Consider the following 52,424-nt stretch of genomic DNA (forward strand, 5'->3'; position numbering starts at 1 on the left):
GCAGCAACCTGGCCAAAGAAGGCAAAAGGGTGCTGGCCTATGGGTACAGGATATTGGCGGAAGCGCCCGGGGATAAGCCGGACGAGCAGGCTATTGAGAAAGACCTCGACTTCGCAGGTATTACTGCTATGATCGACCCGCCCCGTGAAGAAGTGAAAGCCGCTATTGCAGAATGTAAAACAGCCGGTATACAACCCGTTATGATCACCGGCGACCACCTCGAAACCGCTGCCGCTATTGGCCGTGAGATAGGTTTGCTGGCAGAAGGCGATGAAGTAATAGCCGGCGTTGACCTTGAGAAACTGAGTGAGCAGGAATTAGACGCCAGGGTAACAAAGATCAAGGTATACGCCCGTGTATCGCCCGAGCAGAAACTGAATATAGTTAAATCTTTACAACGCACCGGCAACTATACCGCCATGACCGGCGACGGTGTAAACGATGCCCCTTCTTTGCGCACCGCGAACATCGGCATCGCTATGGGTATTACCGGCACCGACGTCAGTAAGGAAGCCGCACATATGATACTGCTCGACGACAATTTCGCCACTATCGTAAAAGCAGTTAAAGAAGGCAGGCGCATTTACGACAACATCCGTAAGTTCGTTAAATACATAATGACCTGTAACGGTGCAGAAATACTCACCTTCGTGATAGCCCCGCTGTTAGCACTGCCTATCCCTCTGCAACCCGTACACATCCTCTGGATTAACCTTGTTACCGACGGGTTGCCCGGCCTGGCGCTGGCAGCAGAAGGGGCAGAACGTAACATCATGAAACGGCCGCCCGCCGATGCCAAAGAAAGTTTGTTCGCCAGGGCCACCGGTATACACATCATTTGGGTAGGCATCCTGATGGCGGCGGTAACACTGGGTACACAGGCCTATTCGATACACATTGCCGACAGTCACTGGCAAACGATGGTATTTACCGTACTGTCGCTTTCACAGCTCGGACACGTAATGGCAATACGCAGCGATGAACTGATCTTTAAAAGAGGTTTCTTTTCCAACATGCCACTGGTAGGCGCGGTACTGTTTACCTTAGGGCTGCAACTGGGTGTGATCTACCTCCCTTTCGCAAATACAATATTTAAAACACAACCGCTTACTTTACAGGAACTGGGCATTTGCGTAGCGTTGTCGCTCGTCGTGTTCCATGCAGTGGAACTGGAAAAGTTCATCAAAAAGATGTGGGCCAGGAACAAGCATTAACAACAGTTGTCCCGAATCGTAAACTCACGTGTACTTAATCCCGTAATATTTTAAGCGGGCAAACCTTCCGGGGTATGCCCGCTTTTATTAACTTTATTTACTAAAACCATACCCCATGTCGCGGAAGCTGGAACAACTCATAGCCGACAATCATGCCGAACTGTATGCACTGCATGCGATAACCGCAGGCGGGTACGCACACAACAAAAATGGGTTGCGGTGGACGAATGCCGGCAGCACGCACAACGGAAATATTCTATTTCCCGAAACTCCCACCAGTGAGCTGTTAAATGAGATCATGGACGATTACGCCGTGCATCCTCCCGGCGGTATTGGCTGCTGGTCATTGCTACCCGCACCGGCAAACTTAGAAGCATTACTACTGGCCCGTGGTTTTCAAACAGGATGGCAACCCTGCTGGATGGTATTGGAACTGCCGTTACTACATAACAATTTTAAAACGCCTGAAGGTTTAATAATCACCAACGACAACACGACCCCTACCACGCACCTGCGCGAACTCCCTTACGCCGGGGAAGACACTGCTATCTCCCGTGAATTAATGACAGCATATCCCGAAAGGGCACAACGTTTCCTGGCCTGGATGGATGGAGAGATTGTAGCACAAAGCGCCGTTTTCTTTTCTGAAGTGGCAGGCATTTACAATGTGGGTGTACTACCCGGCCTGCGCGGTAAAGGAATTGGTAAAGCCGTAACCGTTGCTGCCTGCGAATATGCCAGGCAAAGCGGCTACCAGTATGCCACACTTAACGCCACGCCGCCCGGCCAACACATTTACACGCAAATGGGGTTTAAGAAACTGGGAAGTGGAATAACCTGGTGGATGCCTAAATACAGGGAGGTGCCCGAACGGCAAACGGCAATAGCAGAAGCCGTAGGCCTCGGACAAATCGATGTGCTGGAAACGCTCGCCCCCGAAGAGCTGCAGCAGCAAATCTCCAATGGCATGACGTTATTACAACTGGCCACACAATGCAAACAGCGCAAAGTTATAGAATGGCTCATCGCGCACGAGGCTACCCTAAAACCTCTGGACGCCTGGGACCTTGGCCTGAAAGACCGTGCCACGGCTATGCTCGCCGCCGACCCTGATGCCGTGAATATATTGTACATGGAATATCATGGTACGCTTTTACACATCGCCGCCCTACGCAACGACATAGATTTAGCCAGGCTGGCGCTGCGTTACCACCCGGATTTAACCATAGCCGATAGTCAGCATTGCAGCACGCCCGAAGGATGGGCAATGTTTTTCAGGCGTAAAGAGATATTAGACCTCCTTAAATCACATGCCGCTGATCGTTAACCATAAGCTGAAGTGTGCGACGCAACGGCGGCCCAATAGCGTAATAGCGCCGGGGTGCTTATCCCCTTTCGCCATTCATCACTAAATCGCCGGTACGCAAACGATTCTTCCTATTTTGTTGATATGAAACGGACCGTATTTGCAGCCAGCCTGCTTTTAAGCACGCTCTTCGCGATAGCACAGGAAAGAACGTTTATCGACCCCGGAGGTATCTGGCCGGACGATAAGGGAAACCACATACAAGCCCATGGCGGCGGTATTATTAAGATCGGTAAAACGTACTACTGGTATGGCGAAGAACGTCGCCAGGGGCTTGACCGTGAATACCGTTACGTGAGCTGCTACGCCTCCAAAGATCTCATGAACTGGAAATACCAGGGCGATGCACTGAAACAGGCCGACCCCGAGAACCTTGGTCAGCGTTGGGTTTTAGAACGTCCGAAAGTTTTCTATAACAAGAAAACAAAGAACTATGTGATGTATTTCCATCTCGATGACGCAAAATACGCATATGCACGTGTAGGTGTAGCCGTTAGCAAAAAGCCACAGGGCCCTTTCAGGTACGTAAAGAGCTTCCGCCCGCTGGATAAGGAAAGCCGCGACATCGGCCAGTTTATCGACGACGACGGCACCCCTTATCTTGTATTTGAAAGCCGCCCTACCAAAGGCTTCTACATCGCCGGTTTATCCGACGACTATATGGACGTGGTAAAAGAAGTAAGCTTCATCCACGCTCCGCTCGAAGGCGGCGCCATCGTACACTACAAAGGCCTCTATTATTCCATCGGCTCTGCCATGACCGGCTGGAAGCCCAATCCAAACAAATACGCCACCTCGCCCTCTCTTTCCGGTCCCTGGACCGAATTTAAAGACATTGCGCCACCGGCTACCAATACTTACAGTTCCCAATCTACCATGCTCATTAAAGTAGAAGGCACCAAAAGCACCACTATCATCTACATGGGCGACATGTGGAAACCCTCCACCCAGTGGGACTCCCGCTACCTCTGGATGCCTGTTGAAATAGGCGATGGTAAACTATGGTTGCCGGAGCCTAAGAAATTTAAGATCAATGTGAAGACTGGTGAATGGGGATTAAGCGAATAGCAAAAGGCCTGGGTTGTAGCCCGGGCCTTTTTAGTATTAAGAAACCGTTAGTTAGTAAATCGCCTGCGAAGTAAGCCGCCGGTTTGCCAATTGTTAATGAGAATGGTGAATTTTCAAAACCGGCACGGTTTTGTGACACTTTGGTATATAACCATAAATCATGAAACCACACTCAATTATCGCAGCATTACTGATAGCCGGCATCGTATTCTCCGGCTGTGTTCATACCGGTCACTCTACAGGCAAACCGTTACCGCCCGGCCAGGCTAAGAAGGTATTTGGCGGCAAATCGGCCAAACCGTACGCACCGGGTCAGCAAAAGAAAAAGCATTAAAAAAGGCTGCCGTCACTGGCAGCCTTTCTGTTTATTTTGTACCGTAGTCACTCACCTTCGGTTTCAGGAACAATAACAACATGGCCACCGCCGCCAGTATCACCACCGACATGAATGCAAAATCGCGTCCCAGGTTGCCTGCATCGGTCGACTTCCCCAGGAAATCTGTAATCAGCGCCCCGGAAAACACACCGCCCATATTCATCAACCCGTACGCAGTGGCCCTGTGCCGCGGCGCCACGAACTGGCAGAGTATCGGCATATTGTTGGCATCAAACATCCCGAACCCAAAGCCAAAGCAGAAGGCTGAAGCCACCAGGTAAACTGCTGAATGCCCAATGCCTAACAGGAACAAGGCAGGGATCGTTAACGAAAGCCCGATGGCGCTGGTATATACCCGCCCTTTCACGTTGCGTTGCACCCAACGGTCCGACAATAAGCCGCCGGTAATCACACCCAGGAAGGAGGAAAATGCAATAGTGATCGTCGCAATAGGCCCTGCTTCACTCATCGGTACATCCAAACTGCCTGCAAACAAAGTAGGCAGCCAGTTCTTAATAGCCCATCCCGGGATACTGGGTATCGAAAAATAGAGCCAGATGATCCAGAAGGGCAAGAGCAGCAGCAGGCCTTTAAAGCCCTGGAAAAAGGGTGGTTTAATCGTTTCCGGCACTTCTTTGATACGATGCTCTTTTAAACCGAACATCAGCACCACCGAGTACAATACGCCTACGATGCCAAACCAGTGAAAGGTAGCCTGCCAGGAATATGCAGCTGCGATAGTCGCACCAAACCCACCAAGCGCCTGCCCCATGTAAAGCCCCGTCATATGGATACCCACTGCCAGCGAACGTGTAGCAGGTTTATGATAGTCTGCGATCAGTGATAATGCAGCAGGAATATACAATGCCTCACTTACTCCCATGATCGCACGCAGCCAGTATAGTTGTGAAAACCCATCAGCATATCCCATCAGCATCGTTACGGCCGACCATACGAACAAACTGCCCACGATCAGGCCTTTCCGGCTGATCTTATCCGCTATCATACCCGACACCGGCGACATCAGCCCGTAAATCCACAGGAACACAGCCATCAGGCGGCCGAAGTTCGTCGCGCTCTCCAGTTCTTTGATGTCCAGCTGTATGGCCGGACGCATGGTTGACAACATTTGCCGGTCGAGGTAGTTGAGCAGGGCTACGAACCACAACATGGCAACTACCAGCCAGGGATAATATTTCCTGTCCTTCATCATTTCAATATACGATCTAATGTTTAAACTTAACCGTGATAACGTTCGGCGTTCTTGTACCCGGCCTCACTTCGCCTCCCGGCAATACCAGGCAGCCGTTCCAGTAAGCGGATGTAGTAGTAACGGGTGCCCATATACTGTTGTTGGGATGGGTTACAGCATCTGCTTCCCTCCTTGTGTACACATCACCAGTTATTTGCCAGGTATCGTTACCTGCATCATAGGCCAGTATCGCTTTTGAGAAACCCGGATGGCGCTCCCGCAATACAGCGGCACTATCCGCATCATCACCTGTATCTCCGCCTAATATAACCAGCGTATGCTTATTAAGCGGGTATGCGCACGAAGGTGCGGCCACTGTTGCATGAGGCATCTCAGCGCAGGCGCGCCAGCCTTCTGTTTTGCTGTAACGCCAGGCATCTTTTAAATATCCCCGTTTACCATCTTTTAAAGTAGCGCCACTAAAGAGGAAGAACTCGTTGCCCAACGCGCCGGCCACCGCGAGCATACGCGAAGCACCCGGAACAGGTGGCAATGTTTGCCAGGCCGCCGGTTTACGGAGGTCCAGCATGTAAAAGCCGTTACTGGTCACCTTTGCATCAGGTGCCTGAATGCCGCCTGCTACGTAAATACAGCTATCTGCCATCGCACCGCTTGTATTGGCCAATGGCACCGGAAGAGAAGGCAGACTGCTGATCACAGCCTGCCCCTGGCTATAGGTTATTATGAAGGCATCGTTATAATGCCCTCCGGCATTACTGCCGCCGATACAAATCAATCCCACTGCTGTAGAAATAGAAACGCCGTAACCGAGTGGCCGCGGTAGTTTGCCCACTTCTTTCCAACTACCGCCGGCTGTTTCCAGTGCAAATATTTTATCATACCACACCTTTGTTCCTCCATTCCATGGCGTGCCACCATTAGGAAAGTTGCTGCCGCCTGCTACCAGCAATACATTGCCTGCTGTACCTGCGAAGGAGCCGGCAAACCCTGTACTATCTGGTATTGGTGGCAGTGTACCCCATTCAAACTGCACTTTCACTTCGTTACGCAAACAACTCTCTGCCATACAAAATATTAACAATAAATAAAGTAGCCGTTTCATGGTTACAAATTGAACAATGCCGTGATCTCCGCCGCAGTCAGTGCTTTCCGGTATATGATCACATCATCGATGTTACCGGCAAAGAACGACGAATTAGAGGTAGCACCTTCCTGGAAACCGATCTTAAAGTCCTGGTCGTTGGACACCACTTTCAACCCCGAGGCTGTTGTACTGCCCCGCTTCGTACCATCGATATATACAGAGGTTACCAGTCCTTCGCGCACCGCCACTACATGATGCCAGGCATCGTCAGACAACCGGCCTGTTGCGGTAGCGAGGTTTACGAATGCTGAACCGGTGTTATCTTCCACGTCGAAGCGCGTAACACGGTCGGTGGTATTATCACCTATCCTGATCCACGTCTGGTTATCGTTTGTACCGTTTCTGCCCGACTCCTGCCAGAGCATCATACGTGTGGTAAGACTTGTCTTCACCCAGCAGGCAACAGTATAGTTACCACTGCCGAAATTCGTAGCAGCGTGATTTGTAACCAACAGGCCCGAAGAACCGTTAAACGCAGAAGTGTTACCCACACTCCCTAACCTATCTGTCCCACCAAACGTAATACCACCGCCCAATACAGAAGTACCGATCTTATTAGGCCCCGCATCCGCCACATTGTTATTAAAAGGAAAGAAAGCGGCCAGGTCACCGCCAGGCACTACCAGCAGGTAATTTTCCGTAGTTTTTGTTGATGAATTGAAAGGATTGGTCACTTTCAGCGACACTTTATACCTGCCTGCTGTATTAAACGTAAAAGAAGGATTACGGTCGGTGGAGGTAAATGTTTCAGCACCCGTAATCGTCCATTCCCAACCCGTAACGTTTCCTACAGAAGCATCTGTTAAGCTGATACTGCCGCCTGTGTACGTAGCAGACTGCAAGCTGGTAAAGTCTGAACTGATAGCTGCCGCATCGAGTATACGGATGAAGTTTGTTTTCGTTACTTTATCCGAGTACTGTGGGTTGGATGCGGTGAGCGTTACATTGTAATACCCCGTATCCGTAAACATCACCGAAGGATGTTGCAGTGTTGACTTAATAGCAGCGCCACCACCCACCGGCACAAACTCCCACTCCCAGGTTTGTGGTTTACCTGTAGTGGTATCGCGGAACGTTACCAGTTCATTTGTAAAATACACGTCCGCCGTCTTGGTAAAGTTTACTTTTACGCGGTTGTAATCTACTTTAATGTAGTCGGTTTTCGTGATCGTCTTATTCGTAAACTTGTTACTGACTACCAGCGTTACTTCATACACCCCCGGCGTATTGTAAATCACCTTCGGGCTCGACAGGTTCGACGTTTCGGGTGTACCACCTTTAAACGTCCATTTCCATTTGTTCACATAACCGACCGACTGGTCTTTGAATATGATACTATCTCCGGCGCTGATCTCTTCCCTGTCTGCCTCAAATACAACCTCTTTGATATCGGCGCCACCGGAAGTTTCGTCTTTGTTGCAGGCGAATAGTCCGGAAAGGCATAAGAACAGATAAAACAATCGTTTCATGGTATTGCTTTTATTAAGGCTTTGGGCTGGCAACTGCACCATTAGAGGCCGCCACCGCGTTCAGCACGGAAGTAAATTGTATTTCATCGAGATAATCACTGATCTCCTGTATTTCTTTAGCACCCAGGGTAGTAAGCGGCAGGCGGCACGGACCGAGATCGATGCCCATCAGTTTCATAATAGCCTTCTGCGCAGGGATAGGCGAATACTTTGGCAGGCATTGAATCATCCGCACCGCCTGGTACTGCAGGTTACGTGCTTCTTTCAACTTACCTTCCCTGAAATACTCCATTACCTTCAGGTACAGCGGTGCAGCGAAGGTGTAAGTGCTGCCGATGGCGCCCTCTGCACCAACAGCCAGTGCGGGTAACAGCAGTTCATCGTATCCGAACAGGATATCAAACTTGCCATCTTTATAATTCAGGCAGGCCTGGTACTCGTGAATGGTGGCCGCTGTATACTTGATACCAGCCAGGTTAGGAATTTCATCCTCCGCCAGTTTGAGGAACTCAAGCAAGTCTATTGCCATACCCGTAATAACAGGAATGTGATAGTAGTAGAAAGGCATACCTGGTGCTGCGGACGCGATTTGCGCCATACAATCTACAAGGTTGCGGGCAGACGAAGGTTTGAAGTAAAAAGCAGCCACCGCTGAAATAGCATCGGCCCCAATCTTCTCCGCATGCGCAGCCAGTTTACGGGCTTCGGCTATTGAAGGGTGACCAACGTGTACTAATACCAGGCAACGTTTGTTTACTACCCGCACGTATTCTTCCGCAATAATCATCCGCTCCTCTATAGTCAGGTTAGGTCCTTCGCCATTAGTACCGCATATAAATACGCCGCGCACACCGTCTGCTATCAGCTTGTCTACCAATGCCGGTATCAGCGAAAGGTCCAGTGAACCATCTTCATTAAATGTGCTGAACGTTGCAGCAATCAATCCTTGTATTCTCATTATCTTAATTTTCTTTTTGTTTATTGACATCGGCTACATTAAATTTCTTCAACACCAGCGTGTAGTTGAAGCCCTTGTTGCCTTTTGTATTGGTTTCGTACAGGCAGTACACATTCCCCTTGTGCCCCACTGCTACATCACTGTACCCCGCAGCACTGCTGTCCAGCACCATTTGCTGTGGCCAGGTTTGCCCGTTATCGAATGATAGTTTGGCTACCAGGTTCTTTCTCGGCGTTTTTTCTATATGCCGGCTATCCGGATTGATAAACAGCAATGCGGGTTTACCTCCTACCGCTACACTTGTAATACCCGCCATACAGGTAGGATCGAACAGTTCTTCTTCAAAACGCACCGGCCCCCAGTTTGCAATACCATCATTGCTGATGCTGAATGCCCGTTGTTTGATCGCCGAAGTATTACGGATGCTCATCATCACCCTGCCATCGGGCAGTTCTACGGGCATGCTCTCATTTGGGTTGGAAATAGCTGCGGTACTGTCGGCTACGATAGCGCCACGTTGCCATGTTTTACCCAGGTCGTCGCTATAGATAGTGGCTACGCACGATGGCGCGTGACTCCTGCGGGGCAGTAACTTTCGTGAATCGGCCAGCCACAAAGCGGCCAGCAGTCTGCCGTTTTTTAATTGGATACCATGCCCGGGGCCTGGTGCCAGCACTTTCCAGTTGTATTCGGGTTTGAACTGTTCGTATACGCTGGTAATATCTACCGGGGCTGTCCAGTTGCGGCCATCATCTGCGGAAGAAATGTAAAATGCATCCTTATAATCCTTCTGGTACAGCAGGTGAATCGTACCATTGGCATCCACGATCGGTGTAGGGTTACCTACGGGCGATTGTTTACTGCTGTCAAGTATCTTCATCTGCTCCCATGTTTTGCCGCCATTCGTACTCCTGCGCATCACCAGGTGCATATCGGCCCAGTCGCTCGCACTGCCTATCCTGGCTTCACAAAAGGCCAGCAGGGTATTTTTAGGGCTGATAACAAGGGCTGGTATACGCATCGACGTGTAAATGCCGCCTGGTTCAAACACCACGGGACTACCGTTGTGCGTACTACCCGTTGATGATGAAGTGCTTCGGCAACTAATAACCGCCGCCATCGCCAGTAAGAAGTAAAAGCTTTTCCTGTAAACCATATCCCGTCTTATTTAATATTGACGATTGCCACTGATTTAAATGCGATGCCATTTGTGTACTTCGCTACGCCCGCCTCGTACAACAAGCCTACGTGCGTGTCTGAAAGCTGTACAAGGTCGGAATAGCCTGCAGGGCCTTCAAATACGATATTCTTTTTATCCCACTTAACACCCTGGTCTGTACTCATTTTGATGGTCATGTTCTTACGCGTGGTAGCAGCAGGATTAGAAAAGAACACCCTGTGTGTACCTGCAATAGTGGCTGACAACAGGCTGCCCTGGCAAACCGGGTCTATCATCTGCACCTCGTTGTAAGGCACCGACCAGGTAATACCACCATCCTCACTGGTGCTGGACATGCGCAGGTTTTCATTAGCACCCACCCGCATATTCAGTAATAGCTTACCTCCGGGTAACTCGGCCACTGTACTCTCGTTCGGGTTGATGCCCGCCACCTGTGGCACAACGCCGCCCAGTTTCCAGGTAGCGCCGGCATCGTCAGAGTAAATCACGTGTGAATTTCCTCTCCTGCCCGCACCTACTTCAATGTAGTCGCAGGGCGCGATCATACGTCCGGCATTGCCACCCGCCAGCATTTGTATGCCGTGGCAGGGACCTGTTGCATACCAGCCCCAGCCTGGCTTCTTTACATCTGTTGTTATCTCCTTTACCGTCTCCCAACTCACGCCATCGTTCGTTGACGAGGTAAGGTAGATGCGCCTGGTATCTTTACTGGTACCGGCATTTATCGTTCCAATAGCATCATCACCTTTGTTCCAGGTCATCAGCAGGGCTATTTTACCGGTAACACGGTCTACAACCGGCACCGGGTTGCCGCAGGTATTAACGGCATCGCTCCAAACTACACTTAGTTTACTCCAGGTCCTGCCAGTGTCCGTCGACCTTTTCATCACCAGGTCTATATCTCCCTCATCGCCGCAACCATCTTTTCTGCCTTCGGCAAAAGCCAGTAATGTGCCCGATTTAGTCATAATGATAGCAGGTATACGAAAACAGCTATAGCCATCACCGCCCTGTTGAAATACATAGGATAACACAGAACCGGGTGGTTCCAGTTTTGGGAAGATGCGTTCTTCGTTCTCATTGCAGGCAAACAACGCCATACATAAAAATAAAAATATCGTAAGTCGCTTCATGATTTTACATTGATTTAGTACCCGTCTGTTTGCAGGATGTTCGCATTATTGGCAAATACCGTAGTGTTTAATGGCCAGAACAAGGGTGTTGTTTTACCAGCCAGGTTAGGCACATAAGTATACACATCGATCGTACCGCCTTTATGGAAACGTACAAGGTCGAACCAGCGTTTGTTCTCGAAATACAATTCGCGGCCGCGTTCGTCCAGTATTTCCCGTTCTATGGCAGGTTTGGTAGCTGCTCCCGCATACTTACCGGTGCCTGCACGGGCACGTACGGTATCCAGGTATTTAACACTGTTGGTAAGGTCGTTTAGTCCTGCGTAGGCTTCTGCTTTCATCAGGAACACATCGGCCATGCGGTACAGCACCAGGTCATTATCGGGGATGCGATCGTCGCTATACTTCGTACCCGGGTACTTGGTGATCCACGATACTTTGGGCCCACTGGCCTGCATCTCCACCACCCAGGTATATGGAATACGTTTGTCGGCCGCATTTGAGAACAACGATTTAGATAAAGGACTGATCTGGTAAGCGCCCTGCCCATTACCCGACGATACGGCGTAAGGTATTTTATCAAGGTTAATGGCACCCTGCACGATTGAAAGGAAGGGTAATGCATTCTTCGAATAGTTGCCACCCGGTGTTTCGTCGCGCTGGTAGTAAGCCGCCATCAGTACTTCTTTGTTCGTACCGGCCCTCACGCCCGTAACACTCGCAAAGTCGGCATTGAGGCTAAGACCTGTATTCTCGATCTCTGTAATCGCCGTAACAGCCTGCTGCAAACTACCTTCTCCGCCGCCAGTCACCTTGGCGTTCCATAACAGCGCATCTGCTTTCAGCGCCAGTACGGAGCCATAGGCAAAACGGTATTTAGATGGATAACTGGTTTTCGAGAACTGGTCCATCGCTGTAAATTCTGCCAGGGCAGCATCAAGATCGGCCAGCACCTGCTTCATTACATCGGCTGCCGGAGCGCGTGACAACAAAGGCACGTTCTCGTTAGTGATGGCCTGCAGCATAATTGGCGCATCGCCAATCACACGGGTAAGGTGGAAATAGAAGAAGGCCCGTAGTGCATAAGTTTCCGCTACTATCTTCTTTTTAAGGTCTGGATTAGAAGCAAAAGAGAAGTCTTGTATTTTCTCAAGCAACAGGTTACAATGCCCTATACCACGATACCATTCCGCATAGTTAAGTGCGCCGGATGATGGCGACAGGGTATGCGACCAGGCTACCGTGAAGCGGGAGTTGGAACCGGAAATCAGTTCCTCACTGCGTTCCATGCCGTAGGTGTTATTATTTACCAGGCTGCGCAACACGGTGTAAATGCCCACCACGTTGGGATCAAAGTCGCTCTCGTTCTTAAAGAACACCTGTTCTGTAATGCTCGACTGTGGCTCTACTTCCAGTAAACTCGTACAGCCGGCCAGCATTATGGCAACAAGAAGAACGGTTAATATATTCGACAATATTCTTTTCATAATTCAGCTATTAAAGTTAGAACCTCATATTTGCGCCCAGTGAAAACTGTCGTGGTCTTGGATAACCGCCCGGATCAAAACCACTGTATATTTCAGGGTTCAGGCCCTTATAAGCGGTAAGGTAACCGACATTGTATACACTGGCGGATATGCTTACACCGGATGAACGGAACTTGTTCGTGATATGAGATGGCAGATCGTAGCTCACCGTAATTTCACGCAGCGCCAGGAAATCACCTTTTTCATACATCACTGATACGTCGGAGTTGTAACCGTTGTTGTTACCGAGCGAACCGTTACGCAAATAGTTACGCTGACCAAAATCAAAATCTGCAAAGGAGAAACGCGCATACTTTTTACCTTCATCTCCCTGGTTCTTCCACACGTCGGAGGCTAAGGCCTGTGTAGGCGCCCCTTCGTTAAATGCACGGCCCTGTCCCATAGAACGTGCCAGCGCGCCGTTGCTGATCAGGTGCCCGATGGCATAGTCGGCGTTAATACGCAGCGACACGCCTTTGTAACTGAACGTATTTTGTAAACCACCGATCTTGTCGGGGTTACGATACCCCATAAACACCTGGTCTTTCGAATCTATCACCCCATCATTATTTACATCTTCAAAAATGAAGTCACCACCACGTTTACCTACTATAATGCCTTGCGGAGAAGCCAGGTTATCTTTAACGCGGGTATTCCATTCTGCGGCTTCCGCATCGGTGGCAAACACACCTAATACATTGTAAGCCCAGATACCGTACGGACGTTCACCTTCCGCTAAACCACCGGCCTGTATCTCTTTACCGGACGTTTTATCGAAAATGATGTCGCCGCCCTGCCTGTTCTTAGCACGGCCGTTATCGGGCAATTGCGTGATAGTGGTCCTGTTCAGTGCAAAGGAGAAATTGGCATCCCAGCTAAAGTCTTTACCACGGATAATCCTGCCTCCCAATGCTATTTCCACTCCCCGGTTGCGAAGAGCACCATTGTTATAGGTGATAGAGGTAAACGGCGCTTCCGATGGCAATGGTTTGCTCGTCAGCCTGTCTTTCGTGAGTTTATTATAAAAATCGACCGAGAGGTTGATCCTGTTTTTAAAGAACGACGCATCTACTGCGATGTCGGTTGTTTCGGTGGATTCCCATTTCAGGTTGGTATTCGACAACCCGGAGCGCAGGATACCGGAGTACATAGCGTAACTCACGGAGGAGTATTGTCCGTAAGTATCGGCCAGACTCAGGCTGCTTAAGCCCGCAGCACCCCAGCTGGCTCTCAGTTTAAGGCCGCTTACGGTATTACTTTTCCAGAAGTCCTCCCTGTCTATATTCCAGCCTGCCGATACGGAGGGGAACAGGGCGTATTTATTCTCCGGTGCAAAGTTGGAGAACCCATCATAACGCAGGGTACCACCCAGCATGTATTTCGCTTTATAGTCGTAATTAAACTGACCAAAGAAACTGGCCGATTTTGTTTCGCCCAGGTTGGTAGCGAAATCCACTACGTTGCTGAACACAGAACCGTTGATAACCGTAGTCGTAGGTTCATCGATCGTATAAATATAATCGTTGGTGGCTCGTTGCGAACCCATGTCTTTCACATGGTTCGTATTCCTCGTAAAGTTCATACCGCCAAGTATGGTTACGTTATGTTCCTTATTGATATCGAAGTCGTACTGCAACACCTGGTCGATCATCAACTGGCGTGAGTTATTGGTATAGTCATCTTTCCAGCGCTGCATCGATGGCTGTATTTCGTCGGCCGGTGTAGCCTTACGCATGAACAGTTCGCGGTAGTCGTCGATATAGTAAGACAGTGAAGGTTTGTAGTGCAGGCCTTTGATGATGTTCCAGTCGGCGCTTACACGGGTTACCATACGCTCGGTCATCGTACGCATGTCGTCGTATTTCAACAGGTGAAAGCGGTTCCTTACGGTATACAGCTCTCCCGGCATTGGATTCCCATCGTCTTTAAACGTACGTATCAGTGGGGTGATGCGGATGGCCCTCACCAGGTCGTTCTGGTAAGCATCTACATACTTGGGCTGCGTATTCTGATAGTTGAGCATGAAGTCGAGCCGCAGTTTATCGGATGCCTGGAACCCAAAGTTGCCAAGCGCATTATACCGTTTATACGCTGTACCCACCAGCACACCTTTCTGGTCGGTGTAACCCATCGAGAAGTTGTAATCGGCTTTATCTGTACCACCGCTAAATGTTACATTCTCCACATTACTTACGCCCGTTTTCCAGAGCATATCCTGGTAATGGTTGTCGGCATACAACAATTTAGTACCGGGATTGATAGGATCGTCCATTACCTTCCACCCCTTTGCCAGCAGTCCGTCTACATAGGCTTCTCCCTCTACCTGCATGATGTTATCGTACAGGGCGGTGAGGTAAATACTTTTGCCGTAGTCGCCCGGTTTGGTAAAGATGCGCGTACCGGCAGAAAAGCCCCCGTTATACAACAGGTTATTTTTATCGATCGCATCGGCCGTGTTAGCCACTGTTACCCTTGCGAGCCGTAAATATTCTTCGGCCGACAGGTAATCGTAGTCGCGCGCCTGTGTTTCCCAGGTGGTACGGTGACTCACCGTGATAGCACCTTTGGTATTGAGTTTACCCCTTTTGGTTTTGATTACGATTACACCATTCGCACCACGGGCTCCGTAAATAGCGGTAGAAGCCGCATCTTTCATCACCTGCAGCGACTCTATATCCTCCGGGTTAATATCGTTCATCGAACGGAATACACCATCTACGATGACCAGCGGATTACTGCCATCGGATGCACCGATCGACGCACCATTGTTATTGCCCAGTCCCGAGCCATACACATTGGGTTTCGTACCACCACGGATGATAATATTAGATGCACCAATGCCTGGCTGCCCCTGTGTAATGGGGATAGACACGCCCGCCACCTTGCCCTGCAAAGCCTGCACCGGGTTAGGGTTTGGATTGTTCCTCAACTCCGCTACATCCAGTTTGGAAATAGACGCTGTGTTCTTTTTAGTGGATTGCTCCGTATACCCCACAATCAGTATTTCACCGAGTTGTGAAGAGGATTCAGACAGCACTACACTGATCTGGCTTTGGTTATTCACCGCCACTTCCCGCTGGTTATAGTTCAACATCCGGAAATGTAATACCTCATCACCAGAAGCTAATCTTAAAGTGAATTGTCCACTGGGATTTGTGATAGTACCCATAGCTGGCTTACCTTTTACAGATACAGTTACCCCGATCAATGGCTCTTTGGTAGCGGAATCGCGAACTGTACCAGACACGGTAAAACTGGTGCCCTGGCCATAACTTTTTTGTATCCCTAACAGGAGCAAAAAGCAACAGCAAATTCTGAAAAATGTCATTTGTGTCGGTTGATTAAGTTTAAAAATCAGTTGTCTGCATTACGTTAAGGTTCTGTGCTGCCATTGAGCATCCATGGCAGGTTGAACTTATGGAATTCAATAGATCTGTGGCTGGTTTCATTATTGCCCGTGTCTTCATTCACCTCTATTAAAGCGCCTACATGATAATCGGCGGTTTTGATCATACTGGTATAACCGCCCTTACCCTGACTCTGCGCTTCTGCTTCCGTAAGCCAGTCGTAAATACGGCGGCTCACTGGCCAGGTTTGCCCGTCATCATAACTGATGCGCACACGCATTTTACCACGCGTAGTGGTACTGGCAGAATTTAGAAATACGATGCGATGCGGATTATCTGTATTGTAACGGAGAATGGAAGCTTCACACTTCGGATCAAGCAGCGTTTCATCAGAACTGAAAGCCGGGAAGCCGCCTTCGATGGTACCTACAGACACGCGCCTTCTCTTCGACAGCTCCCACTGGCTGCTTACCGCCCGGTCGTTGCGCATCAGCCGGCCGTCCATCAATTCTACGACCGTTCCTTCGTCGGAACCTGTGGCCGATAAGGCAAACGTCCAGGTGCTGCCATGATTATCGCTGTAGATATTACGTCCCTTAGCCGGAATAATAAGCCGGCCGGGATGATTTACACTGGTAACGATACCAATGCCCGGCCCTACCGCATCCCAGGTATAACCCGGAGGCAGCAGCCCCGTTGTTCTATCCAAAGGGGTCGACCAGGTAACACCATGATCATCACTGTAGCTGGAAAACACTTTCCTTTTACCCCAGGCATTTACCTGGCTGATGGCGGTATACGTACCATCGTGCCAGTTCATGAACACCCATATACGGCCGTTTGTACCCTGCGAAGGATCGTACACCGAAGTGGGATTACCCCAGGTATCGTCGCCGGAAGCGGCTATCTCGCCCATGGCCGACCAGGTTGCACCATTGTCGGATGAGCGTTTATACACTACATTAATATCACCCCAGTCGGAGTTATTCCAGCGGCGGCATTCGCAAATAGCGATGAGCGTACCGTTTTTAGTTTTTACGATAGATGGAATGCGGAAGGAGTGCTGGCCGCTGGTATTGCCGCCATCAAAAACTTTAACGTAACTGTGCGATTGTGCTGCGGCCGTGGCTGCAGCTATTTCTGTGCCTGGAATAATCTGCTCTGCGGCGGTAGTCTTTTTGCAGTTGGTAAAAAGAAACATAGCGGCGGCAAGAAGGGTATAGTTCCCTAACAGTGGAATGGTGGAATTCATAACGTGATGTATTTAGTAGTTATGTTCTACATAATAAATGTAGACATGTTTTCCAGAATACAAAAATTTTTACCGTTATTTTTTTAGGATGATGCGCATCCATGAATAGGACACATCAATTAAAAGATAATACTGTTAAGGATTACAGGCTATTTTAATTTTGTGTGAACACAATGATAAGTGTATACTTCACCCTATAAGAAAAGGGGCGGTACAATGAACTTGTACCGCCCCTTTCCCGTGAAAAAATCAATCTATCCTCTCTTTTTCGGAGGATTAAGACGATCGAAATGAGGTTGCAGATGTGACAACATGCCTTCTTTAAAATCTTTCGGGGTGCCTTTGCGAAGTAGCTTTACTAATCCCTGGTGCGTTACTTTTCCAGCTATATATTTTTTGTTCTCCAGTTTTACTACATAACCAAACACCGGCAGCAGCAGCGTTTGAAAGCGTTTGAGCGTTTCGTTGCCCGTCATTTCATACAGCTTACCGTGGAAAGCTATTTCTGTATTAATGCGGAAGTTGCTGCCTTTTACTTCGCGGGCGGCTATTTCTTCCAGTTCATCCAGGTCTTCGGGTGTTTTACGGATATATAAGAGATCGGCAATACCCATTTCCAGTACCAGCCGTAGCTCAAACAGGTCCTGCAAAGTCGACTCGTCCATTATTTCGGGGGCCAGTACTTTTTCAAGTGTGCCTACGATATCGGGGTTGGAGATCACCATGCCGGTTTTCTTCTTTGTTTCTATGATACCCAACATTTTAAAACGGCTGAGGGCCTCGCGTACTACGTTGCGGCTAACACCCAGGGAAGCAGCGAGTTCCAGTTCTGTAGGCAGCGCATCGCCGGGTTTAAAAGATTCTCTCGTAAAATATTCTCTAAGGTGTTGCTCCACCTGTTCGGCCATGGATTTGGATGAAATGGGTTTGATGCTGTTGACCATCTGATTTTTGGTTTTGTGCTACAAATGGACAAATATAGTTATTCTCTGTATATCAAACACAAGATTTGCCGGAACCCACAATCAGTTTTCCGACTGATGGCCATCATTCCCTGCAGGGGTTCCCTATCCTATCTTCACATTACTAAACTACCGGGAATATGAATAACAACCTCAGCAAAACAGACCGCACCATACGCATTATACTGGCCATGGCCGCCGGCTTCTTCCTGCTCAATCATCCCGTATTCCGCCTTACCGATATCCTGTTACTAATAGCCGCTCCCGTGTTGTTTCAAACAGGATTAAAAGGCCTCTGCCCTATTTATGATATGACGGGTATTAAGTCGCTGCAGTCAGATCACCAACATGCAGTGTCCGGGAAATAACTATTTACGTTTCATGGTTACCGTTACCGTCACCGTATTTTTACGGCCAGCCTCCACGGTTTGCGCTACTTTCATTTCGGTATCGGTGATGGCTACCACCTGGTATTGCTTACCATCGATCATCATATCACTCCCCTCCAGCGACCAGGTGCTGGTATAAACAGGCGAGTCACTATCATCGCAGCGCGTTTCTCCTTCATTTTCTTCGTAAACGCCACCTGGCTTAAATTGTACAAAGTCATCCTTTTCGCATTCCTGCATTAAGGCCGTTCCATCTTTGGAAGGCGCCGTTCCAGGTGTCCATACCATGGGTTTACTCGACGTAATAGATACAAAAGCCCAACGGCCAATGATCCGCTGTTCAACGGTTTCCGCGTTTTTACCTGCAAACAGGGCTGCCAAAAGCACGAAGCCCTTTGCATAAAGCAACTGGTACATGTTCAGTATTATTTTAGTCTCAACAAGGAAACACTAAGAGTGGGACAGTTAAAGGGAAAAGTACTTGGGGTACATATCAACGATGCAAACTTAGTACAAAGTCGTGGTACCGCCAAGGAAAAAAGGTATGAACTGTACTATAACGGAGCTGGGCTGTCGATATTGTGTCATTTCTGTTAACTAAATGAGGGGCATTGCAGGAGCGGAATTTTTCGATTAGGTTTGAGCTACAATCATAAAACAATGTTATCCAGACTCCTTCTTTGCACCACGTTATTAATCAGTTCTGCTACCGGCTTCGCGCAAAAGCAACCTTCATTTGAATATACGGATGCACAAAAACTTACACTGATCGGTAAAGCCTTTACTTCTACCCCGGCTGTTTATCACCGGGTAGATACTTTACTTTATGCGGATATACCGCCTGCCGTTAAAAAACTGCTCACGCATTCATCCGGCCTGGCCATTAGTTTTAGCACTAACAGTACTGCTATTTCGGCAAAGTGGTGCACTAAAAAGAGCCCGCACTATAATAATATGACAGCCATCGCTTACGAAGGCCTCGATATCTACATCAAACGCGGCAACCAATGGGTATTTGCCGGCGTTGGTCGCCCCGAAGCCGATACCTGCACCGAGTTTACCCTCGTCAATAATATGGACAGCAGCGTCAAAGAATGCCTGGTGTACCTGCCTGTCTACGACGAAACAAAGGAATTGTCCATCGGTGTGCGTAAAGGCGCCAGTTTGCAGGCGAGGCCTAATCCTTTTAAGAAGAACATCCTGATATACGGTTCCAGCATTGTACACGGAGCCTCTGCCAGCAGGCCCGGTATGGCTTATCCCGCCATGCTTTGCCGGCAAACAGGCTACAACTTCATCAATTTCGGTGTGAGCGGCAATGCAAAAATGGAGCGTTCTGTGGCCGATATGATCGCCCCCCTGCCCATGGATGCCTTTATCCTGGACTGCGTGCCTAACTGTACGCCGGAGCAGGTAACAGAGCGTACTGCTTATCTTGTAAAGGCCATCAGGGCTAAACACCCCGGCAAACCAATTATTGCGGTCCAGAGCATCGTCCGCGAGAACAGCAACTTCGACCTCGACATTGCCGAAAAGATCAGGCAACAGAACGGCAACTTCCTAAAAGAGATCAGTGCCCTCCAAAAAACAGATAAAGACCTGTACATGATTACCGCCGATGGCCTGCTGGGCAGCGATCATGAGGGCACTACAGATGGCACCCACCCCAACGACCTGGGTTTCGACAGGATGGTGCAGAAGATTAAACCGGCAGTATTGAAAATATTTAAGAAGTACGGCCTCTAGAGCCTGATGGAGTGCTGTTTGATCCAGATTTCAGAGAACATGTTACCGCAGTCCTGGATGTATTTCAGGTAGTCGTACTCGCTCTCAAAACTTAATAACAGATCGTAGCTGGGCCGGAAACGTACCATAAAGGTATCGAGCGCAGGGGATTGCAAACCGGTGATTTTCTCAACCAAAGCCCTGTTAAAGCGATATCCCACGTACCGGTCCTGCTCCTCCCGTTCCAGGAACCGCCGGAACGCTTCCATCCGTTTCATCTTGCGGATGCTGAAAAGCAGCCCGAGATCAACGCCCACTCCATTGGGGCCACTGGCGCTGGACAGGAACTGCGGGGAATAATCGAATATTTTACGGTATTCATTGCGGAAATTAGCGGAATCTTCTTTGTAACCCGTCCGTTTACTAACGATGTCTACCTGTGGCAAGGTCTTAACATCTACGTGCAGGCTCATATCAAAATTGCGGTTCCGGGGCAGCTCTTTCACGGCAAATTTAACCGTAGCCTTGCCCTGGTAAGAAAAGCTGATCGAGTCGCCTAGTCCCACCTTGATCACATAGTGCCCATTAGAGTCGGTGGCAGCGCCGGCACCAGAGGTGCTGATCACGCTCACCCCTTCCATCCCGAAGCGCTGGCTGCGGTCGTAAACAGTGCCCTGTACCCTAAGCTGCGCCACGGCAGCCTGGCCCAGTGAAACCAGTAATATGCAGATAATCAACTTCTTTAACACCCGGAATTCGCTCATTTCAGCCCAATCTAATACAGGATAGAAACATAATCAAGAACAGCGATAATATTAACATTTTTTTCTGAATGAGGAAAGACTGCACATTTACCCCCTCAATCAATACATCATTCTTCCAACTGTTAATTTAACATTAGTCCCCGATCACTTTACCCTGAGTATACACCAAATACTGTGCAAATGCTTTACAAGTGTTTTACTACTGCGTTGTTCATGCTTCGCTTTTCTAATGTTTTCCTAATGCTATTCTAATATTATTCTAATGTTTTCCTAATCTGACTCTAATTTGAGCTCATGTTAAAGCCGTGTTGAAAGCGTGCCGAATGCATGGTGAGTGGTACTTTATTGCATGATCTGTTCAGTGATCATTGCTTCCGGGTGAGGTCCGGGATAGAAACGTCCTCTTCCAGAATATTTCACCGCTGCGTAAAATTTCCCTTTTAAGTTTAAGATAAATAATGCAACTTTGCTTCAATTATGAAAAGAGCGGAAACTATACATACCATATTCAGGCGCGCAGGCTCTCTGCTGCTGCTGGTATTGTTGTTTTCCGGCACCGTTATCCAGGCCAGCCACTTTCATCACCAGGTTGATGTTACAGAACAGTGTCCCGGTGATGATGTGATGAATAATGTAGATGATTGCTTCGTTTGCGATCATTATACACAACAGGCAGGTAAAGAACTTTTTTACGCCCATCCTCCGGTACTCGACGTTCCCTTACCCGAACCCGTGCAGCAGAACGGCAGAACGTACGCGAGGATTTACAAATTCACCTTACAGGGCTTTAGTAATAAAGGTCCGCCCGCCCTCTCCTAAGCGGATGATATGGCCATTGGCCACCAGGCTGCATGCCCATGCAGTACCGCGTCCATCTTTTTAGTTTCCATTTATTTAAACACAGGACGATGGGGTAACCATGCCCTGATCGTCGCTACAGGCGCCTTGAAGCGCCATTGAACTGGTAATGACCAAACGTTTCGTTTTATGCCTCAGCGTAATGCTGTGGGGTACTGTTGCTGCGCAGCAGAAGGATACGCTGCACCTCGGAGGGGTAACAATTAAAGATAACCGGGCACAGATAGAAAAGCAGGAAGCCATACTGCAGGTGCAAACCGTGAACAGTCAGTTTATCAGGCGCCACCTGGGCGGTAGTTTAATGAAAACACTGGAACGGGTGCCAGGCATCAAAACCATTGGTATTGGCTCTGGCCAGTCGAAACCGTTGGTGCGCGGACTCGGTTTCAATCGCGTGGTAGTACTGGATAAAGGTATTAAACACGAAGGCCAGCAATGGGGTGCAGACCATGGTCTGGAGCTGGACCAGTTTGCAGCGGGGGAGGTCGAGCTACTAAAAGGCGCAGCCTCCTTTGCTTACGGGTCCGACGCCATTGCCGGGGCTATTAACGTTAAGCCAGTGCCTCCACCAGCACCACATAGCTTTGGCGGCGCGGTTGATATTACGGGAAAGACGAACAACATGCTGTACGGTGGTTCGCTTAACCTTTATGGTCGCGGGGAACATTGGTGGGCGGATGGGCGCATCACCTACCAGGATTACGCGGACTATAAAGTACCTGCCGATACCGTGTTCGTTTATGATTATGCGGCAGGCTTACATAAACAGCAGCTTCGCAATACCGCAGGCAACGAAACATCGCTTCATTTCAATACAGGATACATTGGCGATAAATTCCGTTCCACTTTTCACATCAGTAATGTGTACAGCAAAAGCGGCTTCTTCGCCAATGCACACGGCCTTGAACCCAGGAAGGTAGACGCCGCCATGCACGACGCCTCGCGCCGCGACATACTGCTACCGTACCAGGAAGTAAATCACTTTAAGGTAATAAACCGCAGCAGCTACCAGTTACAACAGCATCAACTTGAAATGGAACTCGGGTACCAATATAATCACCGGCAGGAATATAGTCAGTACGTACCGCACGGTTACATGCCTGCATTATATCCCGATACAATGAACATCGATCCTTCGCTGGAGCGGGCGTTCGATAAACAGGTGTATTCATTTAACCTGCGCGACAACATCACCATTGGCCAACATACACTGATGGCAGGCGTTAGCGGGGAAAGGCAGGAGAATAAGATAGGCGGATGGGGCTTTTTGGTGCCGGCGTTTGTGCAACATAATGCAGGGGCCTTTGTGTACGATAAGTTCAGGCTGAACAGTAAAGTGATCCTTCATGGGGCCATCAGGTATGATTATGGGGAGATGCAGATGCAGCAGTACACAGACTGGTTTTATTCCAACGATGAAAAACTGGTAAGGGCAGATAAGATGCGGCGCAGTTTCAACAGCGTTGTATGGTCGGCCGGGGTGAACTACAACCTGGAGCGACTTTCGTTGAAAGGCAATGTGGGCAAGAGCTTCAGGATGCCGATTGCGAAGGAGCTGGCTGCCAACGGGGTGAACTATCATTACTTCAGTTACGAGCGGGGCAATGCATCGCTATCACCGGAAGAGTCGTACCAGGTGGACGCCAGCGTGGGTTGGGAAGATGAGAATTGGAGCATTACATTTACGCCGTTTTATAATTACTTTCCGAATTACATCTATTTAAATCCCACCTCCGTACATGACTACTATTATGGGGCGGGCAACCAGGTATTTGAGTATGAACAAAGTCGTGTGGTGCGTTATGGTACGGAGTTACAAATGAAATACAACATACTTCCATCACTCAGCACCGAAGTGTTGGGCGAATACCTTTATTCACAACAGGTATCCGGCGACAAAGAAGGTTACACACTCCCGTTCTCCCCGCCCCCTTCGGTGCTTATCAACTTATCTTATTCACCAGCTGCTTTGCCACAAAGCTATATATCGCTGGACTACCGCATCACGGCTGCGCAAAACCGCATTGTACCACCGGAAAAGAAAACGCCCGGGTACAGACTTTTACACCTGCAGGCAGGCACACCCATCAACATAAGAAAACAACCGCTGGTATTAAGTTTACAGGTGCAGAATGTTTTAAACACACGTTACATGGAGCATACCAGTTTCTATCGCCTGTTAGAGCTGCCCGAGGCAGGCCGCAACATTGTACTCTCCGTTAAAATTCCATTCTCAAATCAACAACGCTAACATATGAAAAGACTAATCGCCATTGTACTAAGCGCCGCTATCTGGGTGGGCTGTAAAAAGGAAGATACCACGCCGGCTAAACCCACTGCAGCCAATATCGAGATCGGGACAGCTAACGAGAAGAAAGGTTACGTTGGAAAAGACTTTCATTTTAACGCCGATGTAAAGGCCGCAGACAAGATAGACAGTGTATGGATACAGATCGTGCAACACAGTGGCAACTGGCAACTGGTGCAGGGATGGGCCGAATACAAAGGACTGAGGAATACCAACGTACACAAACACTTTTACATACCGACTGATGCGCCCACCGGCAGCTTCGACTTTTACTTCCGTGTGAAAGATCAGAATGGCAGTTTACTTGAAATAAAAGAACCCTTTACGATACTGGAAAAATAACAAAGCAACATATGAAACGAACCTTACCGGCACTGCTTTTCGCAGTTGTCCTGCTCAACGCATGCTCAAAAAGTGACAAAGATGCCGATACCACCTACCCGGAAATCGACATCACGGCTGCCGATGCCTTCCCGAAACAATGCAGCGTGGTCAAACGCGGCGAAACATTCGTGTACCGCGCACAACTGCGCGACAACGTGCAACTGGGCTCGCTAAGCATCGACATCCACCACAACTTTGACCACCACACACATAGCACAGAAGTAAACAGTTGCGAAGAAGCACCGGTAAAAACGCCCGTAACGCCCTTCGTATTCATTCGCAACTACCCTGTTCCCGACGGACAAAAAGCCTATTCGCCGGAAATAGAAATAACCGTACCTGCCGACATTGACCCGGGCGACTACCACTTCCTGGTAAGGCTAACCGATAAAGCCGGCTGGCAAACCATTAAAGGACTTAGCATAAAAATCATCTGATCATAAAACCCAATTAAAACTATGTTTAACAAAAGCAACATGAAACAATTCGGCGCCATACTGCTGGCTGCCGCCACCTTCTCCGCCTGTAAAAAAGACGACCATGATCACGATCATCATGAAGATGATGGAAAAGAATACAAATTCGTAAGGGTGCTGGTAAGCGACGAAACAAGCGCCAAACTTACGCAGTTAGAGCCTAACAGCGGCACCATTACTTCGTTCGACGCGAAGTTCCCGCTGGCTAACCTGTACGCTACCGCTTCCGGCCGTTATGCCGCTGTATTGTACGGCAGCAATAACCTCGCAGAAGTTTTCGATGCCGGCCTAACCTCGCACGACGACCACGTAGATGTAGTGCATGCGCCTAAATGGGCCGCGATTACTGCAGCAGGATTAAAGCCAACACACTTCAAAAGCAAAGGCACGGAGTCTTTGATATTTAATGATGGCGATGGCACTTTAAGTGTAGGCGAAGAGGCCGACTTTAACACTGCCGGCGCTAAATTCAAGACAGTTAATGCAGGGCTATTGCCACACCACGGTGCAATGGCGCAGTTCGCGAATGGCACTTACGCCATCACCTCTACAGCCGTTAGCGGCGCATCGCCAACCCGTGTGCTGGTAATTAAAAAAGATGGCGCCACCGCTTTCGCATCAACGCTTGAAACAGGTAACATCCACGGTAACGCGAGCGACGGACAGAACGCGGTATTTGGTGCATTCAAAGATGCTACAGGTGCCAGCGGTGGCGCACTCGTAGTAACACAATCTGGCGAGCAGCGCTTCATTCCTAACCCCGATGGTTTTGGCGCAGCACGTTTGGGTAGTATTTATTATGCAAGCGCAGCGAATAAATTCATCGGTTATTCTGCCGCCAAAGGTGCTTATCTCATTAACCTGACCACCAACACTATCACCCCCATTTACACCGGTGCCGATGCGTTCCAGTGTAAGGTTGACTATGCAGGTAAAAACCTGTTGTTACTTAGCCTCGATGGCAAACTGCGCATCTATAACCTGGCCACCGGTGCTTTGGTGAAAGAAGGTGCAGCTATTGCAGCCGTAGCAACTGCCGACACTTACAAACCTGTGCTGGAAGCCACTGCAAGATATGCTTACATTGCTATCCCTGCTACCGGCGAGGTACACCAGGTGAACCTGGCTAACTTCTCCGACGTTACCAAACACAAAGTATCTGCAAGGCCGGTAAGGCTGGCGCTACTGGGTTTTGAAAGCAGCGAAGGACATAACGACTAAACGTAAAAAGCCACCTGTTACCGGGTGGCTTTTTTTATTCCGAAAATGATTTGTCTTTTTAAAGAAGCCAGGGCCCTGAAGAGAGCCTTGGGTTATCAACCAAATTCTAAAATAAAAATCTTTCATCTCATCAACACTTTACAACTGTTACTTTACAGCCGCAATCCAAAAGGCGTATACTTTAACTGGAACCGAAGGAACTACCTTCGTTTGGAAATCCTTCCGACCCGGCACGAAGCATTGTGCCTTCGTTTCATGAAAGGTAGTGATCGCAGGGAAGGACAGCATGCTTTTATCCATCTGTAAAACTACATGGTACAGGGTTATATTTCTTTCACATATTTACCCGATCATGTGCATAAATTAGCATTTCGAAAATAAGTGTTAACATGACAGGTTTATACATAATTAAGGGGATTGCCTTCTGTACGGCAATCCCCTTATTGTTAAAATCCTACTGAACAACCAGTTTTTGTGTCTGGTCGGTTCTCGAATTTCTGATCTTGATAAGATACAGTCCTTTATTAAAATATTTAGGATCGATCACATAGTTGGTGCCCGTAGCTTTGGTTTCGAACACCTTGGCGCCGCCCAGTGTAAATACGCTGATGCTGGTCGCTTCCTTCGATTCATTAATGAACTCCAGTGTTACCTTGTTATGTTGTGCCACAGGGTTAGGGTACACCAGGAATTTGTTAGGGTTGATGATCTCATTCACCTCGGCTACCTTACGGGTAGTGTGGTAGTCGTGCTGGCAATATTCAGCCCAGTTAACACCCACTGATGCGGTGTTTTCAGGTGCAGATGCTGTACGGGCAGCCAGGGTGGCAGAGTTGTACCATTTGGTATTTACGCTGGCCGCACTGGTAGCGCCTGTAACAAGCTGCAGGCGGTAATCGAATTTAGCCTTACGGGTAGCTTCGCCATTGTAGATATAATCTGTATTGGTGATAACTGCTATTACCACACCGTTAGCCGGAGCAGCGGTGAGGTTAAGCGTACAGTTACCTGAGCTTACAGGGGTGCTGTACACCGGAACACCAGTAGTAGTGCGGTATACCAGTTGACAGGTCATATTAGCACCAATTGGCTGGAAGTTTACGGTTACTACGCTACCGGTTACGTTCAGCGGGATCTGGTTGGAACCAGACCAGCCGGGTAAGGTAGTGGTATCAGGTGTAAGTGTGCCGTTGCTATTAGTTGTTTTAGCGTAAGGCGTAGCGATCCATGGAGCAGGGTTCATCCAGGAAGGCTGCCATTCTGCACCAATGGACTGGCCAAAGTGTGCGTCCAGTTGGGCGAGACAGGCGTTTTTCCAGGGGCCTACGTCTACCAGCGCCATTTTAGCCCGGTACTGGGTGATCATGCGGCGTGTTTGTGCAGCACCGATACCGGAAGCAACACCTTCCAGTACCCTGCCTGCAGCATTTCTCCATATCCATGGAATAGAACCATCGCCCAGGATGAGTGCCAGCACAGTTGGGAATGTACTGCTGTATTGGTGGCCGCCTAAGTAGGTACGCCAGGTACAGATCTGCTGACCACCAACAAACATATTTACGCCTTCGGCAGATGGGCCGCCGAAACTACCATCCTGCAACCAGCCGGTATAACACTCGATCGGCATAAATGGAGCGATAAGGTCTGTACCATTCAGGAAGCCCATGGAGCTGTAGTTGCCCGTTCTTCTGGCATCCGCTGTTTGCTGCAACCATACGTTACCCCCTTCGTGGAACCAGGCCGCCTGTTTAACACCGGGTAAGTCGGCCAGCACTGAGTGAATACCTTCGTGCGTCATAGCGCCCTGCTGTGCTACCTTATCGGAGAAAGTACAGGCAGGATCGAAGCTGTAAACTGGGTAATAAGAAGCCAGCACCATTGGCCAGTTTACGTTATTGTAGTAGATAGCGCTCTGCCATCCGCCCAGTGCGGTATTGGAAGCATTATCGGTACAAAGGCCTGAACCGTACAGGTATACGGCACTGCGGTAACCATTTTTCGCACGTAAATCCGGAGGCCAGCCCATAGTATCGCGGAAGTAGGCAAAGTCGGTGTTCAAACGCGCCAGCATAGGGGTGATGGCTGCTGTGGTTACCAGCGAGTTCTTGGTCGGACCCCAGCGGAACGTCCACCAGTTGGACGATTGCGTGCCTACTACCTGCGGACAGTCGTTCAGTACGTTCGTAGGAGTTGGCAGGCTTGGGAACTCCGTTTTAAAGTTGTAGCTGATGTTGGGCGAGTAGGCCGGCCAGGTGTAAGGTGCGCCATTACCACCCACTGCGGTACCGAATACACGCCATTCCAGCAAACCGGTGGACTGTGTAGTATTACGCATGGTTACACGCAGGCGGCTCATGTTGATGGACGCTACCGACAATGTATTAAATGCGTTTTTTACCAGCGGTACATTACCGATGTTTACCCAAGCCGAACCGTTCCAGTATTCGGCGTAGGCAGTGGTGGGCGTTAATACACCGCCTGCATCATCAAACCAATACACCTGCAAAGAGGTAACAGTATAGGTTTGCGCCCAATCGTACTGCACCCATTGCAGCGAGTTGGGATTGTTCCAGTTGCCGTAAGCGCCATGCGATTTGTCGTTGGAGTTAGCCGGGGCAAAGCCGTCGTTAAGGGCGGCAATTGTTTCCCATGCCGACACATAAGACGTTGATGACGTTGCCTGTGGCGCCACGTTTGTTTGCGCATCCGCACGGGAAGCACAAAAGGCTGTACATAACAAAAGGAGTAGAGTTTTAGCTCTGTTCATAACGATAAGTGTTTATAATGAAGAATCGAAAAGACAATAGCGTAGCTGCACGCTGCGGGCGCGAAGGTTTAATACAGCCATAAGGCTACAGCCGGCGCTTTCAGGCGTCGAAAAGTTTCACTTTTTTTCGTTGGAAGTCTTTCTTAGAAAATAACAAAACAGCACACCCGGGTCTCAAGTGCGAAAGACAACAATTTGGAAGAAATCGGAACAGAGCTTACAGTTTGCTCGACTAAATTTTCGATTTGGATAGTGGTTTAAAACGCGCTCACATAAACTAAGCCTTGCAAAATATTTGATGTTATGAAATTAACGGTAAGCATCAAATATCCATTCCTTTATCTTACCCCAATATAACAGGATATTCAACAGCGATAAAAGCGCAGCAGCCTCAAACAGTTATCATTTAAAGTCACTGCTTTACGCCTACGCGTACACGAGCAGGGGAACTCTCTCCTGCCGCTAATCAAAAAAATCTCCCGGCAGAAGCTGAACTTTTCTATCTTAAGCCGCTTTTTAATAACCACCTCTGTAAATCATATTAAACTAACATCGAATATTAATGACTAAATTATCGCTTGCCCTTCTTTATGCTGTTGCAGCAATTGTTGGGGTAAAATCATTTTTCGAGGATGCAAAGAACGCCGCCGCAAACCCGCCTGAACTAACCATCACCAGATTCTCCGGTCCGGATGTTACACCCAGCCCTGCCTGCCTTGCGGTAACGCCTAACGGTGAGGTGTTTGTAGGGGTCGACATGATCGGCTCCCTGGGGAAAGATCCGGGTAAAGGCCGGATACTGAAGCTGGTAGACAAGGATAACGACGGCAAAATGGACGAACATATCGAGTTCGCCATGGTGGATAATCCGCGCGGTATCATTGTACAGGGCACTAAAGTTTACGTTTTACACACCACCTTCTCTAAAGAAACAGGCAAAGCTACCGGTATGGCCCTGGTAGTTTTTGAAGATAAAGACGGCGACGGTAAAGCAGACGGCGAGCCAATGCCACTGGTAGAACACCTCAGCAACACTAAATACATCCAGGAACGCGGCACCGACCATGCCACTAACGGCATCAGGATGGGTATTGACGGCTGGATCTATATCGCAGTAGGCGACTTTGGTTTCCATGATGCTACCGACCGTTCGGGCAAAAAACTGACCATGCTGGGTGGCGGTATTGCCAGGGTACGCCCCGATGGTACCGAGTTTGAAGTGTTTACCCACGGCACCCGTAACGTTTACGACGTGGCCATTGACCCGTACATGAACATATTTACAAGGGAAAACACCAACGACGGCGGTGGCTGGAACGTAAGGTTCTCGCACCATATGCAGTCGGCCGAATACGGATACCCTGTACTGTTCCAGCACTTCACCGACGAAATTATGCCAGCGCTTGTTGACGTAGGCGGTGGCTCTGGAACAGGTGCGCTGTTTATGGCAGAACCTAACTGGCCTGAGAAGTACAATAACGTACCGATGATGGCCGACTGGGGTCGCAGCATGCTGTACATCCACCGGGTAACTACCGATGGTCCTACTTTCAAACAGAAAGAAGAAGAGTTCATCAACCTCCCGCAAATCACCGACCTGGATGTAGACGGATCTGGCAGATTGTTCCTTTCTGCATGGGATGGCGCAGGCTATTCGGGCAGTGCGAGCAAAGGTTATGTAATTCGTGCCGTGCCTAACGACTGGACTTACAAAGCCTTCCCGGATGTTACAAAAGCATCTGTTGAAGAATTGATAACGTTGCTTAAATCAGCCAGTGCCGTTGCTCGTTTAAGCGCTTCGCAGGAACTGATCGCCCGTAACGATAAACAAGGCATAGATGCCGCACTGAACCTCGCTTCCGACGCTACCCAGCCACTGTACGCCCGTATCGCAGGCATCTATACCTACGCACAGGCTGCAGGCGCCGATGGCATCGAAGCATTGACTGCCCTTACTAAAGACGAAAGCATCAGGGAATACGCATTACGTACACTGGCCGACCGTAAAGGTTTCGTCGCCAATGTTTCAACACAACCTTTCCTGGATGCGCTGAGAGATTCTTCTACCCGCGTTCGCGCTGCTGCTATTATCGGCTTAGGGCGTTTAGGCCGTGCAGAGGTGGCAGGAGAACTGTTGAAAATAAAAGTGCCTGCATCCTTTACCGCACCCGCTAAAGATGTTGAAGGCCCTCACGCCACGCCCAACTCCCCTATCGTACTGCCTCACCTTGCCGTTCAGGCACTGGTGAACCTGCACGCTACCGATTCGGCCGTAGCCGCCATCAACACACCTAATGGCACCCTCGCCCTCTGGGCGCTGCGTTACATGCACGATACAAAAGCAGTAAACGGCCTCATAGCCGCTTATCCGCTGGCTAAAACACTGAAGGTTAAAAACCAGATCAGCACTACACTGGCACGCCTTTATAAAAAAGAAGCAGCGTATGATGCCTCATGGTGGTGGGGTACAAGGCCCGACTCACACGGCCCTTACTACAAAGCCGTAACCTGGGAAGGCTCTGCCGCCATCGAGAAATTCCTGAAGAAGGAAGCACTCAAAGGTGGCCCTGCCCGCAAACAATACTACACCGACCTCGACGCCCGCCACCGCATGGACATTGCTGCTTTTGCGCCTGCAAAAGTGAAGGAGCCGGTTGCTAAAGCCGAACCTAAGGTGGACCTCGAAAAGATCAAGAATAAAAAAGGACAGGTAGGTAAATCATCTATCGAAGATGTATTGATCGCCGTTAACCAGATCAAAGGTGATCCTGCTAAAGGTAAACTGCTGTTCAGCGCGCAGGGTTGTATCGCCTGCCACAGCATCAACAAAGGAGAGAAAATGAAAGGTCCGTTTATGGGTCAGATAGGCTCTATCATGAACCGTGAACAGATCGCCGAATCGATCCTGAAACCTAATGCTTCGATTTCACAGGGCTTTTCGACCGTAACTGTTACGGCTAAAGGTAATAAGACTTACATGGGCTTTATTACGGAAGAAACAGCCGCTAAAGTGGTGATGAGAGATATTGGCGGTAATGTATACACCGTTAAAACCTCCGACATCCTGAGCCGTAAAGAAATGAAAACGTCGATGATGCCTGCCGGCCTGGCCAACTCGTTATCATACGAGGAACTGGCAGCGCTGGTAACTTATCTTGCTCAGCAGAAGAAATAAATTAGCTTTTTACAGAGAAGGGCTGCTTCGTAATCGGAGCAGCCTTTTTTTATACGAACAAGTGCTTCACCAGGAGGAACAATACAATCAGCAACCAGAAGGAAACAATGAACAGGAACTGAATACACGCGGTTTTGAGCACCGTTACGAGTATGCTGTTTTTAAAGAATTGCCGGTAAGCAACTATCATGTATACAAAAAAAGTCGCCTGAAACACATTGTTGTTCAGCCTGGCCGCGCCAAACAACAGGTAGGCCGGTATGAACAATAAAATCATCGACAGGTGTATCTGCCCTACGATCAACGCCTGCAACACGAGGTTCTCCGCAAAGTTATATCCCTTCTTTTTAAAGAACAACCACGACAAAAATGTCAGTATCGGCACGATCAGGATGATGCTGATCATTTTACCATGATGCACTACGATGTACATGCTCTCTTTCATGTACTGTGCATAGATTGGCGGCATTTTACCATAAGAAGTTCGCGAAGGTCCGGCGCTCATGGCTTCGAAATAACCGCTGTTAAGTGCTACCAGCGCAAATATAGCTGATATGATCACGAGGAAGCTGAGCGGATTGAAATACTTCTTCCGCTGCCCGGCAATATACTCTGCTGCCACCACGCCGGGTTTATACACCATTTCCTTCGCCAGGAACAGGATGCCCTTATCGGCATGGGTAAGTACATGAAAGAACTCGTGCAGCAGGTGTGGAAGTGTAATGCGATGAATATCGGCCTTTTGCCCGCATTGTTGACAAAACTTGCCATCGAGATTTGCGCCGCAGTTTTTACAAACTGTTGCATGGGAATGGGACGTTAGTACGTCGCCAGCGGTAGTTGGGGACTCCATAAAGGGTATTGCAGGTTTTCATCAATTTACGATGAATTTGATGAAATTGCAAGGGGCTTTACTACTACTATAAACAAGATACCCTGCCTGTTATGCAACAGGCAGGGTATCTTACTAAATATTTTTGATCAGGAACCCTGCAAACTTTTCATCCACGCTAACACTTCCGTAGCTGGTAACACCACGGTAATCGTACGGCTAAACCGTGCTATATTAACGCCACAGAACTTATTGTTAGCGTCAAACACCGGGCTGCCGCACTCGTTTGCTTTTACACGGCCGTCGTGCAGAAATACGTTACTGAAACCATCTCTCCGTGAGCTTTTACCCCCTGCGAAGTTATCGGCCGGGTGGTCGGAGCGCCTTTCCGGCCATGGGCCGAGGACTACACGTTGGGTGGAGCTGCTGTCGTTACGTTGTACGAACAGGGTTACGGTATCGCCGGGGAAGTAACGCATTAACTCGGCGCCGTAGTCGGCGGCTTTTAGTTGCGGCGCTTCGTTTACTTTCATGATACGGTCGCCTTCTTTGAGGCCTGCCTTTTCGGCCGGACTGTTGGTATGCGGCGGACGAAGCGTAACGGCATTGTTGCGGAAGAAGGCGGGTGCGCCCAGGTAACCGGCACTGTATTTCAGCGTAAGGTCGAACGGTGTGCAGCTTGTGATGGCGGGTTTGGTTTTACCATCGGCCATGATGGAACCAAGGAATGTACCCGTTTCTGGTGCAGCGGCTATATCCGTGCCGAGGCCGGGTAAGGTTTTCTTTTTGATGAACAGCAGCACAAGGTCGCGGGCTTTATCGCGGGCCAGCACCTGTGCTTTCACTGGTTTGTCTTTCCCGATCGTTACCAGCGGTTCTTCATTTACCTCGGAGCTTTTGCTGATGATGTATGTACCTTTTGCTTTAAATGGCACCAGCGTGGCATCGATGATCGTGCCGAATGCAGCCGCCTGTGTACCATTACTGATCGCCACGCAGGCTGTGCCTTTGATTTCAGGCAACTTCACTTCCGGTACTATGCCTCGTTCCGGCGCAATGTATTTATCGCTTTGTTCCGGCCAGCCGGGGTAATCAACGGCTTTTCTGAGTGCAGACCAGTATTGATGATAGAAGCTGATGCGCACTTCTTTGTTATCATTTTCAACGATGTTGCAACGGCTGTTCAATCCTATTACACGACCGTAAATATCGAAGATCGGCCCGCCTGAGTCGCCGGGTTCCATGGCGGACGTGGTGCCCATAAACCGGCCGTAACCGTCCATACCGGTCACGACGCCGTAACGCACGGTTGGAAACAGTACGGTCATTGTTTCAGGGTACGACATACCAATTACGGGATCGCCTTCTTTCACGTTTTCTGACCAGCCCATTTCTGCAAAGGGCCAGTTGCCGCTGCGCACGATTTTCATGATCGCCACGTCGGGTACATTGGCAGAGTCGGGCCAGCCAATGCGGCCAAGACCTACAGCGATGGTTTCGGTACCATCAGGAAAGGTGATCTTATAAGTACGTTCGGGAACAACGGCGTGCGCCACTGTTAAGATGTAGCCATCGGCACTTACTACTACCCCGCTGAACGGGGACGAAGTTTGCTGCTGGCGCGTAGTATCGAAGCCAAAAGCCCTGATACAGGCTTTGTAAGATTTCTGGATGGCATACTTTACCGTTGGCGTAGCCGGGTTTTGCTGGCCCAGGGCGCTCAAACTCAATAGTATGGCCATGCAGAGGGAAAGGAAATATTTTCCTGGCATAGCTGGTTGGTTGGTTTTGGCACAAGGTATAAACTTTTTGAACGGTTTTCTTGCCGCTCATACCAAACCAGCGGGAACAAACGAATCTAATACCCACGTGCACCCCGGCAGCCATAACAGCCACCGGGCCGCAGTCATGGGTATCCTTTCAATCTAACAACCTACCACTCCCCTGGCGGCAATGTGGCGCCGCCATAGATGGCATCTAATAAACCATACATCTCAGCATCGTAGACCGCGAGTTTTTCGCGGTTCCATATATCGTTGTGGATGCCATCGCCACCGGCCGGGCCGGGTGCATTTACGTTAAAGTAGCTCTGTATACATTCGGCCCAGTACTCGTCGGGGTTGGAGCCGGCGTAGGTATTCACCCACCTGCCTGCTGCTTTGGCCTTATCGTACAGGTCCTGTATTTTCTTCTTAAAAGATGCGTCCATCACTTCCAGTGCCATGTTTTTGATGGCGTGGCCAAATTCGTGTACTACGATGTTCTCCGTTTTGTAACGGTCGAAACTGTTGCGCATGATATCGCCTTCATGTACGCCGCAGGCCCTGTAAGTGGGGGAAGGCCCGAAGCCTCCCCCATATCTTGTAGCGTCGAGTCCCCGGGGCCAGCCGGGCAATACATCGGGGTATTGCGCATTGCCGAATACGGCCAGGTATACACGCTGTCTTCTTAATTCTGGTAGTGAGCTGTTAGGTAATGTGCCTACCAGTACGGCGCACACATCCCCCGCCCTTTTCAATGCCTCGTCACTTACTGTTTTCGCACTTACAATGGGAATACTATCTGCCCCCACCTTTAATGCGCGGAACTTTTCATAATAATTGGTAAGGCCGAAGTGTTTCGATTCGCCGGGTGGTACCAATGGTATTACTACCTCTGGTTCGGGCTCGGGTACCGTATCTTTCTTATCCTTTCCGCAACCACATAACAGGCAGCTAAAGATGACGGCGTATCCTATATTACCAGCCATGATTCTGTACCATTAGGTTGTTTACATCTATCTCGCGCTGCGGGATCGGCATCAGGTAATGCCTGTCCAGGAATACGCGGGTTTGAATAGGTGCTGATTTGTAGAATACAGCCAGACCAGCGGCTTCGCTATTGATGTCGAGGCCTGTAGACTGTAGTTCTGCTGTGGTCGGACGGGCATTGAGACCGTGCATAATACCGTTATCAACGGTTTTAGCGATCATCCATCTTCTCACATCCCAGAAACGGTGGCCTTCGAAAGCAAACTCGATCCTTTTCTCGTTCTGCACTCTCTTGCGGAAACCTGCCTGGGTAATGTCTTCAGGAATGATGGGCAGACCGGGCATGTCTACACGGCGGCGAACGGCGTTGATGGCGTTGTAAGCTTCCTGGGTAGGACCTTCATTATATTCGTTCAACGCTTCGGCGTAAGCCAGGTAGAACTCAGTTACACGGAACAGCGGATCGTTACGCTGTGCGTCGGGAGAAGTCCACCAGTTGGTAGGATCAACTTTAGGATCGCACCATTTGCGTACGTTGTAACCGCTAACGGTAAAGGTACCGGAGCTTTTAGGCCAGGCTTGCGACCAGCCGTTGTTACCGCCCCACCAGGCCAGCCTGATCGGTGTATTGTTGGTACGGGTAGCGTTAAACTTGCTGCCCTGGAAAGTGATCGTAGCGTAGAAGCGCGGATCGCGGTTCTTGAAACGGTTGGAGATGTTATCGAGCCAAACCCATTCTGTAGCACCTGCACCGGCCCAAAACCACTCGCTCCAGAAACCTTCAGGATTGTAGCCAGAACCTGGGTAATCGATCGGGTAACCGGTATTGGTTTCGTAAGCATCTATCAACTCCTGGAAAGGACTGTATTTACCCCAGCCGCCCCATGGGCCGCCGAAAGGAAACAGTTCCAGGTCGAGGTTCTTGGTGTTAGGTACCATCCTTGGCATGATGATCTCTGTCCAGTTGCGGGTGTAGAACAGGCGTGCATAGCTGTTGATAGGATCATTACCGATCGCACGGTCGATCGTGAAATCGAGGTCCATTACTTTCTTCGCTGCATCGGCTGCAAGTCTCCATTTCTCTTTGCTGTACTGTTGATTGAACAGTTGTTTGCCGTCTTTATTTACCACGTCGGCGTACATGGTGTTACCGTTAAACAGCGGGCTGGCGGCGTATAACAACGTACGTGCTGCCAAAGCCAGTGCTGCTCCCCTGTTTACACGACCAAGGTCGGCATCGGGATGGTGTGGTAACAGCTCTGGTGCAATCGCTTCACATTCAGATACGATAAAATCCACTACTTCATCTACTGAGTTACGCGGCGACATAGTCGTTTCCCTGTCCGTAATTTGTATCGATGATTTTACGATAGGAACAGCACCGTACATTTTGAACAACTGGAAGTGAAACAACGCTCTCATGAAACGCGCTTCTGCCTTGTAGTGTGGCACTTTCACCGCGTAGTAAGACACCTGGTCGGTCGGGATGGGCACCTTATCGATGTTTTCCAGGAACAGGTTCGCTTTACGAATGTTCTGATATTGCAGGCTCCATTCGCCGAATGGGTTGTCGGCAGAGTTCCAGGCACCGGTGTTGTATTTCAGCGGCCAATAACCTGCGCCCCAGTGGTGAAAACACTCGTCCGTAGCGGCAGTGGTTTCATTCAGGGTATTACCATCAGCTCCAATAGTATTGGGTAACTGACTGTAAAGGTGCCCCAGCGCTGCGTTAGCGTTGTTGATGTTTCCCCAGATCTGTTTGTCGGTCACCAGTTCATTGGGAACTACGTCCAGGAATTTTTTACAGGATGAAAAGCCGGCAGCCGTAAAAGCCAGGGCAATGGTATAATATTTAATCCTCTTTATGCTGAATTTCATGTCTAAACTTTTTAAATGTTCACATTACAGTCCCACGGTAATACCACCGTTAAACACTCGCTGCTGCGGATAGTTACGAGAATCGTTCGGCATTTCAGGGTCGAAGATTTTCAGGTGGTCCCAGGTAAGGAGGTTGATGCCATTTACGAACATGCGTACATTACTCAGATGCGCTCTCTTTATCCATGCCTGTGGTACATTGTAACCTATCTCCGCATTCTTCAGACGCAGGTAGTTAGTGCTGCGTAACCAGAAGGTAGACACCTGGTTGTTGTTAGCATTGTTTGCGTAAGAAATCCTTGGATATTTAGCATTAGTATTTTCTGGTGTCCAGTAGTTACCTTTGATGTCAGACAGGATGCCACCATCGCCGCTGAAAGGCCAGATAGCCGGGCCGGTCAGCCAAACGTTACCACCCAGTGCACCCTGGAACAGGATACCCACATCAAACCCTTTGTAACCAAAACCTACAGAAAGACCCAGGATCTTTTCGGGGATAGAAGGTTTACCGGTGTAAGCGCGGTCCAGTTCATCGATCTTACCATCATTGTTCATGTCCACGTATTTGATATCACCCGGCTGGATCATACCAAAGGCGCTTTGGTCAGGACTTTTATTGATATCGTCCTGGCTCTGGAACAAACCTTTCGCGATGAAAGAGTACTGCTCGTTCACACTTCTGCCGGTACGCATAGCGTAAGCACGGCCCTGCAGTGTAGGTTCATCCATAGAGATGATCTTGTTGCGGGCGAAGGAGAAGTTACCTTTAATGAAATAGTTGAAATTCTTGAAGTTCTTTTTGTGCTGCAGTTCCACCTCGAAACCTTTGTTCTCTACCTCGCCAAGGTTTACCAGTGGCAGGTTTACAACACCAAGTAAGGAAGGCAAAGTACCCGGAGTGGCCAGGATGTTGCTCCTGCGCTCGTAAAACGCATCACCGGTGAAAGTGATGTTATCATTGAACAGCCCGAGGTCTAAACCTACGTTGTATTTCTGTGCCCGTTCCCAGGTTACGTCGGGGTTACCGTTCGCATCTTCCGTTGCACCACCATACCAAACACCATCGCGGTTACGGCCAAACTGGTAACCGGTAGCGCCGAGTGTCCAGGTGCTCTGGTACAGGAAGCGGCGGCCACCAATTTTATCGTTACCCACCAAACCACCTGAAGCACGCAGTTTCAGGAGATTCATAAAGCTTACCTGGTTTTTCATAAAGTCTTCTTCGCTCAGCACCCATGCCAGTGACACAGACGGGAAGAAGTCGTAACGTTTACCTTCAGGGAAGTTCTCAGAACCATTGTAACCGAAGTTAAATTCAGAGAAGTACTTACCGTTGTAAGCATAAGTGAAACGGCCGATGTAACCATTGTATTTAAAAGGAAGGCCACCGATCGCATTACCGCTGCCCACTGCATCAAAGAAGCTTTGCTGCGTGTACAGTAACATACCGGTGATATCGTGTTTACCGAAAGTACGGGCATAGTTCAGGTACGTTTCGAGCAGGGTACGACGGTTACTGTTGGCGCTTACATCGTAGCTGAGGGTATTGTTACCATCACCTACTTTAATATAAGTTCCTTTAGTAAGATCCGTTTCCTGGTCGTTACCAAGTGCATACTGGAAAGTAGGGTACACCATTGTTCTGCGTACGTTACGGTAACCGTAAGAGTCGAACGACAGGCGCGCACGGCCGCTCAGGCCTTTTGTGATCCAGGGCATTTCGAGTTTGAAACCCGCAGTAGCCTGCAAAGTATTCTCGAAGTTACGCTGGTAACCGCCTGCAGTCAAACGACCATAAGGGTTCCAGGCTTTAGCAGGCAATGCACTGATGCTGCCATCAGGGTTCTTCATGGGATAAAGCCATGGAGAAATAGACTGCATACCGGCAAACAGCTCGCTGGCGCTGGTGGGAGGATAGTTATTATCGCGCACGATCTCGCCGAGGTTCAGCTCCATGCTCAGATCGCGGGTAATGTTAAGGTCGATGTTAGAACGGAAGTTGTAACGGTTCGTAGTCGCCTGTATATCGTAAGCATTGATCTCATTCTCGAAGTTATACAGACCGTTTTGTTTCAGGTACGACATGGATACGAAGTAACGTACCGACTGGTTACCACCACTCACGTTCAGGTTACCCTGCGACATCGATGAATTAGGCTTCAGCATTTCATCGAGCCAGTTTACGTTCGGGTACAGGTACTCGTACGCAGGCATGCTACGGTCGCGGAATTTATTCAGGTACTCGTCTGTATACTGCGAGTAGTTCTGGTTATCGTTGATCAGTCCCACACGGTACATGCTTAATGCATCGTAGCTGTCCAGGTATTCCGGCAGGCGCGTTGGCGACTGCAAACCTGTTTGGGCAGTGAACGTGATCCTTGGTTTACCCGAAGTACCGCGACGTGTAGTCACCAGTACCACACCGTTCGCGCCCCTTACACCGAATACCGCGGTAGAAGAAGCATCTTTCAGGATAGAGATATTTTCCACCTCGTTTGCGTCGATGCTGCCGAACGAACGTTCTACCCCATCTACAAGGATCAGCGGCGCCTGGCTACCGGTAAAGGTGGCCATACCACGGATCCAGAGGTTAGAACCATCGTAACCCGGTTCACCACTGTTTTGCAGCGTGATCAAACCCGGCAGGCGGCCTGCCAGTGCATTACTCAGGTTGGCTACAGGGCTTTGGGTAAGCTCTTTGGTACCTACCGTAGCGATAGCACCCGTCACACTCACCTTCTTTTGTTTACCATAAGCTACCACTACCACTTCGCCCAGGTTCTTATTGTCTACCAGCATTACAACGGTCATACCCGCTGCGGCCGGCGCTTCCTGGGGAAGAAAACTAATAGCAGAAAAGATCAGGATATCACCGCTATTGGCTTCGATCGTAAACCGGCCTTCGCCGTTAGTGGCCGTACCCGCTTTACCGCCTTTTACAGCCACGGTTACACCCGGTACCGGCTGGCCCAGGGTATCTACCACTTTACCAGTGATAGGCACCCGCACCACCGCTTCCACAGCAGGTTGTACAGCTTTGGGCGCCGTGGTGTTACGGCGTATAAAAATGGTTTTATTTTCGATGGAATACGTCAGCGCATTCTCCTCCAGTATTTTGCCGAGAAAGGCTTCCAGCGGCATTTTGGTAGCAGCAATGGTTACCGGTGGCGTTTTGGCCAGGAGGTCCGGATTGTACATCATCAGGTAGCCGGTTTGCCTCTCTATTTCAGAGAAAGCCTTTTCCATCGGCTGCTGCTGCAATTTAATGGTAATCGTTTGCGATTTAGTGGTTGCACTCACGTGCAAACAGAAAACGAGCATGGCAATAGCGATAAGCTTCATACAACGTAGCGTTTGCGTCAGTAGACGGGGCGTAGGGTGCCCTTTACAAAAAGCATTAATTTTCATACTTTCGTAGCAATTTTTGGTTGATCAAATAAATAACAGTACACCTGGTATATTAAAGGCCGGCCAAATTCTAACCGTCACGGATCGCACCCGGGGCGGTTTTCTTTTACGGTCGGCCCGTCATATGCTTGTTTTAAGGACTTACATACAGTTTATCGCCTTCAATTCTGAAATGCAGGCCCATCTCTCCCAAACCTTTTAACGCCTGGCTAAGACTGAGGCTCCGCTGCATTTTACCTGTGAATACGAGGTCCGGCACTCCTTTTTCATATACTACATCCACATCGTACCACCTCGACAACTGCCTTAATACTTCCGCAATGCCCGTTCTGCCGCCGAAGTAAAAGATGCCATCCTTCCAGGCCACTGCCTGGGCCGTATTGGCATTGTTCACTACACGGATGTCACTGGCATCGGGTTGCATAACTGCCTGCTGACCAGGTTTGAGGGTTACGTCGTTGTTGATACGCACCGCTCCTTCCAGTAACGTGGTTTTAATTTGTGACTCGTCGGTATAAGCATTAATATTAAAATGAGTGCCCAGCACTTCTACGGTTGATTTACTATTTATATGTACAATAAATGGTTGTTTCTTTTGCTGATGGTCGTAAGCCGCGGCTACTTCGAAATACACCTCGCCAGTAATTTCCACATGCCTTTCGCCGCCCGTGAACGTAGCCGGGTAACGCAGTGACGATGCGGCATTGAGCCATACGATCGTGCCATCCGACAGGATGATATTGAACTTGCGGCCCCTCGGCGTGGTAATCGTGTTGTAGGCTAAAGCAGCAGGTACTAATGATTCAGCCTGGTAAGCCAGTTGCCCGTTATTCATCACCAGTTTACTACTACCCTGCACCGCCAACTGACCATTACCGGCGCTGTCCAGCACAATGGCCTGGCCATTCGCCAGCGTTAGTACCGCGCCATTCTTACCTGCCGGGGCATCATTAACTTTCACTTCGGCGGCCACCGCAGGGGCAGGCGTTCTACGTGGCAGCATTACGGCAACGCCCAATAGCAGGGCGATGCAGGCGGCGGCCATCCACCATTTATATGGTGCACGGTTTTTAACTACGGATAATTGTGGTGGTGCCTGACTGATCACCTGGTTAAATACCTCCGTCGCTTCTTCCTCATCCAGGCTGTACACCGGCTGTTCCGCCTCCATTTCGTCACCAATGAGGCGCTGGAAGCGGGCTTCGTTACCAGGTTCATTTAATAAACGGCTTAATTCCGCCAGTTCGTCGGGCGAACAGGCGTTATCCTGGTAGCGTTTAAAAAGAAAATCTAATCGTTCCTTCATGGTAAAAATTAGCCGTGTATAGTATCAGACACGCGAGTGAGAAAAAAGGGGTACTCGTTCCTAAAATAATTTTAAAGAATTTCTGAGATCATGCCCAGGAGGATGAGGGCACTGGCGTTGGCGCGTAGTAAAATACGCAGCTGGTGGTTAGCACGGGCCAGGTGTTTCTTCGCCGTTTCGCGTGAAATCTGAAGCTGGTCCGCTATTTCGTCGAGCGGCATACCGTCGATGCGGCTTAACTCGAACACTTTCTTTTGTTGAGGAGGCAGTTGCGACATCGCACCGTGGATGGTGGTGCGCAGTTCGCGGAACATAATGGTATCGTGCAGATCGGCCGGTTGCTGTTCGCGGCGGGCTACCTCTTCACACATTACCGCATCGTTCACTTTTTTGCGGACCAGGTTTAAGAGGTGATTGCGGGTGATCGTATTAAGATAAGAAGAGAAGTACGCAACGTCCGCCAGTTTTTCGCGGCTCGTCCATACCTTCAGGAACACGTCCTGCAGCGCATCTTTGGCTTCAGCGTGCGAATGCAGCATTTTACAGGCAATCGTAAATACTTTATCGCGGTATTGCCCGTATAGTATGCGAAATGCCGCCTCGTCGCCATGGGAAACCCGTTGCAGGAGGTCCCGTTCTTGGTATGTTGGAATAGTTGCCAGTTTGGTTGATCTTAACTGGTACGAATATATTCTGATGAGCAGGAAATAGCTGGCATTAATTTACCTGATCCTTACCGGTTATTACCCTACCCGCACCTAATTATCAAGTTTTGGCAGTTAAAATACGGCAGCGTACCCTGATTGGCTGATTCTCATTAACAGCTGTTTAACACAACTTGCTCATTATAACAAATAAATTGTATTGCTTTTAATGTGTCTTCGGCTTAAGGCAAATTCGAAACTTCCCGGTGTCTGATCAATGCTGGGAGAGAGCCGGGACCTGATCAGTTCCGGCTTTTTTATCTTCTCTTAACACCACATGTTTCACGTTCTTACGGTTAAAGGTGTACGTAATATGTATACGCCCGTCTTTCGTTTGAATGACCGCCGGGTAGCTATATTCATTCCGATCGTCGCCATTTTCCAGCAGCAGCACATCTTTCCAGGTTATTCCGTCTTTAGATACCGCCACCGCCAGCTTTCCGCGACTGTTCGACCAGTCTTTCCCCTGTAATCCCGGGTTATACACGATCAGTTGCCATCCACTCTTTAAAGTCACCGCATCCGTGCCCGAATTGGGGTTCAGCAGTTGCGTGGTATCCAGTTTACTCCAGCTAAGTCCCTTATCATCCGACCAGGACGTTACTACCCTGTTCTGATTGCTGCGGCAGAGTACCTGTAGCCGGCCGTTCGCGTATTGAAGTACGCTCGGCTGTATCACCCTGAACGGACTGGCCGTATCGATCGGCGTCACCTGCCAGCTTTGCCCCTCATCGGTTGACCGCTCCAGGTAAGCCTGCCAGCGGTTTTCCGTTACTTCCACGCTGGTAGGGCTCAGGATAGTACCGTCTTTTAACTGGACAGGTTTATTTTTGATGGGGCCCAGGATCCCGTTTGGTAGTTTGATCGCCTCCGACCAGGTGATGCCATTGTTAGCAGAGGTTTTATATAGTCCCCACCACTCCCGTGGATTGGGCCCGGCTTTATAGAATAAAAAGAGTTTACCCTTTTGGGTACGGAAGAGTACCGGGTTCCAGCAGGGATAGCTTTCGTCGCCGGCCACTTTTACCGTTTTGCTCCAGGTACTGTTTTTCTCCGTAGTCCAGATGGCTACATCTTTATTGCCTTCGTGGCTGCCGCCGAAGCAGGCGACCAACAACTTATTACCAGGGGTTTCTATTATGGTAGATGCGTGACATTGTTTAAAAGGCGGATCGGAGAAGATGAGTTCTTCTTCCAACTTCGTAAACCGTTGCGCATGCGCCGCCGGGGCGACCAGTAAAAGCAGTACGAGCAATTTCATGCCGGCAAATTAAAGCTTTCTGCAGAGGAAATGCAAGAAGTACGACACCACCTGCGCGTCCTGCAACGCCGGATATTCCTTCACCACCTCATCCGACGGCATGGGTTCGTTCACTGCCTCCAACGTAAAGCCGGCAGTGATGATCGCGTTCACCCATTCACTCAGTGTATAATTAAACAGCGGCACTTTGAAATCCGGATACTTCGATTTCATATGCATGGGTGCATCCGAGAACGACCACTCCTCTACCCTGCCTTCCAGCCGCCTGAAATATTCTCCCACTTCAATCGCGTACGTTTGTCCGTTGCCGTGGCGGAGGTTTTTTCGGTGCGGTGTATTGTAACAGGGATGGGTGATGGAGAACTGCAGGAAGCCCCCCGGCTTTATAACCCTGAACGCTTCTTTGATAGCCGGTAACGGCCCGGGCAGGTCCATCAGGCACATGAAAGAAGTAGCGAAATCGAAGTGTCCTGTTTCGAAAGGCAGCTCAGTAGCGCTGCCTACGAGGTAGGTGATACCCTCCCCATCCGCGTTCTTTATAAATGTGGGCGAGATATCGATGCCGGTTAGCGTGGCGCCCTGCTGTGCGAGCAACCTTGTGTTATGCCCTTCGCCACATCCGATATCGAGGCCGTTGAGGCCCGTAATATCAGGCAGCATTTTCAGGAACGCCGGTGTGTTAAGATGATCACGGTATACGTCGAAGCCGGCACGGGATAATGCTGTCCAGGCTTCTGCGTTTTGTTCCCAGTAGGCGGCGGCTTCTTGTTCGTTCATGGTGGGTGGGGGTTTGAAGGGCGAAGATATTTAAAATGCGGGGATTGGGGAAGGGTGTTTTAAGCGCTGTTGAAGCGTTGGTGTCTGATTGTTGATAGGGGTTGCAGAGGGGTTGGAAAGGGTATTGAAAGGGGTAAGTCGTGAAAATTCTCCTATCAGCACTCTTTTTTCCCGTTTCAGGATAATTCGATTAACCGGGCAAACAGGAACTTTGTAAAAAACGAACTGATGAAACAAAAACTATTCAATCCGATTTCTCACGGCTGTTCCGGTAAATTCGGTAAACATGTCGTGTTAAGAGTGCGAAACGGAGAAACACTGATTTGCGCCGCTCCACCACCCCGTCCTGGTAAAGGAACGCCAGCACAGGAAGCTGCGCGTTTGCGTTTTTCAAAAGCCAATGACTACGCGCTGATGGTGATGGCCCGGCCAGATCTGGAACCTATTTATAAAGCCGCCAGTACACCTGCAAAAAGTGTGCACAATCTTGCAGTATCTGACTATTTCCATGCCCCGGAAATTACAGCATTGAATATAAGTGAATATAATGGCCTGCCAGGCGATATGATCAGGATAGATGCTATTGACAATTTTATGGTCAAATCGGTGTCAGTGTCGATTTATAATCAAAACAACATATTGGTAGAGAGCGGGATGGCGGTACAGCAGGCAGGCGCACGTTGGGAATATGCGGCAACAACGCTCCAGGAATATACCGGAGGATACAGGGTATGCGTGGCAGCAAAGGATTATCCGGGTAATGAAACCAAGCGCGAAGAGGTTGTGGCAGATGTTGTTTGCAGCCCGGTGTTTGGGATACCTTGCCCATCGTTAAACCCGGCGGCTGGCGGGGCAACGCATAAAAAACCGTTCAAAAGAATCAGGATTTCGGTTTTACGGAAGTCGGAGATGGATTGTATGCCGATTGCTGACTGTTCGCAAAATAATGGAAATCTATTGCATCAGAATATTTATATTGAGTGATAGGAGAATACATGTCGGCCAACGATCAATACTACGGCTATCTGTGCGATGGTACCCGGATCAGTTTATACTGACAGGTGATGGCTGCTTTTTTTAGAAAAGATCACCCAAAAGCAGACGCTATTTCATCTAGGTAAAAGCAGACTGAAAATTCCGGAAAAGTGTTAAGCCCGTGTTTAACCCATTCGTTGTTAGTCAGCGAAAATTTGACTAATATATAAAATACGATCTGCCAAAGACGTGTTAATCTAAAATCATACGCATCAACAAATAGAATAGTCCGATGAGAGTTTTACTGGATACGAACATTATAATTCACAGAGAAGCAGCAAAAGTCCGGAACGAAGGTATTGGTATACTATTTAACTGGCTTGATAAACTACAAGCTACGAAATGCATCCATCCCCTATCCGTTACCGAACTCGAAAAGCATACTGACCCATCGACAGTCAGGACAATGAGTATCAAGATAGCTAGCTATAATATGCTTAAAACGCAAGCTCCGTTTGAAGGAGAGGTTAGCCGGATCAGTAAATTAATGGATAAAACCGCGAACGACATCACAGATTCTAAGTTGCTCGCTGAAGTATTCCATGGAAGGATTGACTTTCTGATTTCTGAGGACAAACATATTCACCGAAAAGCCGGCATGCTGAACATCTCCGAAAAGGTTTACAAAATTGATTCCTTTTTAGAGAAAGTGACGGCCGAGCACCCTGAGCTTGTCAACTACAAAGTACTCGCAGTTAAAAAGCAACATTTCGGCGATATCGACTTATCTGATTGCTTCTTTGACAGTTTCAGAGTGGATTACCATGGATTTGACAACTGGTTTAAAAGGAAATCCGATGAAATTGCCTATGTATGTTATCAAAATGATGTACTGTCTGCATTCCTGTTTCTTAAAGTAGAGGGCCAGGACGAAAACTACGCAGACATTGTACCTGTATTTACAAAAAAGAAGCGACTAAAGATAGGCACTTTTAAAGTTACAAGTAATGGTTACAAACTCGGTGAACGATTTCTTAAGATAATATTTGATAACGCGTATATCCAACGTGTAACTGAAATTTATGTAACTATATTTAACAAAACAGCTGAGCAAAAACGACTTATATCACTGCTGGAAGATTGGGGATTTAAACACCATGGATGCAAGACAACGCCCACAGGAGATGAAGCTGTTTACGTTCGGATTTTTGACCGGAATGAAGGAGTGAATATTGGCGATCCTAAATTGACATATCCCTTCCTTTCCAGGACAAGTAAATTCTATATGGTAGCTATCTACCCAGCGTATCATAGTGAGCTATTTCCCGACTCGATACTCAATACGGAATCGCCAGCCAACTTTGTAGAAAACCAGCCACACCGCAATGCGTTAAGTAAAGTGTTCATTACCCGTTCACATGACAAGTCGTTTCAAAGTGGAGACATTGTCCTGTTCTATAGAACAGGTGATACTGACCCCAAAGTGCACAGTAGTGTTGTTACAACTATTGGCGTTATCGAATCGGTAGTCACCGACATCAGGGACGAAGCGCACTTCATTGAAATTTGCAGAAAGCGTAGTGTTTTTACAGATGACGAATTGAGAAAACACTGGAACTACCACCCTTACAATCGCCCATTTGTTGTTAATTTTTTGTATGTTGCATCGTTACCAAAGCGCCCGAACCTGAAGTGGTTGCTCGACAATGGAGCTATGACTTCAATTGCCGACGTACCCCGCGGGTTTAAAGAATTTCCGAGGGAAAGCTTTGATCTGATAACGAAATATGCTTACAAAAAATGAAAGTTCTATTATCTATAAAACCGGAATACGCCTTCAAAATTTTTGATGGCGTGAAAAAATTTGAATTCAGGCGCGCTATTTTTAAAAACCCAGATGTAAAAACGGTGGTGGTATATGCGTCATCACCTGTACAACAGGTTATTGGCGAATTCGAGATAGAGAACATCGTTAGCCTGGAACCTAAGTTACTTTGGGAAGCAACCAAAGAGTTTTCAGGGATCACGGAAAAATTTTTCTTTGATTATTTTGCTGAGCGAAATGTTGCCCACGCGATAAAAATTAAGAAAACCAGGCGTTACAAGAAACCGCTTAGCTTGACCAGAGATTTCAATATAACACCTCCGCAGTCCTACGTTTACCTAACATAACATTTATGCTATTCCCTTAAGGGAATCACCTCTTTTCCCCAGTCTGCTACTTAGCTATAACTTATTATAGATAACGGCCTTTCCACTAAACAGGAAAGGCCGTTGTGTTTTTCAACAACCCCGCCTCCAATACATACTATCACGTAAGTTTAAGATGGTGAATCATATTGTTACCATCTTCATCTTAATACCCGACAATCGCCATCAAAATTCTCCTATCAGCACTCTTTTTTCTCTCTTCAGGATAACTCGAATAGATTTCCAGCCCGCACCTTTGTATTGTTATTTTAATCATTCACCTTTAAAATTTAAAACTATGAAACAGAAAAATTTCAACTTCATTTCGACAGGAGCCAGTGGTCTGTATCTTGACCAGGTTGTGCTCAAAAACAAAGACGGTAAAGTCACTATGGCTAAACCACCTAAAAAACGCACGGGAGATCCGCATCCAAACACGCTGGCTGCACAGCAAAGAATGCAGCGAGCCTTCGTGTACGGGGAATTGGTATTGACTAACCCGTTAAAAAAGGCGATTTATGAGGACGCGGTCGGTAGCCGTAAAAACATCTACAAGCTGGCTGTAACCGACTTTCTGAACGCGCCCCAGATTCGTGCGGTAGATAACATCGATTACACAGGAAGTCCGGACGGACGCCTGATGGTGTTGGCAACCGATGATGTAAAGGTAGCCTCAGTAACTTTCGAACTATTTGACGCCAGCGGCACGCTTATAGAAAGCGGCCCCGCAATGCCAATGGAACGATCGGGCTGGTGGTATACGGCCACGAAGGATAATCCTTCGTTAACCGGTACAAGGGTAGTGATCAGCGCTACTGACTTGCCTGGCAATACCACCGTGCACGAGCATACATTGTAAATTCAGCGAAACCGGGGCCGTTACTGGCCCCGGTTTTCATTTCGGTACGCCAGGGGCCGGCAGCCTGTATACTTGCGGAATTCCTTGGCAAAATTAGAAGCATTGTGATAGCCGCACATCCGCGAAATATCATTGATGGAGAGTTGCGTTTCTATCAGTAGCTTTTTAGCTTTCTCCATTTTTTCCTCGCATTTTCTATTACGCGCCCGCCAACTCCATCTGTCACGCAGCGCCTCATACATTTTACGGGGTGCTATTCCTAACGACTCTGCAAACTCGCGAAACCTTCGCCATCCATTCTCCGGCTCTGAGATAAAATATTGGGCCTCCTTCAATACTTCATCGCTGATACTATCTACGTTGTACTTCGACTTCGTAAGTTTAACTTTTGCCTTTATCTGCTCAGCATATACTAACAATAGGTCTGTAATGCACGTATCAATCGCTGCCCTCCGCTGAAATCCTGTCTGCTCTTTCTTACAAAGTCCATTTATCTGCCTTTTGACCTTATAAGCCAGCCTTAGATCCCTGAAGCAACAGCTACTCTGTGATTTTTCTTTCAGGCGCTTGTAGGCTTCCCGGAGTTCCGGGCATTCATCCTGCATTTCTTCCAGCATCTCCTCTGAAAGTAATACCTGGAATGTGGTATGCTCACCTTCCTTCATAATAATATCATGCTGGCCGGCTGAAAAATAGTAAAGGTGATAGTGATCTTTCATCAGGCGCGTTTCCCCAAAGTCTTGTATCCAGAACGGCAGATCACCGCCTACTAAAGTATAGATAAGCACCACCATCGGCTCCTCAGCCAATAAATGAAAAGTCGTATGCTGCCTTACCCTGAAATGATACCTCGTAAATGCATACTTCCGGGTAGATTCCTGCTGTACGAATAAAGTCCCGAAATCGCCTGTAATTACTTTGGCGTCTAAATACCTGGCCAACGCCGGATCGCCGTGTGGCGACGGAATAAACGCGACGGATGTGTCGTGTTTGGGGAATGAAAAGTTCATCGTAGGATATAAATTTGGTGTTAATCGGTTTTACTGCTGTGCGCGGAATGGTTAATTTGGGTGAGGGAAGATAGGAGATTTGGGGAAACTGGCAAAATTGATCTGCCATTCTCCCCTCTCATTTCCGAACACCCCCTGTCCCAAAACCGGACACCTCTCCCCCCACAACCCATTGAATTTCAACCCACCCGTTTATTGGCATATTTTTATTATCCTCTCTGTTGATCAACCCACACCATATGCTTCGCAACTACTTAAAAATAGCCTGGCGTAACCTCCTCAAAGGAAAGGGGTACTCGCTCATCAACATTGGCGGCCTCGCTTCGGGCATGGCGGTAGCGTTGCTCATCGGCCTTTGGGTTTGGGATGAGGTGACTTTCGACCGCCACAACCCCAATTATGATAAAATAGGGCGCCTGATGCAAAACCAGGTGATGAACAACGAAACGCAAACCTGGCAGTCGATGCCCTACCCGATGGGCGATGCGTTGCGCAATGAGTATGGCAGCGATTTCAAGCGGGTGGTAATGGCCTCGTGGGATTTTGTTGAAACAATTACCTACGGGGAACAAAGGCTATCTAAAACGGGTAAGTATATGGAACCTGAAGGGCCCGGACTGCTGGACCTTGACATGATAGCGGGCGATAAAAAGGCGCTGGCCGCACCGGATGCGATATTGCTCTCGGCTTCTACGGCGGAATCGCTGTTCGGAAAGGAAAACCCGATAGGCAAGGCGATTAAGATCAATAACGCTCAAACGGCCTCTGTACAGGGGATTTACAAAGACCTCCCAACCAGCTCTGAGTTTGGTAAGCTTAACTATATCGCCTCCTGGCGTATCTACATTAACCGCATGCCCTGGGTAGAACAGCATCAGAATCCCTGGGGCAACAACTCGTTCCTGGTATACGTGCAGGTGGCCGATAATTCAAATATCGAATCAGTATCGAAGAAGATCGCGGACGTGAGGTACAACCACATTGCGGAAGACGAGCGCCGGTTCAGGCCTAGGCTATTCATTCACCCGATGGAAAAATGGCATGTACGCGATGCGTTCAAAAACGGTAAAAATGTAGGTGGGTTTATTAATACGATATGGTTATTCGGGATCATCGGGGTATTTGTGTTGCTGCTGGCCTGTATCAACTTTATGAACCTCAGTACTGCCCGTTCCGAACGCAGGGCGCGGGAAGTAGGTATCCGTAAGGCTACAGGGTCGCTGCGTTCGCAATTGATGACGCAGTTCTTTACGGAGTCGCTGTTAACAGTGTTCCTCAGTCTTATACTGGCGTTGTTACTCGTGCAATTAGCCCTGCCGCTGTTCAACACGGTAGCTGATAAAGTGATATCGTTCCCATGGAAAAGCGTCCCCTTCTGGACGATCGTACTGTCTGTGTCCTTCTTTACGGCCATCGTGGCGGGCAGTTACCCGGCCTTTTATCTTTCTTCTTTCCAACCGGTAAAAGTTTTAAAAGGCACGTTCAAAGCAGGCCGGTATGCTGCTATTCCACGCAAAGCGCTGGTTATTGTGCAATTCACGGTTTCAATCATCCTCATCATAGGTACCCTGGTGGTGTTCAGACAAATACAATATGCGCGGGACAGGCCCGTGGGTTATAGCCGTGATGGACTATTAACGCTCAACGTCCGCAACGACAAAACGCATCAGCATTTTAAAGCGATTAAGGATGAATTGAAGGGTAATGGTGCGATTGTGGACATGTCGGAAGCGGATGCGCCACCTACCAGTGTGTGGAGTACCTATGGCGGCATCAGTTGGCCCGGGAAAGATCCTTCGCAGGCGGTAGATTTCCCGACAACGGGTGTATCGGAAGAATATGCGGCGGTGTTGGGTTGGCAGTTTAAACAGGGGCGTAACTTCTCTAAACAGCTTGCATCGGACTCTCTTGCATTGGTGATAAACGAATCGGCGGTGAGTTTTATGGGATTAAAAAACCCTGTGGGAACGGTCATCGACGTAGATGGCACCAGGTTAACGATCATTGGGGTGATTAGCAATATGATCGTGGAATCGCCATATGCACCCGTAAGACCTTCTATGTGGTACCTGAACAGGCAGCATGGCAGCATCGTCAATATCAAGGTAAATCCTGCCATTAGCATGCAGGAGGCATTGGCGCGCATTGAGCCGGTGTTCTCAAAATATGATCCGGAACAATTGTTCGAGTATAAGTTCG

Annotated in this window: 40 protein-coding genes (1 of these 40 only partly in view); 17 read left to right on the plus strand and 23 right to left on the minus strand. The window is 48.9% G+C overall.

Translation table 11 applies throughout. From position 1 onward, the window contains the following. The 4 genes from QZT80_RS09700 to QZT80_RS09715 form a co-directional block, all read left to right on the plus strand. Positions 1–1,214, plus strand: the end of a protein-coding gene (locus QZT80_RS09700; protein WP_295121156.1) for a cation-translocating P-type ATPase. It extends 1,360 nt beyond the left edge of the window; only the last 1,214 of its 2,574 coding nucleotides appear in the window; the start codon falls outside the window, past its left edge; its stop codon occupies positions 1,212–1,214. Between the two features lie 115 nt (positions 1,215–1,329). Further along, complete coding sequence (locus tag QZT80_RS09705; protein WP_295121157.1) at positions 1,330–2,541, plus strand: GNAT family N-acetyltransferase; 1,212 nt, start codon at positions 1,330–1,332, stop codon at positions 2,539–2,541. 123 nt (positions 2,542–2,664) lie between these two features. After that, complete coding sequence (locus QZT80_RS09710) at positions 2,665–3,648, plus strand: family 43 glycosylhydrolase (protein WP_295121159.1); 984 nt, start codon at positions 2,665–2,667, stop codon at positions 3,646–3,648. A gap of 160 nt (positions 3,649–3,808) precedes the next feature. Next, on the plus strand, positions 3,809–3,982 hold the full coding sequence (locus QZT80_RS09715) for a quinol oxidase subunit 4 (RefSeq protein WP_295121162.1): 174 nt from the start codon (positions 3,809–3,811) through the stop codon (positions 3,980–3,982). 31 nt (positions 3,983–4,013) lie between these two features. Here the strand turns inward: QZT80_RS09715 and QZT80_RS09720 are convergent, their stop codons facing one another. The 10 genes from QZT80_RS09720 to QZT80_RS09765 all read right to left on the minus strand — a co-directional run bounded on the left by QZT80_RS09720 (position 4,014) and on the right by QZT80_RS09765 (position 18,190). Then, positions 4,014–5,237, minus strand: a complete 1,224-nt coding sequence (locus tag QZT80_RS09720; protein WP_295121164.1) for an MFS transporter — start codon at positions 5,235–5,237, stop codon at positions 4,014–4,016. Positions 5,238–5,250: 13 nt separating this feature from the next. Further along, positions 5,251–6,303 (minus strand): galactose oxidase, encoded by a 1,053-nt coding sequence (locus tag QZT80_RS09725; protein WP_295121167.1) that lies wholly within the window; start codon positions 6,301–6,303, stop codon positions 5,251–5,253. Between the two features lie 38 nt (positions 6,304–6,341). Further along, positions 6,342–7,850, minus strand: a complete 1,509-nt coding sequence (locus tag QZT80_RS09730; protein ID WP_295121169.1) for a PKD domain-containing protein — start codon at positions 7,848–7,850, stop codon at positions 6,342–6,344. A gap of 13 nt (positions 7,851–7,863) precedes the next feature. Next, a complete protein-coding gene (locus tag QZT80_RS09735; protein WP_295121171.1) occupies positions 7,864–8,808 on the minus strand; it encodes a dihydrodipicolinate synthase family protein in 945 nt (314 codons plus the stop codon). Positions 8,809–8,812: 4 nt separating this feature from the next. Next, positions 8,813–9,964 carry an exo-alpha-sialidase gene (locus tag QZT80_RS09740; protein WP_295121173.1) on the minus strand — a complete coding sequence of 384 codons (1,152 nt, stop codon included), beginning with the start codon at positions 9,962–9,964 and terminating at the stop codon, positions 8,813–8,815. A gap of 8 nt (positions 9,965–9,972) precedes the next feature. After that, positions 9,973–11,121 (minus strand): exo-alpha-sialidase, encoded by a 1,149-nt coding sequence (locus QZT80_RS09745; RefSeq protein WP_295121175.1) that lies wholly within the window; start codon positions 11,119–11,121, stop codon positions 9,973–9,975. Between the two features lie 14 nt (positions 11,122–11,135). Further along, on the minus strand, positions 11,136–12,608 hold the full coding sequence (locus QZT80_RS09750; protein WP_295121177.1) for a RagB/SusD family nutrient uptake outer membrane protein: 1,473 nt from the start codon (positions 12,606–12,608) through the stop codon (positions 11,136–11,138). Between the two features lie 16 nt (positions 12,609–12,624). Then, entirely contained in the window at positions 12,625–15,975 is a 3,351-nt protein-coding gene (locus QZT80_RS09755; protein ID WP_295121179.1) for a SusC/RagA family TonB-linked outer membrane protein, read from the minus strand. A 44-nt stretch (positions 15,976–16,019) separates the two neighbouring features. Continuing rightward, a complete protein-coding gene (locus QZT80_RS09760) occupies positions 16,020–17,246 on the minus strand; it encodes an exo-alpha-sialidase (RefSeq protein ID WP_295121181.1) in 1,227 nt (408 codons plus the stop codon). A 254-nt stretch (positions 17,247–17,500) separates the two neighbouring features. Next, positions 17,501–18,190: a GntR family transcriptional regulator gene (locus tag QZT80_RS09765; RefSeq protein ID WP_295121182.1), complete on the minus strand. Its 690-nt coding sequence runs from the start codon at positions 18,188–18,190 to the stop codon at positions 17,501–17,503. A gap of 158 nt (positions 18,191–18,348) precedes the next feature. Here QZT80_RS09765 and QZT80_RS09770 point away from each other — a divergent pair, with 158 nt between their 5' ends. Further along, positions 18,349–18,576 (plus strand): DUF2892 domain-containing protein, encoded by a 228-nt coding sequence (locus tag QZT80_RS09770; protein WP_295121184.1) that lies wholly within the window; start codon positions 18,349–18,351, stop codon positions 18,574–18,576. On the opposite strand, the gene QZT80_RS09775 is transcribed toward QZT80_RS09770, so the two are convergent. Then, positions 18,577–19,014 (minus strand): lipocalin family protein, encoded by a 438-nt coding sequence (locus QZT80_RS09775; protein WP_295121186.1) that lies wholly within the window; start codon positions 19,012–19,014, stop codon positions 18,577–18,579. Positions 19,015–19,257: 243 nt separating this feature from the next. Here QZT80_RS09775 and QZT80_RS09780 point away from each other — a divergent pair, with 243 nt between their 5' ends. Next, complete coding sequence (locus QZT80_RS09780; RefSeq protein WP_295121187.1) at positions 19,258–20,343, plus strand: SGNH/GDSL hydrolase family protein; 1,086 nt, start codon at positions 19,258–19,260, stop codon at positions 20,341–20,343. Here the strand turns inward: QZT80_RS09780 and QZT80_RS09785 are convergent. Next, complete coding sequence (locus QZT80_RS09785) at positions 20,340–21,086, minus strand: hypothetical protein (RefSeq protein ID WP_295121190.1); 747 nt, start codon at positions 21,084–21,086, stop codon at positions 20,340–20,342. The genes QZT80_RS09780 and QZT80_RS09785 overlap by 4 nt on opposite strands. Before the next feature lie 477 nt (positions 21,087–21,563). Between QZT80_RS09785 and QZT80_RS09790 the strand changes: the two genes are divergently transcribed. The 5 genes from QZT80_RS09790 (at position 21,564) to QZT80_RS09810 (ending at position 26,333) form a co-directional block, all read left to right on the plus strand. Beyond that, on the plus strand, positions 21,564–21,905 hold the full coding sequence (locus QZT80_RS09790) for a hypothetical protein (RefSeq protein ID WP_295121192.1): 342 nt from the start codon (positions 21,564–21,566) through the stop codon (positions 21,903–21,905). Between the two features lie 148 nt (positions 21,906–22,053). Continuing rightward, the gene (locus tag QZT80_RS09795) at positions 22,054–24,195 is read left to right on the plus strand and encodes a TonB-dependent receptor (RefSeq protein ID WP_295121195.1); all 2,142 of its coding nucleotides are present in this window, start codon (positions 22,054–22,056) and stop codon (positions 24,193–24,195) included. 3 nt (positions 24,196–24,198) lie between these two features. Beyond that, the gene (locus QZT80_RS09800; RefSeq protein WP_295121196.1) at positions 24,199–24,594 is read left to right on the plus strand and encodes a DUF4625 domain-containing protein; all 396 of its coding nucleotides are present in this window, start codon (positions 24,199–24,201) and stop codon (positions 24,592–24,594) included. An 11-nt stretch (positions 24,595–24,605) separates the two neighbouring features. Further along, entirely contained in the window at positions 24,606–25,073 is a 468-nt protein-coding gene (locus tag QZT80_RS09805) for a DUF4625 domain-containing protein (protein ID WP_295121199.1), read from the plus strand. Positions 25,074–25,112: 39 nt separating this feature from the next. Next, positions 25,113–26,333: a hypothetical protein gene (locus QZT80_RS09810; protein ID WP_295121201.1), complete on the plus strand. Its 1,221-nt coding sequence runs from the start codon at positions 25,113–25,115 to the stop codon at positions 26,331–26,333. 454 nt (positions 26,334–26,787) lie between these two features. Here the strand turns inward: QZT80_RS09810 and QZT80_RS09815 are convergent, their stop codons facing one another. Beyond that, a complete protein-coding gene (locus QZT80_RS09815; protein ID WP_295121203.1) occupies positions 26,788–29,100 on the minus strand; it encodes a T9SS type A sorting domain-containing protein in 2,313 nt (770 codons plus the stop codon). A 562-nt stretch (positions 29,101–29,662) separates the two neighbouring features. Between QZT80_RS09815 and QZT80_RS09820 the strand changes: the two genes are divergently transcribed. After that, positions 29,663–32,275: a c-type cytochrome gene (locus QZT80_RS09820; protein WP_295121205.1), complete on the plus strand. Its 2,613-nt coding sequence runs from the start codon at positions 29,663–29,665 to the stop codon at positions 32,273–32,275. 49 nt (positions 32,276–32,324) lie between these two features. On the opposite strand, the gene QZT80_RS09825 is transcribed toward QZT80_RS09820, so the two are convergent. The 9 genes from QZT80_RS09825 to QZT80_RS09865 all read right to left on the minus strand — a co-directional run bounded on the left by QZT80_RS09825 (position 32,325) and on the right by QZT80_RS09865 (position 45,191). Further along, complete coding sequence (locus tag QZT80_RS09825; protein WP_295121207.1) at positions 32,325–33,128, minus strand: DUF3667 domain-containing protein; 804 nt, start codon at positions 33,126–33,128, stop codon at positions 32,325–32,327. Between the two features lie 128 nt (positions 33,129–33,256). Beyond that, positions 33,257–34,879 (minus strand): trypsin-like peptidase domain-containing protein, encoded by a 1,623-nt coding sequence (locus QZT80_RS09830; RefSeq protein ID WP_295121209.1) that lies wholly within the window; start codon positions 34,877–34,879, stop codon positions 33,257–33,259. A gap of 161 nt (positions 34,880–35,040) precedes the next feature. After that, complete coding sequence (locus tag QZT80_RS09835) at positions 35,041–35,856, minus strand: hypothetical protein (protein WP_295121211.1); 816 nt, start codon at positions 35,854–35,856, stop codon at positions 35,041–35,043. Then, positions 35,846–37,735 carry a RagB/SusD family nutrient uptake outer membrane protein gene (locus QZT80_RS09840; RefSeq protein WP_295121214.1) on the minus strand — a complete coding sequence of 630 codons (1,890 nt, stop codon included), beginning with the start codon at positions 37,733–37,735 and terminating at the stop codon, positions 35,846–35,848. Before QZT80_RS09840 ends, QZT80_RS09835 begins: the two co-directional genes overlap by 11 nt. Before the next feature lie 24 nt (positions 37,736–37,759). Continuing rightward, a complete protein-coding gene (locus QZT80_RS09845) occupies positions 37,760–41,077 on the minus strand; it encodes a TonB-dependent receptor (protein ID WP_295121217.1) in 3,318 nt (1,105 codons plus the stop codon). A gap of 199 nt (positions 41,078–41,276) precedes the next feature. Beyond that, the gene (locus QZT80_RS09850; RefSeq protein ID WP_295121219.1) at positions 41,277–42,449 is read right to left on the minus strand and encodes a FecR family protein; all 1,173 of its coding nucleotides are present in this window, start codon (positions 42,447–42,449) and stop codon (positions 41,277–41,279) included. Between the two features lie 71 nt (positions 42,450–42,520). Continuing rightward, the gene (locus tag QZT80_RS09855; protein WP_367112862.1) at positions 42,521–43,171 is read right to left on the minus strand and encodes an RNA polymerase sigma factor; all 651 of its coding nucleotides are present in this window, start codon (positions 43,169–43,171) and stop codon (positions 42,521–42,523) included. A gap of 196 nt (positions 43,172–43,367) precedes the next feature. Continuing rightward, complete coding sequence (locus QZT80_RS09860) at positions 43,368–44,414, minus strand: exo-alpha-sialidase (RefSeq protein WP_295121220.1); 1,047 nt, start codon at positions 44,412–44,414, stop codon at positions 43,368–43,370. A gap of 9 nt (positions 44,415–44,423) precedes the next feature. Further along, a complete protein-coding gene (locus QZT80_RS09865; protein ID WP_295121222.1) occupies positions 44,424–45,191 on the minus strand; it encodes a class I SAM-dependent methyltransferase in 768 nt (255 codons plus the stop codon). A 228-nt stretch (positions 45,192–45,419) separates the two neighbouring features. Here QZT80_RS09865 and QZT80_RS09870 point away from each other — a divergent pair, with 228 nt between their 5' ends. The 4 genes from QZT80_RS09870 (at position 45,420) to QZT80_RS09885 (ending at position 49,215) form a co-directional block, all read left to right on the plus strand. Next, the gene (locus QZT80_RS09870) at positions 45,420–46,175 is read left to right on the plus strand and encodes a hypothetical protein (protein WP_295121224.1); all 756 of its coding nucleotides are present in this window, start codon (positions 45,420–45,422) and stop codon (positions 46,173–46,175) included. 283 nt (positions 46,176–46,458) lie between these two features. Next, on the plus strand, positions 46,459–47,970 hold the full coding sequence (locus QZT80_RS09875; protein ID WP_295121226.1) for a PIN domain-containing protein: 1,512 nt from the start codon (positions 46,459–46,461) through the stop codon (positions 47,968–47,970). Next, entirely contained in the window at positions 47,967–48,338 is a 372-nt protein-coding gene (locus QZT80_RS09880) for an ASCH domain-containing protein (protein WP_295121228.1), read from the plus strand. The genes QZT80_RS09875 and QZT80_RS09880 overlap by 4 nt, the downstream gene beginning before the upstream one ends. 316 nt (positions 48,339–48,654) lie before the next feature. Next, entirely contained in the window at positions 48,655–49,215 is a 561-nt protein-coding gene (locus QZT80_RS09885) for a hypothetical protein (RefSeq protein WP_295121229.1), read from the plus strand. 20 nt (positions 49,216–49,235) lie between these two features. On the opposite strand, the gene QZT80_RS09890 is transcribed toward QZT80_RS09885, so the two are convergent. Then, positions 49,236–50,225 carry a helix-turn-helix transcriptional regulator gene (locus QZT80_RS09890; protein ID WP_295121231.1) on the minus strand — a complete coding sequence of 330 codons (990 nt, stop codon included), beginning with the start codon at positions 50,223–50,225 and terminating at the stop codon, positions 49,236–49,238. 239 nt (positions 50,226–50,464) lie between these two features. Between QZT80_RS09890 and QZT80_RS09895 the strand changes: the two genes are divergently transcribed. Further along, on the plus strand, positions 50,465–52,424 hold a 1,960-nt coding region (locus tag QZT80_RS09895; protein WP_295121234.1), incomplete at its 3' end, for an ABC transporter permease.

Source organism: uncultured Chitinophaga sp. (assembly GCF_902168175.1).
Taxonomy (GTDB): domain Bacteria; phylum Bacteroidota; class Bacteroidia; order Chitinophagales; family Chitinophagaceae; genus Chitinophaga.

Excerpts from the sequence above, each read along its gene's own strand:
- QZT80_RS09755 (WP_295121179.1), bottom strand. The coding sequence starts at position 15,975 with ATGACATTTTTCAGAATTTGCTGTTGCTTTTTGCTCCTGTTAGGGATA.
- QZT80_RS09765 (WP_295121182.1), bottom strand. The coding sequence starts at position 18,190 with ATGGTCAACAGCATCAAACCCATTTCATCCAAATCCATGGCCGAACAG.
- QZT80_RS09825 (WP_295121207.1), bottom strand. The coding sequence starts at position 33,128 with ATGGAGTCCCCAACTACCGCTGGCGACGTACTAACGTCCCATTCCCAT.
- QZT80_RS09850 (WP_295121219.1), bottom strand. The coding sequence starts at position 42,449 with ATGAAGGAACGATTAGATTTTCTTTTTAAACGCTACCAGGATAACGCC.
- QZT80_RS09820 (WP_295121205.1), top strand. The coding sequence starts at position 29,663 with ATGACTAAATTATCGCTTGCCCTTCTTTATGCTGTTGCAGCAATTGTT.
- QZT80_RS09710 (WP_295121159.1), top strand. The coding sequence starts at position 2,665 with ATGAAACGGACCGTATTTGCAGCCAGCCTGCTTTTAAGCACGCTCTTC.
- QZT80_RS09735 (WP_295121171.1), bottom strand. The coding sequence starts at position 8,808 with ATGAGAATACAAGGATTGATTGCTGCAACGTTCAGCACATTTAATGAA.
- QZT80_RS09805 (WP_295121199.1), top strand. The coding sequence starts at position 24,606 with ATGAAACGAACCTTACCGGCACTGCTTTTCGCAGTTGTCCTGCTCAAC.
- QZT80_RS09750 (WP_295121177.1), bottom strand. The coding sequence starts at position 12,608 with ATGAAAAGAATATTGTCGAATATATTAACCGTTCTTCTTGTTGCCATA.
- QZT80_RS09880 (WP_295121228.1), top strand. The coding sequence starts at position 47,967 with ATGAAAGTTCTATTATCTATAAAACCGGAATACGCCTTCAAAATTTTT.
- QZT80_RS09725 (WP_295121167.1), bottom strand. The coding sequence starts at position 6,303 with ATGGCAGAGAGTTGTTTGCGTAACGAAGTGAAAGTGCAGTTTGAATGG.
- QZT80_RS09810 (WP_295121201.1), top strand. The coding sequence starts at position 25,113 with ATGAAACAATTCGGCGCCATACTGCTGGCTGCCGCCACCTTCTCCGCC.
- QZT80_RS09720 (WP_295121164.1), bottom strand. The coding sequence starts at position 5,237 with ATGATGAAGGACAGGAAATATTATCCCTGGCTGGTAGTTGCCATGTTG.
- QZT80_RS09795 (WP_295121195.1), top strand. The coding sequence starts at position 22,054 with ATGACCAAACGTTTCGTTTTATGCCTCAGCGTAATGCTGTGGGGTACT.
- QZT80_RS09705 (WP_295121157.1), top strand. The coding sequence starts at position 1,330 with ATGTCGCGGAAGCTGGAACAACTCATAGCCGACAATCATGCCGAACTG.
- QZT80_RS09785 (WP_295121190.1), bottom strand. The coding sequence starts at position 21,086 with ATGAGCGAATTCCGGGTGTTAAAGAAGTTGATTATCTGCATATTACTG.
- QZT80_RS09730 (WP_295121169.1), bottom strand. The coding sequence starts at position 7,850 with ATGAAACGATTGTTTTATCTGTTCTTATGCCTTTCCGGACTATTCGCC.
- QZT80_RS09815 (WP_295121203.1), bottom strand. The coding sequence starts at position 29,100 with ATGAACAGAGCTAAAACTCTACTCCTTTTGTTATGTACAGCCTTTTGT.
- QZT80_RS09770 (WP_295121184.1), top strand. The coding sequence starts at position 18,349 with ATGAATAACAACCTCAGCAAAACAGACCGCACCATACGCATTATACTG.
- QZT80_RS09800 (WP_295121196.1), top strand. The coding sequence starts at position 24,199 with ATGAAAAGACTAATCGCCATTGTACTAAGCGCCGCTATCTGGGTGGGC.
- QZT80_RS09760 (WP_295121181.1), bottom strand. The coding sequence starts at position 17,246 with ATGAATTCCACCATTCCACTGTTAGGGAACTATACCCTTCTTGCCGCC.
- QZT80_RS09780 (WP_295121187.1), top strand. The coding sequence starts at position 19,258 with ATGTTATCCAGACTCCTTCTTTGCACCACGTTATTAATCAGTTCTGCT.
- QZT80_RS09870 (WP_295121224.1), top strand. The coding sequence starts at position 45,420 with ATGAAACAAAAACTATTCAATCCGATTTCTCACGGCTGTTCCGGTAAA.
- QZT80_RS09885 (WP_295121229.1), top strand. The coding sequence starts at position 48,655 with ATGAAACAGAAAAATTTCAACTTCATTTCGACAGGAGCCAGTGGTCTG.
- QZT80_RS09745 (WP_295121175.1), bottom strand. The coding sequence starts at position 11,121 with ATGAAGCGACTTACGATATTTTTATTTTTATGTATGGCGTTGTTTGCC.
- QZT80_RS09865 (WP_295121222.1), bottom strand. The coding sequence starts at position 45,191 with ATGAACGAACAAGAAGCCGCCGCCTACTGGGAACAAAACGCAGAAGCC.
- QZT80_RS09890 (WP_295121231.1), bottom strand. The coding sequence starts at position 50,225 with ATGAACTTTTCATTCCCCAAACACGACACATCCGTCGCGTTTATTCCG.
- QZT80_RS09740 (WP_295121173.1), bottom strand. The coding sequence starts at position 9,964 with ATGGTTTACAGGAAAAGCTTTTACTTCTTACTGGCGATGGCGGCGGTT.
- QZT80_RS09840 (WP_295121214.1), bottom strand. The coding sequence starts at position 37,735 with ATGAAATTCAGCATAAAGAGGATTAAATATTATACCATTGCCCTGGCT.
- QZT80_RS09830 (WP_295121209.1), bottom strand. The coding sequence starts at position 34,879 with ATGCCAGGAAAATATTTCCTTTCCCTCTGCATGGCCATACTATTGAGT.
- QZT80_RS09790 (WP_295121192.1), top strand. The coding sequence starts at position 21,564 with ATGAAAAGAGCGGAAACTATACATACCATATTCAGGCGCGCAGGCTCT.
- QZT80_RS09775 (WP_295121186.1), bottom strand. The coding sequence starts at position 19,014 with ATGTACCAGTTGCTTTATGCAAAGGGCTTCGTGCTTTTGGCAGCCCTG.
- QZT80_RS09860 (WP_295121220.1), bottom strand. The coding sequence starts at position 44,414 with ATGAAATTGCTCGTACTGCTTTTACTGGTCGCCCCGGCGGCGCATGCG.
- QZT80_RS09835 (WP_295121211.1), bottom strand. The coding sequence starts at position 35,856 with ATGGCTGGTAATATAGGATACGCCGTCATCTTTAGCTGCCTGTTATGT.
- QZT80_RS09715 (WP_295121162.1), top strand. The coding sequence starts at position 3,809 with ATGAAACCACACTCAATTATCGCAGCATTACTGATAGCCGGCATCGTA.
- QZT80_RS09875 (WP_295121226.1), top strand. The coding sequence starts at position 46,459 with ATGAGAGTTTTACTGGATACGAACATTATAATTCACAGAGAAGCAGCA.
- QZT80_RS09845 (WP_295121217.1), bottom strand. The coding sequence starts at position 41,077 with ATGAAGCTTATCGCTATTGCCATGCTCGTTTTCTGTTTGCACGTGAGT.